Source organism: Natronobacillus azotifigens, assembly GCF_026805325.1.
In the GTDB taxonomy this organism is placed as follows: domain Bacteria; phylum Bacillota; class Bacilli; order Bacillales; family Amphibacillaceae; genus Natronobacillus; species Natronobacillus azotifigens.
The window spans coordinates 1-57671 of sequence record NZ_JAPRAT010000005.1 but is presented as its reverse complement, the minus strand read 5'-3'; the positions used below and the strand labels follow the sequence as shown (position 1 = coordinate 57671).

The 57671-nt window shown below is 36.7% G+C and carries 53 protein-coding genes, 1 other RNA gene and 2 other annotated features (1 of these 56 running past the window's edge); of the genes, 46 read left to right on the top strand and 8 right to left on the bottom strand.

Annotated features, from left to right (window positions below; all coding sequences use genetic code 11):
• The 4 genes from queA to OWO01_RS03965 all read left to right on the top strand — a co-directional run.
• On the top strand, positions 1-684 hold the 3' portion of the coding sequence (queA, locus tag OWO01_RS03980; protein ID WP_268779139.1) for a tRNA preQ1(34) S-adenosylmethionine ribosyltransferase-isomerase QueA. It extends 345 nt beyond the left edge of the window; the window shows 684 of its 1029 coding nt (coding positions 346-1029); the start codon falls outside the window, past its left edge; its stop codon occupies positions 682-684.
• A gap of 25 nt (positions 685-709) precedes the next feature.
• On the top strand, positions 710-1849 hold the full coding sequence (gene tgt, locus OWO01_RS03975) for a tRNA guanosine(34) transglycosylase Tgt (protein ID WP_268779138.1): 1140 nt from the start codon (positions 710-712) through the stop codon (positions 1847-1849).
• A gap of 17 nt (positions 1850-1866) precedes the next feature.
• Entirely contained in the window at positions 1867-2142 is a 276-nt protein-coding gene (yajC, locus tag OWO01_RS03970) for a preprotein translocase subunit YajC (RefSeq protein WP_268779137.1), read from the top strand.
• 196 nt (positions 2143-2338) lie between these two features.
• Positions 2339-3880: a hypothetical protein gene (locus tag OWO01_RS03965; RefSeq protein WP_268779136.1), complete on the top strand. Its 1542-nt coding sequence runs from the start codon at positions 2339-2341 to the stop codon at positions 3878-3880.
• 52 nt (positions 3881-3932) lie between these two features.
• On the opposite strand, the gene OWO01_RS03960 is transcribed toward OWO01_RS03965, so the two are convergent.
• On the bottom strand, positions 3933-4310 hold the full coding sequence (locus tag OWO01_RS03960) for a TIGR04086 family membrane protein (protein ID WP_268779135.1): 378 nt from the start codon (positions 4308-4310) through the stop codon (positions 3933-3935).
• 141 nt (positions 4311-4451) lie between these two features.
• On the opposite strand from OWO01_RS03960, the gene OWO01_RS03955 reads away from it, so the two are divergent.
• Positions 4452-5744, top strand: coding sequence for an ArsB/NhaD family transporter (locus tag OWO01_RS03955; protein WP_268779134.1), 1293 nt, complete (start codon positions 4452-4454; stop codon positions 5742-5744).
• Between the two features lie 846 nt (positions 5745-6590).
• Positions 6591-7235 carry a DUF421 domain-containing protein gene (locus OWO01_RS03950; protein ID WP_268779205.1) on the top strand — a complete coding sequence of 215 codons (645 nt, stop codon included), beginning with the start codon at positions 6591-6593 and terminating at the stop codon, positions 7233-7235.
• Here OWO01_RS03950 and spoVB read toward each other — a convergent pair.
• Positions 7230-8783 (bottom strand): stage V sporulation protein B, encoded by a 1554-nt coding sequence (gene spoVB, locus OWO01_RS03945; RefSeq protein WP_268779133.1) that lies wholly within the window; start codon positions 8781-8783, stop codon positions 7230-7232. The genes OWO01_RS03950 and spoVB overlap by 6 nt on opposite strands.
• Before the next feature lie 118 nt (positions 8784-8901).
• Here spoVB and OWO01_RS03940 point away from each other — a divergent pair, with 118 nt between their 5' ends.
• The 12 genes from OWO01_RS03940 (at position 8902) to phoU (ending at position 23241) form a co-directional block, all read left to right on the top strand.
• Positions 8902-9189, top strand: coding sequence for a post-transcriptional regulator (locus OWO01_RS03940; RefSeq protein ID WP_268779132.1), 288 nt, complete (start codon positions 8902-8904; stop codon positions 9187-9189).
• A gap of 195 nt (positions 9190-9384) precedes the next feature.
• Positions 9385-11640, top strand: coding sequence for a protein translocase subunit SecDF (gene secDF, locus OWO01_RS03935; protein WP_268779131.1), 2256 nt, complete (start codon positions 9385-9387; stop codon positions 11638-11640).
• A gap of 102 nt (positions 11641-11742) precedes the next feature.
• Complete coding sequence (locus tag OWO01_RS03930; RefSeq protein ID WP_268779130.1) at positions 11743-12087, top strand: LapA family protein; 345 nt, start codon at positions 11743-11745, stop codon at positions 12085-12087.
• A 61-nt stretch (positions 12088-12148) separates the two neighbouring features.
• Positions 12149-14497 carry a single-stranded-DNA-specific exonuclease RecJ gene (gene recJ / locus OWO01_RS03925; protein WP_268779129.1) on the top strand — a complete coding sequence of 783 codons (2349 nt, stop codon included), beginning with the start codon at positions 12149-12151 and terminating at the stop codon, positions 14495-14497.
• Positions 14487-14999, top strand: a complete 513-nt coding sequence (locus OWO01_RS03920) for an adenine phosphoribosyltransferase (protein WP_268779128.1) — start codon at positions 14487-14489, stop codon at positions 14997-14999. Before recJ ends, OWO01_RS03920 begins: the two co-directional genes overlap by 11 nt.
• A 565-nt stretch (positions 15000-15564) precedes the next feature.
• On the top strand, positions 15565-17754 hold the full coding sequence (locus OWO01_RS03915; protein WP_268779127.1) for a RelA/SpoT family protein: 2190 nt from the start codon (positions 15565-15567) through the stop codon (positions 17752-17754).
• Positions 17755-17782: 28 nt separating this feature from the next.
• Positions 17783-18235, top strand: coding sequence for a D-aminoacyl-tRNA deacylase (gene dtd, locus OWO01_RS03910; RefSeq protein WP_268779126.1), 453 nt, complete (start codon positions 17783-17785; stop codon positions 18233-18235).
• Positions 18236-18797: 562 nt separating this feature from the next.
• Complete coding sequence (locus tag OWO01_RS03905) at positions 18798-19775, top strand: PstS family phosphate ABC transporter substrate-binding protein (RefSeq protein WP_268779125.1); 978 nt, start codon at positions 18798-18800, stop codon at positions 19773-19775.
• A 128-nt stretch (positions 19776-19903) separates the two neighbouring features.
• Positions 19904-20806 carry a phosphate ABC transporter permease subunit PstC gene (pstC, locus tag OWO01_RS03900; protein WP_418936197.1) on the top strand — a complete coding sequence of 301 codons (903 nt, stop codon included), beginning with the start codon at positions 19904-19906 and terminating at the stop codon, positions 20804-20806.
• Positions 20807-21691 (top strand): phosphate ABC transporter permease PstA, encoded by an 885-nt coding sequence (gene pstA, locus OWO01_RS03895; protein WP_268779123.1) that lies wholly within the window; start codon positions 20807-20809, stop codon positions 21689-21691.
• Positions 21692-21708: 17 nt separating this feature from the next.
• Positions 21709-22548, top strand: a complete 840-nt coding sequence (pstB, locus tag OWO01_RS03890) for a phosphate ABC transporter ATP-binding protein PstB (protein ID WP_268779122.1) — start codon at positions 21709-21711, stop codon at positions 22546-22548.
• Positions 22549-22584: 36 nt separating this feature from the next.
• On the top strand, positions 22585-23241 hold the full coding sequence (gene phoU, locus OWO01_RS03885; RefSeq protein ID WP_268779121.1) for a phosphate signaling complex protein PhoU: 657 nt from the start codon (positions 22585-22587) through the stop codon (positions 23239-23241).
• Between the two features lie 66 nt (positions 23242-23307).
• On the opposite strand, the gene OWO01_RS03880 is transcribed toward phoU, so the two are convergent.
• Entirely contained in the window at positions 23308-24402 is a 1095-nt protein-coding gene (locus OWO01_RS03880) for an N-acetylmuramoyl-L-alanine amidase family protein (RefSeq protein ID WP_268779120.1), read from the bottom strand.
• Between the two features lie 211 nt (positions 24403-24613).
• Positions 24614-24839 (top strand) — a binding site (T-box leader).
• Between the two features lie 88 nt (positions 24840-24927).
• Here OWO01_RS03880 and hisS point away from each other — a divergent pair.
• The 3 genes from hisS to ssrS all read left to right on the top strand — a co-directional run bounded on the left by hisS (position 24928) and on the right by ssrS (position 28276).
• The gene (hisS, locus tag OWO01_RS03875) at positions 24928-26208 is read left to right on the top strand and encodes a histidine--tRNA ligase (protein ID WP_268779119.1); all 1281 of its coding nucleotides are present in this window, start codon (positions 24928-24930) and stop codon (positions 26206-26208) included.
• Positions 26209-26211: 3 nt separating this feature from the next.
• The gene (aspS, locus tag OWO01_RS03870) at positions 26212-27999 is read left to right on the top strand and encodes an aspartate--tRNA ligase (RefSeq protein WP_268779118.1); all 1788 of its coding nucleotides are present in this window, start codon (positions 26212-26214) and stop codon (positions 27997-27999) included.
• 96 nt (positions 28000-28095) lie between these two features.
• Positions 28096-28276: non-coding RNA, 6S RNA (ssrS, locus tag OWO01_RS03865), on the top strand.
• 232 nt (positions 28277-28508) lie between these two features.
• Here ssrS and OWO01_RS03860 read toward each other — a convergent pair.
• From OWO01_RS03860 to OWO01_RS03850, 3 genes are all read right to left on the bottom strand, one after another.
• Positions 28509-29708, bottom strand: a complete 1200-nt coding sequence (locus OWO01_RS03860) for an IS4 family transposase (RefSeq protein WP_268779117.1) — start codon at positions 29706-29708, stop codon at positions 28509-28511.
• Between the two features lie 683 nt (positions 29709-30391).
• Positions 30392-31075, bottom strand: coding sequence for an RsfA family transcriptional regulator (locus OWO01_RS03855; protein WP_268779116.1), 684 nt, complete (start codon positions 31073-31075; stop codon positions 30392-30394).
• 125 nt (positions 31076-31200) lie between these two features.
• Entirely contained in the window at positions 31201-32463 is a 1263-nt protein-coding gene (locus OWO01_RS03850; protein WP_268779115.1) for a replication-associated recombination protein A, read from the bottom strand.
• A gap of 732 nt (positions 32464-33195) precedes the next feature.
• On the opposite strand from OWO01_RS03850, the gene cymR reads away from it, so the two are divergent.
• The 17 genes from cymR to mtnN all read left to right on the top strand — a co-directional run bounded on the left by cymR (position 33196) and on the right by mtnN (position 50596).
• Positions 33196-33618: a cysteine metabolism transcriptional regulator CymR gene (cymR, locus tag OWO01_RS03845; RefSeq protein WP_268779114.1), complete on the top strand. Its 423-nt coding sequence runs from the start codon at positions 33196-33198 to the stop codon at positions 33616-33618.
• Positions 33619-33642: 24 nt separating this feature from the next.
• The gene (locus OWO01_RS03840; RefSeq protein WP_268779113.1) at positions 33643-34788 is read left to right on the top strand and encodes a cysteine desulfurase family protein; all 1146 of its coding nucleotides are present in this window, start codon (positions 33643-33645) and stop codon (positions 34786-34788) included.
• A 3-nt stretch (positions 34789-34791) separates the two neighbouring features.
• The gene (mnmA, locus tag OWO01_RS03835) at positions 34792-35946 is read left to right on the top strand and encodes a tRNA 2-thiouridine(34) synthase MnmA (protein ID WP_268779112.1); all 1155 of its coding nucleotides are present in this window, start codon (positions 34792-34794) and stop codon (positions 35944-35946) included.
• Positions 35947-36014: 68 nt separating this feature from the next.
• Complete coding sequence (locus tag OWO01_RS03830) at positions 36015-36683, top strand: tetratricopeptide repeat protein (protein WP_268779111.1); 669 nt, start codon at positions 36015-36017, stop codon at positions 36681-36683.
• A gap of 15 nt (positions 36684-36698) precedes the next feature.
• Positions 36699-39032, top strand: coding sequence for an SF1B family DNA helicase RecD2 (gene recD2 / locus OWO01_RS03825; protein WP_268779110.1), 2334 nt, complete (start codon positions 36699-36701; stop codon positions 39030-39032).
• Between the two features lie 808 nt (positions 39033-39840).
• Positions 39841-40029 carry a hypothetical protein gene (locus tag OWO01_RS03820; protein WP_272505988.1) on the top strand — a complete coding sequence of 63 codons (189 nt, stop codon included), beginning with the start codon at positions 39841-39843 and terminating at the stop codon, positions 40027-40029.
• Between the two features lie 36 nt (positions 40030-40065).
• On the top strand, positions 40066-41130 hold the full coding sequence (locus tag OWO01_RS03815) for an AI-2E family transporter (protein ID WP_268779108.1): 1065 nt from the start codon (positions 40066-40068) through the stop codon (positions 41128-41130).
• A gap of 45 nt (positions 41131-41175) precedes the next feature.
• Positions 41176-41386: a binding site (T-box leader), on the top strand.
• A 65-nt stretch (positions 41387-41451) separates the two neighbouring features.
• Entirely contained in the window at positions 41452-44085 is a 2634-nt protein-coding gene (gene alaS, locus OWO01_RS03810) for an alanine--tRNA ligase (protein ID WP_268779107.1), read from the top strand.
• A gap of 87 nt (positions 44086-44172) precedes the next feature.
• Positions 44173-44439 (top strand): IreB family regulatory phosphoprotein, encoded by a 267-nt coding sequence (locus OWO01_RS03805; protein WP_268779106.1) that lies wholly within the window; start codon positions 44173-44175, stop codon positions 44437-44439.
• A 1-nt stretch (position 44440) separates the two neighbouring features.
• Positions 44441-44866: a Holliday junction resolvase RuvX gene (gene ruvX / locus OWO01_RS03800; protein WP_268779105.1), complete on the top strand. Its 426-nt coding sequence runs from the start codon at positions 44441-44443 to the stop codon at positions 44864-44866.
• An 18-nt stretch (positions 44867-44884) separates the two neighbouring features.
• On the top strand, positions 44885-45163 hold the full coding sequence (locus tag OWO01_RS03795) for a DUF1292 domain-containing protein (RefSeq protein ID WP_268779104.1): 279 nt from the start codon (positions 44885-44887) through the stop codon (positions 45161-45163).
• A 223-nt stretch (positions 45164-45386) separates the two neighbouring features.
• Positions 45387-46640, top strand: coding sequence for an endolytic transglycosylase MltG (gene mltG / locus OWO01_RS03790; protein ID WP_268779103.1), 1254 nt, complete (start codon positions 45387-45389; stop codon positions 46638-46640).
• 193 nt (positions 46641-46833) lie between these two features.
• Entirely contained in the window at positions 46834-47475 is a 642-nt protein-coding gene (locus OWO01_RS03785) for an O-methyltransferase (RefSeq protein WP_268779102.1), read from the top strand.
• Between the two features lie 17 nt (positions 47476-47492).
• On the top strand, positions 47493-48146 hold the full coding sequence (gene udk, locus OWO01_RS03780) for a uridine kinase (protein ID WP_268779101.1): 654 nt from the start codon (positions 47493-47495) through the stop codon (positions 48144-48146).
• 223 nt (positions 48147-48369) lie between these two features.
• Positions 48370-48846 carry a transcription elongation factor GreA gene (greA, locus tag OWO01_RS03775; protein WP_268779100.1) on the top strand — a complete coding sequence of 159 codons (477 nt, stop codon included), beginning with the start codon at positions 48370-48372 and terminating at the stop codon, positions 48844-48846.
• A 340-nt stretch (positions 48847-49186) separates the two neighbouring features.
• A complete protein-coding gene (locus tag OWO01_RS03770; RefSeq protein ID WP_268779099.1) occupies positions 49187-49888 on the top strand; it encodes a YrrS family protein in 702 nt (233 codons plus the stop codon).
• A 15-nt stretch (positions 49889-49903) separates the two neighbouring features.
• Entirely contained in the window at positions 49904-50596 is a 693-nt protein-coding gene (gene mtnN, locus OWO01_RS03765) for a 5'-methylthioadenosine/S-adenosylhomocysteine nucleosidase (protein ID WP_268779098.1), read from the top strand.
• Positions 50597-50629: 33 nt separating this feature from the next.
• On the opposite strand, the gene sigK is transcribed toward mtnN, so the two are convergent.
• Together sigK and sda are read right to left on the bottom strand one after the other, a co-directional pair.
• Positions 50630-51328, bottom strand: a complete 699-nt coding sequence (gene sigK, locus OWO01_RS03760) for an RNA polymerase sporulation sigma factor SigK (RefSeq protein WP_268779097.1) — start codon at positions 51326-51328, stop codon at positions 50630-50632.
• 101 nt (positions 51329-51429) lie between these two features.
• A complete protein-coding gene (gene sda, locus OWO01_RS03755; RefSeq protein ID WP_268779096.1) occupies positions 51430-51573 on the bottom strand; it encodes a sporulation histidine kinase inhibitor Sda in 144 nt (47 codons plus the stop codon).
• A gap of 377 nt (positions 51574-51950) precedes the next feature.
• Here sda and OWO01_RS03750 point away from each other — a divergent pair, with 377 nt between their 5' ends.
• The 8 genes from OWO01_RS03750 to OWO01_RS03715 all read left to right on the top strand — a co-directional run bounded on the left by OWO01_RS03750 (position 51951) and on the right by OWO01_RS03715 (position 57223).
• Positions 51951-52466: a YqeG family HAD IIIA-type phosphatase gene (locus OWO01_RS03750; RefSeq protein WP_268779095.1), complete on the top strand. Its 516-nt coding sequence runs from the start codon at positions 51951-51953 to the stop codon at positions 52464-52466.
• Positions 52454-53569 (top strand): ribosome biogenesis GTPase YqeH, encoded by a 1116-nt coding sequence (yqeH, locus tag OWO01_RS03745; protein ID WP_268779094.1) that lies wholly within the window; start codon positions 52454-52456, stop codon positions 53567-53569. The genes OWO01_RS03750 and yqeH overlap by 13 nt, the downstream gene beginning before the upstream one ends.
• Before the next feature lie 248 nt (positions 53570-53817).
• Positions 53818-54660 carry a shikimate dehydrogenase gene (aroE, locus tag OWO01_RS03740; protein ID WP_268779093.1) on the top strand — a complete coding sequence of 281 codons (843 nt, stop codon included), beginning with the start codon at positions 53818-53820 and terminating at the stop codon, positions 54658-54660.
• 14 nt (positions 54661-54674) lie between these two features.
• Positions 54675-54965: a ribosome assembly RNA-binding protein YhbY gene (gene yhbY, locus OWO01_RS03735; protein WP_268779092.1), complete on the top strand. Its 291-nt coding sequence runs from the start codon at positions 54675-54677 to the stop codon at positions 54963-54965.
• A 10-nt stretch (positions 54966-54975) separates the two neighbouring features.
• Positions 54976-55545, top strand: coding sequence for a nicotinate-nucleotide adenylyltransferase (locus tag OWO01_RS03730; RefSeq protein WP_268779091.1), 570 nt, complete (start codon positions 54976-54978; stop codon positions 55543-55545).
• Positions 55532-56110 (top strand): bis(5'-nucleosyl)-tetraphosphatase (symmetrical) YqeK, encoded by a 579-nt coding sequence (gene yqeK / locus OWO01_RS03725; RefSeq protein WP_268779090.1) that lies wholly within the window; start codon positions 55532-55534, stop codon positions 56108-56110. The genes OWO01_RS03730 and yqeK overlap by 14 nt, the downstream gene beginning before the upstream one ends.
• Positions 56103-56462: a ribosome silencing factor gene (rsfS, locus tag OWO01_RS03720; RefSeq protein WP_268779089.1), complete on the top strand. Its 360-nt coding sequence runs from the start codon at positions 56103-56105 to the stop codon at positions 56460-56462. The genes yqeK and rsfS overlap by 8 nt, the downstream gene beginning before the upstream one ends.
• The gene (locus tag OWO01_RS03715) at positions 56462-57223 is read left to right on the top strand and encodes a class I SAM-dependent DNA methyltransferase (RefSeq protein WP_268779088.1); all 762 of its coding nucleotides are present in this window, start codon (positions 56462-56464) and stop codon (positions 57221-57223) included. Before rsfS ends, OWO01_RS03715 begins: the two co-directional genes overlap by 1 nt.
• The last annotated feature ends 448 nt before the right edge of the window (positions 57224-57671 follow it).

The window sequence follows — 57671 nt, the reverse complement described above, 5'->3', positions numbered from 1 at the left end:
CATTGTGTCTGCTTAGAAGAAAAAAAGCATGGCGGAAGAATGGTGAAATTCGCTTATGAGGGAATTTTCATGGAGGTACTAACTGAACTTGGGGAAATGCCTTTACCACCATACATTAAAGAACAATTATCAGATCAATCTCGTTACCAAACAGTATATGCACGTGAACAAGGATCGGCCGCAGCTCCTACCGCAGGTTTACATTTCACAACAGATTTATTAGATCAGGTGAAAGCAAAGGGAATAGAGGTCGCTTTTGTTACGCTTCATGTAGGGTTGGGCACATTTCGTCCGGTAAGTGTGGACACAATAGAAGAGCATGATATGCATTCAGAATTTTATCATTTATCGAAAGAAAATGCCCAAAAGATATCTGCAGTCAAAAAAGCTGGTGGCAGAGTCATTGCGGTAGGCACTACTTCCACACGAACGCTTGAGACGATTGCAACCGAGCATAATGGTGAAATTGTTCCTGCTAGTGATTGGACGTCTATTTTTATTTATCCATCTTATGAATTTAAAGCAATCGATGGGTTAATTACGAATTTTCACTTGCCAAAATCAACACTAGTCATGTTAGTAAGTGCACTAGCAGGACGAGATTTCATTTTACGTGCTTATCAAGCAGCAATCGATGAAAGGTATCGCTTTTTTAGTTTTGGTGATGCCATGTTGATTCTATAACTTGTAGTAAAGAAGGGAAATAACCATGTCAGCAGTAACTTATGAATTAATCAAAACATGTAAACAAACAGGGGCTAGATTAGGGAAAGTGCACACCCCTCATGGATCTTTTGAAACGCCCGTTTTCATGCCAGTAGGAACGTTAGCAACCGTAAAAACGATGAGTCCAGAGGAAATAACCGAGATTGGTTCGAAAATTATTCTATCCAATACGTATCATTTATGGTTACGACCGGGTGAAGATATTATTCGAGAGGCCGGGGGATTGCACAAATTTATGAACTGGGATGGATCGATCTTAACGGATTCTGGTGGTTTTCAAGTGTTTAGTTTAAGTGATTTACGAAACATTGAGGAAAAAGGTGTTCATTTCCGCAATCACATTAGTGGAGAAAAACTATTTTTGTCTCCCGAAAAAGCGATGCAAATTCAAAATGCACTTGGCTCGGATATTATGATGGCATTTGATGAGTGCCCTCCGTATCCAGCTGAACACAAGTATATGAAAGATTCAGTAGAACGGACAAGCCGTTGGGCTGAGCGCTGTCTAAAAGCTCATGAAAGACCAGAAGATCAAGGGTTATTTGGAATTATTCAAGGTGGAGAATATGAAGAATTAAGAAAGCAAAGTGCAAAAGATCTTACCTCGCTTGATTTTCCAGGGTATGCAATCGGAGGGTTATCAGTTGGTGAGCCTAAAGATGTTATGAATCGTGTATTAGATTTCACGACACATTGGTTGCCTGACAATAAACCTCGTTACTTAATGGGTGTTGGTTCACCAGATTCATTAATTGATGGTTCGATTCGAGGGATCGATATGTTTGACTGTGTTCTTCCTACACGAATTGCACGTAATGGTACTTGTATGACTTCAAACGGGCGTCTAGTGGTTCGCAATGCGAAATTTGCGCGTGATTTCTCACCACTTGATCCAAATTGTAATTGTCATACTTGTAAAAATTACTCGCGAGCTTACATTCGACACTTAATAAAAGCGGACGAAACCTTTGGATTGCGACTTACCACTTATCATAACCTATATTTTCTGGTAAAATTAATGGAGCAAGTCCGAGAAGCAATAAAAGCAGACCGACTTGGTGATTTTCGAGAAGAATTCTTTGAACAATATGGTTTTAATAAACCAAACGCAAAGAACTTTTAGGAAAGGAGGAAACCTTTATGAATCCGGGAGAACTAATTAGGCTTCTATGGCCATTTATTTTAATGGCTTTCGTATTTTATTTTCTGTTAATACGTCCACAACAAAAACGTCAAAGTGCGATTAATCAAATGCAAGCTGATTTAGCAAAAGGAGATCAGATCATTACGATTGGTGGACTGCATGGTGTTGTTCATTCTTTAGACGAAGGTACGATCATTATTGAAGTGCATAATGGACAAAAGCTTACATATGATCGCTCTTCTGTGAAAGAGATTGTCAAACCGCAACAATAATAAGTGATGAAAAGCGGGTGGCTACTATGCTGCCCGCTTTATCTGTGCATTCTTCATCGGCTGCCTTGATTTGTTCACATAATCTCAATATTAAAATACATATTCTATGTTTACCTTTTCACAAAAAATAAGTAAAATGAATAAGTGTGGCATTCCAATGAAAATATGAATAGATAAAATCGAGAGGAGAAATAGTATGGGAGATCTTATTCAACAGGTTGAAAGTTTGCAATTATTAAATCATTTTTTGCTAACGTTATTCTTATTAGTACCGATGATTCTTGTTGCACGAACCGTCGTAGCTGGGACGCGTTATTCCCCAATTTTAATTATTGTTATTTTTGGGTTAGCAATGGGGTTTGTTTTAGAGACAAGTGGACTGGCTGAGCCTGGTCTAGGTCAATTTCCGGTTATTGATTTGATTTCAAGAACAACAAACATTGCATTAATTGTTACCTTCTTTGTAGGGGGACAGGAAATTCGGAGGATTTTTGGTAATAAAGAGGGAAAGACGAAAGACTTACTTGTTCCATCTGAAGAAGAAGCAGTATTAGGAACAAAAAGAACACAATTGGTTCTTATTGTACGTTCCGTTTTCATCCTATTAGGTATTGAGGCGGTTGTTAGACTTATTACAGGGCAAGGCGGTGCGCTCAGTAACTACTACCCTATTTTAGCTTACCTTGGACTTGTTGGGGCAGTTATTTTAATAGATAGCAAAGCAACGATTACACAGAAACCTTTATACATACGTAAAGGTGTTTTAGAAATAATTGTGATCATCGGGATTTCGTTGGTGGCATTTCATCTAGCAGAATTCATTGGAGAGTATATCGCACTTCCAAGTATTTTCTTTGCGATGGTAATCGCTACTGTATTGGGTATGCTGTTATACAGCTATGTTTTTGGTCCAACGATCAAAGCACTTTTATTTGCAGGTATTCCTGTTGTGTTAGCAGGGACGTTTTTAGTTGGTGGTTCTCGTATAAGTGAAGTGTTCTCCATGGAAGGCGCTAACGCAGTACTAGGATATGGATTTTTTGGTCAAGTATTCTGGATGTTTGGTGGAATGGCTTTACTCATGTTCTTTGCCAATACAGCTAGTGTTCGTAATTTAGCACCTGGTATGGCTGGAGCCTTATCACATACCGGTTTGACGGGGGCATGTACTGCAGGTGATTTAGGGACCAAAGCAGCAGACCGTGCGCCAATGCTAGTAAACATACCGTTTGCAATGCACATTTTTGTTTTTTCTATTCTTGCAGTAAGTGCTGATCAAGAAAAATTATTTATGTGGCCATCGGTTGTTATGATGCTACTCGGATTCGTGTTGTTAGTATTAGGATTACGAAATCTGAGAAGCGCTAAAGGAAATGCTACTGATCGCTTTGAAATAAAATCGTTGTTGCAATTTGGTTTTGGATGGCAACTCATTGCTATTTTCGGCGGGATGATTTTGTTAAGTATTAACCCGATGTCGGTAGAGTTTAGTGCTATGGCGAAAGCTTCAGCGATTTCTCACTTTGGACTGTTTGCTGCGATTCAAAATGGTATGTTCGGTGCAGAAGCAGCGGGCTTGATTACCTTTACATTTTCCATGACTTTCCTTGTTCACCCATTTGTTTTCTTCATGTTTGGTAGAGCGATGGAGAATAATGAAGAGATGCCTAAATTGCCAGTCTACATTCTTGCGGTTATCGGTCTAGTAGGTATCTTAGCTTCTGTTCTGTTTCTGTAAATCTTTTATATTTTTTTCTGAAGGAAAGCGGGTAGCACTTGTGCTGCCCGCTTTATGTTTGTTGTTTATCACCTATATTCACCCCAATAACGGCCCCTAGAATACTTGCCAGTAAAAATCCTCCATGATATAGCAGTTGTTCAACCGTGAAATGTTGTTGATAGCCCAAGTACTGATACAAGTAGATAAATAAACTAAAACCCAAACTAATAACTACTCCAATTATCCATCCTTTTTCTTTTGCTTTGACCCCAGCCACCAGTGCACCGATTAATAAGATTAGCAATCCCGTTAAGGTTGTAAATAACCTGATCGTTGATTCAGAGATAGAAGTAAAACGAAGCAGTACCGCAAAAAACAAACTAGCAACAATCAATAATGCTAATATCGTAATCCAGCCATACAGTAAAGCGGTTGATCGATTTTTCAAGATGTTTTCCTCCTTTGCTCGTCCTTTTATTTTAAATATATGAGCAAAAGAAAAAAATAGACTTCAATATTTCTGTAACTGACGCATATATTGTAAGCAAGTCCAATTATCCACTAGATTTCCTCAGGAAGGGGACAGACTATGGCAGTCACGCTTACCATCATCATTTTTGTTATCAGTTATTTACTTATTATCTCTGGAAAAATTAATCAAGCGCTTGTTGCAGTTTCTGGCGGTGTTCTTTTATTAATTTCGAATATTTATACCTGGAATATTGCATTTACTCGTTATATTGATTGGAGCACCATTGCATTATTATTTTCAATGATGGTGTTGGTCTCGATCACAAAAAAAACCGGTTTATTCACATATATCGCGATACGTTTTGCCCAACAAGTAAAAGGTGCGCCGATCCCTCTCTTAATTGGAACAGCTTTTTTAACAGCGATTGGATCTGCCTTATTAGATAATGTCACGACAGTTTTGTTGTTTGTACCGATTATTTTAACGATAACGAAATTACTGCAGTTACCATCTTTTCCGTACCTACTCACAATTATATTTAGCTCAAACATTGGCGGAACAGCAACATTAATAGGAGATCCTCCCAATATTATGATTGGGCAAGCCGTGGAACATTTAACATTCAGTTCATTCATTGTTCACTTGGGGCCTGTTGTAGTCATTCTGTTTATTTGCATGTTGCTATTAATGATTTTACGATTTCGAAAAGATTTCTCGGCGAATAAGCAATTAGTAAAAGAGTTATTAGAGATCAATCCAAATGACTATCTTGAAAAAACACCGATGCTTTATCAGTCTATAACCGTATTAGTCATAACGATGGCTGGCTTCTTACTACATCCAGTGTTTCATATTGACTTAACAACGGTTGCAGTTTGTGGTGCTTTATTGTTATTGCTGTTAACAGAAAAAGAGTTGAAAACAGAAAAAGTATTTCAAGAAGTAGAATGGATCACGTTATTCTTCTTTATTGGATTGTTTATGTTGGTAGGAGGATTACAGGAAGTAGGGATTATTGACGAAGTTGCCCGTTGGATTATTTATTTAACAAATGGTGATTTACCAGTAACAGCTGTGTTGCTGTTATGGATTTCTGGGCTAATATCACAGATGATTAACAATATTCCTTTTGTGGCAGCAATGATTCCTGTTATTCAAGAGTTTCAGACATATGGTATGACGTATGTAGACCCTTTATGGTGGGCTCTAGCTTTAGGTGCTTGTTTAGGTGGCAACGGAACCCTAATTGGCGCTTCAGCAAATGTAGTGGTTTCTGGAATTGCAGAAGCGGAAGGAGAGCCAATCTCTTTTGTTCGTTTCTTAAAATATGGTGTTCCTTTTGTCATTTTCTCACTAGTTGTTTCGATGATTTATCTTTACATTCGTTATTTAATCCCTTTTCTCGGCTGATAAGGAGGAACTTCCATCAGCTAAGGCACGTCCTCGGTAAGAAAAAACGACGATAGTATTTTAAGTCCGATCTCGCACTTATATCCATCCTTTGGTGGAAGCGACCGTCGTAACTGAAGTGCCAAGCATATCCTGTATAAATGATATAAAAAGTCTTAAAGAACCGACGATCTTACCAATTATTTCTAATAAGAGTAAGAATGTATAAGTTTTTTGTTGATATACCAAAGGAAAGGTTAAGGTCTTTTGTTTGATTTAAAAATAAATGGCTATTGTTGCAACCGTAGCCTCGTTTACGGAAATACACTACGCTTTCTTGAGGGACAACCTCAGCTGATTTTCAAAAGAAAAATGCTTCTGAAAATGGATCTTCGGTTTGTCCTGAAGCTGCGATTACTCGCTTCAACGAAATGCTTTTCTAGAAGACTACGTATATTTCCTTAGCTTTTTTACATGCAGACTCTCGAATATGTGGTTATATATTTACTTTATATTTTTAAGACTCTTCTAAGATAAGATTAGGGTAATAGTAAACAATTTGCACTAAACAAGCGTAGGCAACAAATGGGTGACACTCTAGCAGGAACTGCACGAGCTGAAGATCCACTCCGAAGCGTTTGCTCCCGAGTTAGCTAAAGCCGTGGGACTGCGATTACTCGCCCCATCGTAAATATTTGCCTGCAGAAAGGGAGCCTATTTGTTGCCGTAGCGTTATTAGAGTACTTAGTCAATGTTTTAAAGGACCGGGCTTTATCCACGGTCTGTCTTAATAAGTGATGTATATTTCCGATGAATACGTTCATGCTAATGGAAAAGCATAAAGGTGTGAACATCGTGGATGTAGAGATGGGGAAAATGATTTACCGAACAATCGTAACATACGGAATCATTGTACTACTTTTTCGCATGATGGGTAAAAGAGAAATTGGTGAGTTAAGTTTACTGGATATCGTCATTTTTATTATGATGGCTGAAATTGCAGTATTTGCCATTGAAGACCCGGATCGGAAAATTAGAGATGCTACCGTACCAATGATCGTATTAGTTATTATTCAACGTTTGACAGCTATCATTTCACTAAAAAGCAAGCGATTTCGAGAATGGTTTGAAGGTAAGCCCTCGATTATTGTAACAGCGGGAAAAATTGATGAGCATGAAATGAAAAAACAACGTTATAATTTTGATGATTTGACCCAGCAATTACGAGAAAACGGTACTAAAAGTATTCAAGATGTAGAATATGCGATTCTGGAACCATCCGGAAAACTATCAATTTTTGAAAAAACCCCCACTGTTTCAGCAGGTTTTGTTTATACATTGATCATGGACGGAGACATACAAAGAGATAACTTAGAAGAGATTAATAAATCAGAAGCATGGTTGAGACAGGAGTTGATCAAAAAAGGGTATGATGATCTTGAGCAAATATCCTTCTGTTCGATTGATGATAATAATCAGTGGTATATAGATATAAAAAACGAACGCCTATGAGAATAGGCGTTTTAGTATCGGGATTTGTTCTAATTCATCTTTTGTAACAAACCTTAATGTGAATAAAAGAAAGATATAAATAACAAGCAATAATAAGAGGGTTATGATAAAAATCAGAAAATTTTCACCATAGTCTGGGAAAAGTTGTTGAAGAAATTTACCTGTCAGCCAAGTGATAACGATTAACGTTGTCATTTTCACCATATCTGAAAATTCTATCCGAAAAGAAATAACACGATGAAGCGTAGCATAATGGAGCATCGTTCCTAGAACGACACCTACCGTTAAACCAATGGCTGCACCCATAATTCCGAAAGTTGAATTCGAAGTAAAGAATATTAAGACAGCAAATTTCACAACGGTGCTAATGATGTTATTCCACATGGCTAATTTCGCATAGTCTAATGCTTGAAGCGCAGCATTCATCGGGAATTGGATATAGATCAGTAAAAAAAATGGTGCCATAAAAACGATAAATCGACTTGCATTGCTCGTCCCATACATGAATTGTAAAATGGGTACAGAGAAAAGACTCATAATTACAGTTGAGATTGCACCGGATGCGAACGAGATCCGAATGGCTTGGTGTACCCGATAATGGACGAGATTGTGATTTCTGTTCGCTTCTGCTTCACTTATGTTTGGAATTAAGGCCACCGCTAAGGAATGGGTAATAAAAGTAGGGAAAAATAGTAACGGAATGGCATATCCAGTTAATTCTCCATATTGTTTGGTAGCAATACTAGTCTGAATGCCGGCAATTGCTAAACTTTGTGCTACAAGAATTGGTTCAAGAAAATTAGAAATTGAACTAACGAGACGGCTTCCGGTACTTGGTAGTGCAATCGATAATAAGGATTTTAAGGTTCCGATACTATTTTTAATCGACGAAAAGAAAGCGCCTTGAATTTTAATCTTTGTATCTTTACGAAACAAGTGGATCATTAACATTAGAGATAGTAATTCTCCAATGATAACAGAGATCATTGCTCCACTAGCAGCATATTCGATACCGTAGGGAAGGAATAAGCGTACGAAAAATGCAACACAAGAAATGCGGATAATTTGTTCCAATACCTGTGCATAGCTTTGTGGTTTCATATTTTGTCTACCTTGAAAATAACCACGAATAACTGAACCAATCGCACTAATTGGTACCATTGGTGTGATCGCGATTAACGGATACAAGGTTCGTTCGTCTGTAAGTAATTTTGTTGCGATCAAAGGAGCACCTATTATCATGGCGATGGAGAAAAAAATACTTAACGTGCCTGTTACTAATAGAGAAATGACAAGAATTTGTTTCATTTTCCTCGTATCATTTCTTGCTTCTGCCTCTGCGACGCGTTTTGAAATGGCAATGGGTAAGCCAAATTGAGAAAGTGTGTATACCAAAAATAGTGTTGGTAATGCCATATTGTATAGACCGATTCCTTCTTCCCCCATCAATCTCGCAACAACAATTCTATTGATAAAACCTAATAATCTGGTGATTAAACCGGCAAATATTAAAATTAGTGTTCCTTGAAGAAAAGTTTGCTTCTGCATATTTGTTAATCCTACCTTCTCAAAAAATTAAAAATCCGCTACAATAATATATATGCAAGCAAAAGGTACGAGCATGACAAGTAGATGAGATAAGCGGTAAAATAGAGGAGGATTTTTCATGAAGGTTAAATCTGTAGTAGATTGGAAACCGATGATTGCAGAAGTGATTCAAAGTAAAGCAAGTGAGTTACAGTTGTTTGGCTATGATGAGGCAACACCAGAAGTTGTTTGGGATTGTTTAGTTAATAAAGTATGGAGAGGGACCCCCGAGAAGCGTTTATATCAAGTGGTAGAGGATGTTTTTCATCTGAATCCACACTTATTCATGAGTTTTATAACGGTTCAATCGTACCAATCAGATGATCTGATGGAATCTATTGCGGCATTAACCCAATTTGAAGAATAGTCGAAAAAGATTTGGAGAAACCTCCGATACTTACACGAAAATTTAACATCGATAATTGACAACGATTGCTAAAGGTATCATAATACATTTGGGAGTTTGTTTTCCTGGTTATATTCGAGATAAAAGAGTAAATAGAAATAAGATAATACACGTACTTTTAAAAAAGTAAGTAACGTGGAGGAGGCACAAGATTATATGATAAAACGAGGCAGAGTGATTGCCTTTTTTCTTATTGTTCTAACGTTAGCGGCAGTTGTTGGAACAACAGTTACAGGAATCACTAGAGATATGAATCTAGGCTTAGATCTACAGGGTGGGGTAGAGATTCTTTATCAAGTAGAACCCTTAAATGAAGATCAAGAAATTACGACTGGCGTATTGGACGCAACAGTTCAATCTTTACGTCAACGAGTAGATGTGTTAGGAGTCAGTGAGCCAAACTTTGATATTGAAGAGCCAAATCGTATTCGTGTCCAGTTAGCGGGCATAGAAAATGAAGATGAAGCTCGTGAATTGTTAGCAACCTCCGCTCGACTATCATTTCGTGATGTAGAAGATCGAGAGTACTTAGATGGATCAGATTTAGTTGAGGGTGGAGCGCGACAAGATTTTGATCCACAAACCAATCAACCGATTGTATCGGTTCAACTACAAGATGGGAACCTTTTTGGGGAAGTAACCCGAACGATTCTAGAAGATCAATCGTTAAGCAATCAATTGGTTATTTGGATGGATTATGAAGAGGGAGATTCTTATCAAGAAGAGTCACAAAAAGCGGATCCTAAATATATTTCGGCACCTGTGATCCGAGATGTGCTCAATCAAAGTACAGTAGTAATCTCTGGGTCTTTCACCGTTCAATCAGCTCAACAGTTAGCAGATATTTTAAACGCAGGGTCTTTGCCTGTTAATTTGATTGAAGAATCTACAGATTCCGTTAGTGCGCAGTTTGGAATGGATGCAATGAGTCAGACGATTTTCGCTGGTGCGCTCGGTATATTATTTATTTTTCTCTTTATGATTGGTTATTATCGTTTTCCAGGACTTATCTCGGTAGTCACTTTAAGTTTGTATATATATTTGGTGTTACTTGTATTTGGTTGGATGAATGGTGTATTAACATTACCGGGAATTGCAGCATTAATTCTAGGTGTAGGGATGGCTGTAGACGCCAACATCATTACATTTGAACGAATGAAAGAAGAATTAAAGCAAGGGAAATCCATGATTGCAGCGTTCGACGCGGCGAATAAAAACTCAATGTCAACGATCTTTGACGCGAATATTACGACATTGATTGCAGCGACGGTCTTGTTCATTTTTGGTACAAGCTCTGTGAAGGGTTTTGCAACACTGCTTATTGTCAGTATCGTTTTAAGTTTTGTAACAGCAGTGTTTATTTCTAGGTTCTTCTTAGGTTTATGGGTGAAAAGTCGTGTTTTAAATAAACGTCATACTTGGTTCGGACTGAAAGATAATCAAATTCAATCGATCTCTGATCCGACCCCAATTGAACCAACCTTTTTTGGAAAACAATTTGATTTTGTTAAACACCGGAAAAAATTCTTTATTATATCAGGTACATTAATGCTTGCAGGTGTTGTCTTCCTTAGTACACTGGGACTTAATTTAAGTATTCATTTCACTAGTGGTTCTCGAATTGAGATTAATACGGAAGATCCTGTAGATGCTGATCAGATCATGAATGATTTTGCAGAAATTGATTTAGAGCCACAAAATATTGTTTTTTCCGGAAACAATAATGAGATTGCCGTTGCGCGTTTTGACGAGCAATTGGGACAAGAAACAATTGCAGAATTGCGTGCTCATTTTGAAGAATTATATGGTTCTGAACCAAATTCAAGTACGGTTTCTCCTGTTGTTGGTCAAGAACTTGCTCGTAATGCCTTTTTAGCTGTCCTATATGCAGCGATTGGGATCATTATTTATGTTACGATCCGATTTGAATTTTATTTTGCAGTAACCGCTATTGTTGCGTTACTACATGACGCTTTCTTTATTCTAGCTGTTTTTAGCATGACACAAATTGAGTTTAATGTTACGATTATTGCTGCGATATTAACCATTGTGGGGTATTCGATTAACGATACGATCGTTACGTTTGACCGGATTCGTGAAAACTTAAAGATAAAGAAACGTGTACGTTCTTTTGATGAGTTAGCAAAAATCGTAAATAATAGTTTAATGCAGACATTAGCAAGAAGTATCAATACGGTCTTAACTGTAGTTGTCGCTGCACTTGCCTTGTATATATTTGGTGCAGCAGCCATTACGAATTTCTCCTTTGCCTTAGTCGTAGGATTGTTAGCAGGTATGTACTCATCCCAATTTATTGCGGCACAAGTTTGGTTAATATGGAGAGGTAGAAATATTAAAGAAAAGCCAATAGTTTATGTTGAAAAACAACGAAATGATGCTCCACAAGTTTAAAAAATATTCGCTCCCAAAAACTGCTACGTTTAGGGAGCGTTTTTATGTGGTAAACATAACAGAACTTACTGCAATTTTATTTTTTGAGAAGAGGTGGATGAAATGAGAGGACAAACGTATATTATCTCTGCGCTAGTGTTTGCCCTAATCGTCGCAATATTTGCGGTTATTAATGTGGATCCAGTAGAAGTAAATTATTTATTTACGACTGGTGAGGCCCCTTTAATTCTAGTCATACTTATCTCTGTTTTAATGGGTGGTTTAATTACAGGTGGATTTGGTATTTTCCATTTGTTACGATTACAACGAGAAATGAAGGTATTGAAAGAAGAAAATGAAAAACTACGAATAAATCAACCAGCTGAAGATATAGAAATTACAGAAGGTGAATTTTTCGAAACTTCAAGTGAAGAAAGATCAGATACTCAAAATCAAATAGAAAAGTAATACGATTTCGTTTGAACCCCCTGACACACTCTAGTATAATAAGTGAGTCAGGGGTGAATTTATGTTAGAAAGACAGATGAAATGGAACTTTACATATAAAGAAGCAGATCAAATGGAAAAAGCTTTAGATGATATGAACATTTCACCAACGGTAAAGCGTTTATTGCAAAAAAGAGGAATAATAGCTGAAGCAGAAATTAAACGGTTTCTAACACCGAGTCTAACAGATTTATATGATCCAAGTATGATTTCTGGAATGGAAAAATCAAAAGAGCGGATCATGCAGGCAATTGAAACTGGAGAAAGTATTTTGGTTTTTGGTGATTATGATGCAGATGGGGTAAGCGCAACTGCTCTATTAGTTGAAGCACTTCGTGAATTAGGAGCGATGTGTGATTATTATATACCGAACCGCTTTACAGAAGGTTATGGACCAAACGAAGAAGCCTTTAAAGAAGCTAAAAATCAGGGATTCAGCTTAATTATCACGGTAGATACTGGGATTGCAGCAATAGAACCAGCTCGAGTTGCAGGTGAACTAGGACTGGATTTAATAATTACGGATCACCACGAGGTACAAGAAGAGTTACCAGAAGCATATGCAATCATCCACCCAAAATGTTCTAAAGAGTATCCTTTTAAAGAACTAGCTGGAGTTGGGGTTGCTTTTAAATTGGCTCAGTATTTACTTGGGTACTTTCCTGAACAACTGCTTGATTTTGTTGTAATTGGTACCATTGCAGATTTGGTACCCTTAGTTGATGAGAATAGAATTCTTGCTTATTACGGATTGAAGGCAATTACTAATTCCAAACGCCCAGGTTTTCAAGCGTTGAAAGAAGTTTCGGGAATAAAAGAATCAGTAACCGAAGAAGACGTTGGCTTTTTGATTGGTCCACGAATTAATGCAGTAGGGCGTTTGCAAACGGCATATCCAGCAGTTGAGTTATTATTAACTGAAGATATCGAAGAGGCTCATGAAATTGCGAGCAATATTAATCAGATAAATCAAGAACGCAAGCAGATCGTTGAGGCTATTGTTCAGGAGGCAATTGCAATAGTAACCGAGAACGAAGAAGAAAACAAGCAGGTAATTGTTGTAGCAAAAGCAGGTTGGAACCAAGGCGTACTTGGGATTGTTGCTTCCAAGCTTGTTCGTACTTTTCAACGACCAGCTATTTGTTTAACTTTAGACCCTGAACAAAATCGAGCAAAAGGATCAGCAAGAAGTATTGATGCTTTTGACTTGTTTCAAAACGGAATGCAATGCAAAGAACTATTCCATCAATTTGGAGGACATGCTCAAGCAGCTGGCATGACTTTACCTATCGAAAATGTAGACAAGCTGAGAGCAAGATTAAACACATTGGCTAGTGAACAGTTGGAACAAGATGATTTTAAAGAACAACTGCATATTGATGGGGAGCTAAAACTTGATGAGATTGATTTATCTGTTATTCAAGAAATTAATCAACTTGCTCCTTTTGGCATGGCCAATCCAAAACCCTTATTTTACGTGAAAGCCAAAGTGAATGAACAGAGACAAATCGGCACGAAGAAAAATCATTTAAAAATAACTTTTACGGATGGTTTCCATCAACTACCTGCCGTTGGTTTTGGTATGGGAGAACACTTTCATGCAATTTCAAAAGAGGCGGAAGTGGAAATTGTTGGTACTTTGCAAGTGAATGAATGGAATGGTAAGAAGTCTCCCCAATTTATGTTACAAGATATTGGGGTGTCTGAATGGCAATTGTTTGATTATCGTGGTTCAAACTTATGGGAACGCCAAATTCAACACCTTACCGAGGCAGATACCATTTGTGTAAGCTTTCAATCAAATTCCAATACTAAATGTAATTTACCCGTCGTTTCTTATAAAGAATGGCAAGGAAATTTCGGGGAGATACAGACGCGAAATATGGCGAATTTAATTTTGCTTGATTTGCCAAGCGAGTTACAACACTTAACAGAAGTCCTTTCACAAGTAGAATGGAAAAACATTTTTACGTGTTATCGATTGGAACAGCAACATTACATGGAATCATTGCCAAGCCGAGAGGATTTTAAATGGTTTTATTCGATGTTAATCAAAAGAGGTACATTTAATCAGGATACAGAGCTACTATTATTAAGTAAGCACAAAGGTTGGAAAAAAAATAAAATAGATTTCATTATCCAAGTGTTTTCTGAGCTTGAATTTGTTAAAATAACGAATGGAGTAGTTGAGCCGAACGAACAAGTGAAAAAGCGGAATTTGACTGAATCGCTTCATTACCAAAACTCACTCAAACAAAGTAAAATCGAACAATTACTATACTATTCAAATTATCGAGAACTCAAACAATGGATAAGTAGTCAGATAGAGCAAACGAGCTCTATAGAGGAGGAAAAAGTTTATGGATTATAAACAATATATTACGGTGGTAGAGGACTGGCCAAAAGAAGGGATTCAGTTTAAAGATATTACTACATTAATGGATAATGGAACTGCATATAAATCAGCAGTAGATGAAATTGTTGCGTATGCAAAACAACAAAATGTTGATATTATTGTTGGACCAGAAGCGCGAGGCTTTATTGTTGGATGTCCTGTATCTTATGCATTGGAGATTGGTTTTGCTCCAGTAAGAAAAGAAGGGAAATTACCACGAGAAGTAATTAAAGTTGATTATGGTTTAGAATATGGTAAAGATGTACTAACTATCCACAAAGATGCGATCCAACCTGGACAACGTGTTTTGATTACGGATGATTTATTAGCTACGGGTGGTACAATTGAAGCAACCATCAAACTAGTAGAAGAATTAGGTGGCATTGTCGTTGGGTGTGCTTTCTTAATCGAGCTAACGTATTTAAATGGTCGTGAGAAATTAAAAGACTATGACGTACTAACATTAATGACATACTAATAATGTGTAGGGGGTATCTTTTCTAAAAGGTACTCCTTTATTTTAGTCCAGGAAATTTTAAAATTGCGTTGGCTGTTGAAAACTTTTCAGAACAGATATAGCCACGTCCAGCTCCAAGCACCAAAAACTAGGCAACTTCACGAAGCAATCTACGATAAGTAATCATCGGTTCGCAAGCAAAACGCGATTCCTTTATCCCGGAGCAACCGTCCGTAAGACTCCCACTTCAAAATAATGAGAAAAGCAAGTTGTTACAGTGGGAGTAACGGACGCTAGCACCCCGAATGGTTCAAGGGCCTTTAGGTCATCCTTTAGGACTAACAATCGGGGAAATACCTAAAAACCCCCACTGATTGAAGTTTCACTTTATCTCGATTGATTCGCTCCAGTTGCTACGTTTTTAACCGGCGCTCTGCACTTTTGTTTTTACTATTTGGCGGATATTGTTGAAAAATTGCTGATAAATGTTATAAAATTAAAAGAATACATGTTATTATAGAGAATACAGTAAGAAAAACATGAAAAATTCTAAATGAACAAAGGGCAAAAGGACAAGGGTGATCATATGTCGAAAGAAAACATTTTGACAGCACAAGATGTAATAGATCAAGCTGCACAGTATCTTTCTGAGGATGATACTGCTTTTATTCGTCGTGCTTTTGAATATGCCAAAAAAGCACACGAAAACCAATTCAGACGATCTGGTGAACCGTATATCATCCATCCAATTCAAGTGGCAGGGATATTAGTTCATTTAGGCTTAGATGCTGAAACAATTGCGAGCGGATTCTTACACGATGTTGTTGAGGATACAGAATTTACGATAGAAGATTTAACCGAAGAATTTAGTAGTGAGGTTGCTATGTTAGTTGATGGCGTAACGAAATTAGGTAAGATTCGCTATATGTCTAAAGAAGCACAACAGGCAGAGAATCACCGGAAAATGTTTATTGCGATGTCCAAAGACATAAGGGTCATCCTAATTAAGCTTGCCGATCGTATGCACAACATGCGAACATTGAAGCACATGCCTCCTGAAAAACAACGAAGAATCGCCAATGAAACATTAGAAATTTTTGCACCATTAGCACACCGACTTGGTATTTCGGCGATTAAATGGGAATTAGAAGATGCGTCTTTGCGTTATTTAAACCCACAACAATATTATCGAATTGTTAATTTAATGAAACAAAAACGTCAAGAACGAGAGTTTTATATTGAAGAAGTAATGAAAGAAGTTCAGAATCAATTAGAAGATGTTAATATTGAAGCGGAATTTTCTGGTCGCCCAAAGCACTTATACAGTATTTATCGAAAAATGGTTTTACAGAATAAGCAGTTTAATGAAATATACGATTTATTAGCGGTTCGAATAATTGTTAACAGTATTAAAGATTGTTACGCAGTTCTTGGAATTATTCATACGTGTTGGAAACCGATGCCTGGTAGATTTAAAGACTATATTGCCATGCCAAAACCAAACCTTTATCAATCCTTGCACACAACAGTTATCGGTCCAAAAGGTGCTCCATTAGAAGTGCAGATAAGAACGAAAGAAATGCATGAAATTGCTGAATATGGAATTGCTGCTCACTGGGCTTATAAAGAAGGAACGAAAATTGAGGGGAAAGATAGTTCCGAAAAGAAGCTCGCCTGGTTTCGTGAAATATTAGATTCACAGAGCGAAACACATGATGCAGAAGAATTTATGGAATCCCTTAAAGTAGAGCTGTTTGCAGATATGGTTTATGTATTTACTCCAAAAGGTGATGTGATAGAACTACCAAAAGGATCTGTTCCAATTGACTTTGCTTATAAAATTCATACAGAAGTTGGTAACCACACGATCGGTGCTCGAATTAACGGAAAGATGGAACCTTTAGACTATCCTCTGAAAAACGGAGATATTGTAGAAGTAATGACATCGAAACATTCCTATGGACCATCACGTGATTGGATGAAAATGGCCCAAACTTCTCAAGCGAAAAATAAGATAAAACAATTCTTTAAAAAGCAGCAACGCGATGAAAATGTTGTAAAAGGAAAAGAAATGGTGGATAAAGAGGTTCGATCATCGAATTTCGATCCGAAAGAAGTTTTTACCAACGAAAACTTGCAACGAGTTGCTGATCGTTTCAATTTTATTAGCATTGATGATATGTATGCAGCTGTTGGCTACCAGGGGATAACTGCATCACAAATCGCAACCAGACTTACGGATAAAATTCGTCGATCAGAACAAAAGAAAGAATTAGAAGAAACGATCGAACAAGTACAAAAACATACGTCAAAAGCAAAATCAACGGGTAAAAAGCATTCCGGAGTAAAAGTAGAAGGAGTAGATAATTTACTTGTACGACTTGCGAAATGTTGTAATCCTGTTCCAGGTGATGAAATTGTTGGCTTTATTACAAAAGGACGCGGCGTTTCCGTTCATCGTAAAGATTGCCCAAACATGGCAGACGGAGCAAAAGATCGGGAGTTGAAAGTTGAGTGGGAAGAAACAAGTTCCAAGCATTACAACGTTTATTTGGAAATTTCCGGTTACGATCGTCGTGGTTTATTGAACGATGTGCTTCAAACAGTAAATGAAATTGGGACGAACATTATTGCAGTAAGTGGAAAGTCTGATCGCAATAAGATTGTAGTCATTCATTTAACCCTATTAATTCAGAATGTTGACCATTTACGAAAAATTGTGGAACGCCTAAAACAAATCAAAGATGTATATACCGTTGAACGAGTCGTACAATAGTAATAGATAGTAAGGAGAACGAGTCGGTATGAAAGCGATAATACAGAGGGTCACAGAAGCTAGTGTAGCTGTTGAAGGTCAAATTGTCGGAAAAATAGATCAGGGCTTGGTTGTTTTGCTTGGTGTTACTCACGATGACGTAGAAGAAGATGTTACCTATATTCTTCAAAAGATTATCAACTTACGAATATTTGAGGATGATCAAGCAAAAATGAACGTATCTTTAAAGGATATTCAAGGTGATATATTATCCGTTTCTCAATTTACACTTTACGCAGACACACGCAAAGGAAGAAGGCCTAACTTTATCCAAGCTGCTAAACCAGACCATGCTGAAAAATTGTACCAACAGTTCAATCAATTGGCCATTGCAGAAGGAATGACAGTAGAGACAGGTGTTTTCGGAGCAATGATGGACGTTCAACTTGTCAATAACGGTCCTGTAACCATTATTTTAGATAGTCAAGATCGAAAAAAATAAAGCTAAAAAGATAATCTCTGTTTTCAGGGATTATCTTTTTTTACTTAAAAAATAAAATTTTAATCATTTTGTCGGGGAGGCTCTTTTCCTACTTAATCTAAGTTTAACCAGCCATACGGTTGACTCTGATTTTACACCAGCACAAAAAACAATTTCCTGGTAGTTTTGAAGTAATAGCTTTACGGATGATTATACCGGGAAAAATAGCGCTAGTACGTAATAATTTTATTAACGCTAGTCTACAACTAAATATTATCCATAAACTGTGTGCTAGCGAAAAATTTTCTTATCCGCTCCTCAAATGAAATTGAATCCCACGGAAAGGGAGCCCATTTTCTGACGTAGCGGGTAAGGACCATTCGTCTGTGTCAAATACGAATAATTAAGAATCATGTAAATCTTTTAAGCTAGTCATGTACTTTAAGAAATGTTCTAGTTGAAAATAAAGTTTACATTTTCTTTACGCTGGGTTAACGATCAGTTAAAACTAACAAGTTATGATGAATTTGTGGTTGAAGTAGTCAAGCCATAATAATTCATGAAATCTAGGGGGAAATACTTGATGAAAAAAATGAAACGTTTGGGGTTAGTTGCATTACTTATTTTATTTATTGGTTTTATTACTGCATGCGATGAGACTGATGATGCAAGTGCAAAAAAAAGTGATTCGAACAATCAAACATCAGGTGAATTAGAGGGTAGTGTAGTAATTGATGGTTCTGGAACAGTTTATCCATTAATGGCAAGAGTAGCAGAAGAGTATATGGTTGCCGAGCAAGAAAATGTATCTGTTGAAGTAGGACGTTCTGGAACAAGTGCTGGCTTTCAAAAGTTCTTAGTCGAGAATGGCACGGATTTTAATGATGCCTCCCGTGAAATTAAAGAGGAAGAATTAGCTACAGCAACAGATTTAGGAATTGAAGTACAAGAATTAAAAGTAGCATTAGATGGTTTAACGTTTGTTATTCACCCAGATAACAACTGGGCTTCTGAAATGACCGAAGAAGAATTAATTAGTATATTTCATGCGGAAGGCAATATAAGCAATTGGTCAGATATTAATCCAGATTGGCCTTCGGAGAAAATTAACACGTATGGTCCAAATGAAAATCATGGAACGTATGAATTCTTTTATGAAAATATTTTGGAAAAAGCAGATTTGGTTGATGATGTTGATTTACAACAAGAATATTCAACACTAGTGACATTAATATCTCAAGACAAAAATGCAATTGGGTTTTTCGGATTTGGATACTATGTGAATAATAAAGATAGTTTGCAAGCAGTACAAGTAGATTTTGGTGATGGTCCAGTAGAACCATCGTTAGATACGATTGCTGAAGATGGAGCATATGCAAACTTCACTAGACCAGTTTTCACGTACTTAAATATGAATGCTGCAAAAGAAAAACCACAAGTGTTGGATTACGCAATTTATCTCGTGGAAAATGTAAATGCTTTTGCAGGAGAGACAGGTTTTGCTCCATTACCAGATGAAGAAATTAATGAATATTTAGAAACATTAGAAAAATTAAAATAAATAGATTGCTAATATTTTGAAGCGAGTATCTTTTGCTCGCTTCATCTTATTCGTATTAAAGAGGTGGGTATCGGGTGTTAGTAGAAAGTAAGCGATCAAAACAGAAACCAGTTCAAGTAAGCAAATGGATTGCAGAAAATAAGTCTTCAAAAAAAAGCATCTTGTTGTTAGAAAAAAGCATTCCTTATTTCTTGTTCTTTATTGCCATGATTTCCATTCTGACAACCGTTGGTATCGTATTGGTGTTAGTTACAGAAACTTATGAATTTTTCACAAGAGTATCATTTCTGGAATTTTTTACAGGCAAGGTACTGAGACCATTAAGTCAAAATCCAGAGTTCGGAATTTTACCATTAATTAATGGTACGATCATTTCTTCCGTTATTGCATTACTTGTTGCCGGGCCAATTGGAATAATGACGGCAGTTTATTTAAGTGAATATGCATCAGATCGTGTTCGGCGAGTATTAAAGCCAATGTTAGAATTACTTGCAGGTATACCGACTATTGTGTATGGCTTCTTTGCATTCACCTTTGTAACGCCATTATTACGAGAATTCATTCCTGGTTTAGGGGCTACTAATATTCTTAGTCCAGGTATTGTGATGGGGATTATGATTATCCCAATGATTGCTTCATTGTCTGAAGATGCAATGAGTGCAGTTCCTAATGCAATGAGGGAAGGCGCATTAGCGTTAGGTGCTACAAAATTAGAAGTCACTTTTCGTGTTATTATTCCAGCTGCTTTGTCAGGTATCATTGCTTCTTTTGTGTTAGGAGCATCGAGGGCAATCGGAGAAACCATGATCGTAACCATTGCGAGTGGAAGTTCAAAAAACTTCACTTTTGACTTGACACAATCTATGCAGACAATGACTGCTTATATAGTAGAGGTATCTGGTGGGGATGCACCAACCGGATCAACCATCTATTACAGTCTTTATGCTGTTGCTATGACCCTCTTTTGTTTTACTTTACTAATGAATATTATCGCTAGGTATGTTTCTCGGCGCTTTAGGGAGGAATATTAAATGAAATATATGGAACCGGAAATGGTTCGGAATAAAATGCGGTTTCGTGTGCAGTTAAACAAAATTTTTCAAGTATGTTTTTTTCTAGCGACAATTTTTGGACTAATTGTATTGGCAGTATTAATTGTTCGGGTGTTAAATCAAGGCCTGTCCTATCTAAATATGAATTTCTTAACAGGGAAATTATCAACAAATCCAGATCAAGCAGGAATTATGGGGGCAATTTTAGGTACATTCTGGTTAATGGCTGTAGTAGTTCCAATCACAACAATTTTAGGGGTTGGAACAGCAATATACAATGAATTATATGCAAAAAAAGGAAGAATGCAATCTGTTATTCAGACGAATATTGCAAACTTAGCTGGTGTACCATCAATCGTTTATGGAATCCTTGGTATGACCATTTTTGCTCGTGCATTGAATTTTGGTAGTGTTGTATTAGCTGGGGGATTAACCATGTCATTATTGGTTCTTCCGATTGTAATTGTTGCCAGTCAAGAGGCTATCCGATCTGTGCCACAGCATCTTGCAGAAGCGTCTTATGGTATAGGGGCAACCAAATGGCAGACCGTAAAGAATATCATCTTGCCTGCTTCGTTACCGGGTATTTTAACAGGATCTATTTTGGCATTATCAAGAGCTATTGGGGAAACAGCTCCATTAGTGGTGTTAGGAATTCCTGCATTACTTATTCCGTTCCCAAGTGGAATTTTTGATCGATTTACCGTTTTACCAATGCAAATCTATTATTGGACAATTGATGCTTCACTTGTGGAGGAATACGCATATTTAGCTTCAGCAACCATTATTGTGTTACTTGTATTATTGTTTATGCTTAATTCGACTGCAATCATTATAAGAAATAAATTTCAGCAAAGATATTAATAGGGTGGGTGAGGAATATGCATTCTGTAATAAGTGTAAAAGCGTTAAATAAAAAAATAGTTACTTCAAGTGAGAAGAGTCAACAAGAATCACTGATAGAGAATCCAATTGTATTTGAAACAGACGATCTAAATCTATGGTATAGCGATACACAGGCTTTAAAAAATATTCAATTACCAATCTATGAAAAAAATGTTACAGCGATTATTGGACCATCTGGATGTGGGAAATCAACCTACTTAAAAACATTAAATCGAATGGTTGAGTTAGTGCCTGGTGTTCAAACATCTGGAACGATCAAATATCGTGGTAAAAACATTCTAGATAAATCTTTTAAAGTTGAAGAGTTGCGAACGCAGGTAGGAATGGTTTTTCAAAAACCTAATCCCTTCCCAAAATCCATTTATGATAATATAGCTTATGGTCCTAAAATTCATGGGATTCGTAATAAAAAGATTTTGGATGAAATTGTTGAACAAAGTTTGCGTGGTGCGTATATCTGGGATGAGGTAAAGGATCGACTAAAACAAAATGCTTATGGTCTATCAGGCGGTCAGCAGCAACGATTATGTATTGCTCGCTGTTTAGCCATCGAGCCAGATGTTATTTTGATGGATGAACCTACTTCAGCACTTGATCCAAAGTCAACACTTAAAGTGGAAGAGTTAATTCAAGAATTGAAGAAAGAGTATTCCATTGTAATTGTCACCCATAATATGCAGCAAGCTGCCCGTATTTCTGATTACACAGCCTTTATGTTAAATGGAGAATTAGTAGAGTTTACAGATACTAATACTTTATTCTCTATGCCAAAAGATAAGCGAACAGAAGATTATATTACAGGAAGATTCGGTTAACGATAGATATATCGATCTGAGATAGGAGGCAGTAATGTGGTAGTAAGAGGTCAGTTTGAATTAGAATTAAATGGAGTAAAGAAGCAGGTGGTTGAATTAGCAGGCAGAGCAAAACAACAACTAGTAGATTCTGTTCAATCACTTTATGATGCAGATGTAGAGATGGCAGCTCGTGTAATCGAAACAGACAAAAAATTAGATGAAATGGATTTATCCATTAATGAATCTGCTATATTGTTGATTGCAAGACAACAACCTGTAGCTTCTGATTTAAGAAAATTAATTGTAGCTATTCGTATCTCTACAGACTTAGAACGAATGGCGGATAATGCAAAAAATATCGCTCGCTCTGCTATTCATATCGGTGGAAAACAGTTTGGTATTGATCAATCATTGGCAGATATGTGCGATGTTGCATTGAGAATGATTGACTTGGCTATTGAGGCCTACGAAAAAGAAGATATAAAATCAGCTAAAAAATTAGCGGAGTTAGATGATATTATTGATGGCATGTATGCTAACGTATTACAAGGATTGTTAGAAGAGACAGCAACAAATGCAGAATCTATTCAGTTAATTATGCAAATTGCCTTTAGCGCTAGATACATTGAACGTTTCGGAGATCACTTAACGAACATTGCTGAAAATGTAATGTATCTTGTTAAGGGCGAAACATTTGATTTAAACGGATAGGTAAAAAACAAGACAATCGCTTATTAAAAATAAGTAATTGTCTTGTTTTCATTATCTTTATAAAGCTTATCTTTGACTGAAATAACGTCGTAAACCATGAATAATTCCTTCTGTCATTTTCCTTTGATACTGATGGGACTGAATGTTCTCTTCTTCTTCTACGTTTGAAATAAAACCAAGCTCTAATAAAAGGCCTGGACGTGATCCTGTTCGAAGCACACTGTAATCACCGCTATCGTATCCTCGATCATTCGCCTCTGTTGTTTCAATGAGTGAGTTATGAACATATCCTGCCAAAGCACGGTCATTGCTTTCTCGATAAAAAGTATTCATCCCGTTTGCACTGGGATACTGAGGTGTGCTGTTATAGTGAATACTCAAAAAAACATCAGCAAGATGTAAATTAGCTAAACTCGCTCGGGGTGACAAGGAATAATAATAATCATCTTCACGAGTCATATAGACAGTTGCTCCTAGCTTTTCCAGCGTATCTCGTAAAACTTCAGAGGTCATCATTGCATAGTCACTTTCGTAATATCCCGCAGCACTAATTGCCCCAACATCGATGCCTCCATGTCCTGGATCAATTACAATAACTTTTCCTTGAAAAATGGAATCTTGTACCTCTGTAAACTGCATTTCATCTCCGATTATCCAAGACGGCATATAACCTGTATAATCTCCCCATGTTACATGAATCCAGTCAGAATCGTTCATTACTGAAAATGAAATCATTTCCCCAATTGGAATCTCTGTAACAATATCTCCATTGGTAGAAGGCTCACTTCGAAGGTTCACAACATCAACAGGGATGATTGTTGTAAAGACAGTTCCCTCATTACCATCAGTTTGTGCATCCTCATCATTTGAAGGTTTTTCTTCCCAATTTTCCTGTTCAGTAGTTATGCTTGCAAACTGAGCTGATATCCATCCTGTTTCTGAATGATAATCGATAGAAATCCATTCGCCTTCCTGGTCAAGATAGGTGAAAACTTGCCCAGAGCTTACATGACCGATAGGTTCGTAACTAGTGCCAGGACCGCTTCGCACAAGTAAATCATCTGTTTCAATTTCTACTTGTCGTGCATAAATCGTTGGAATATTTGTTAGACTAATAAGTAGAATGCCGAAAATAATCCATATACTAAGATATCGTTTCATATCGTAATCCTCCATAAATCGTTCATAATATCATCATAATTTATCATACAGCGATAAGTAAAGTTTTCACAACAAAAAGTTTAAAAAAATTGATGGACGTTCAGACAAAAAGCCGACCAAGTGCTTGATTTGAAAAAAAAGTTCAAACAAGCTTGACATTAAGAGAGTCAAACAGTAATATTATAAACAATTCAAACAATTTAACGACAAAATAAAACTAATGAGGGAAAAAGTAGTTGAAAAATGCGAACAGAAGAGAGGAGATCTTCTAGGCTGAAAGGATCTCTGTTAAGCAATTCAACGAAAGACATTCCGTAAGTGTTGTATTGAAAATAGAGTAAATACAAACGTTCACAGGCGTTAACTGTTTAAGTGGAAGTAGAGTGTAAATTCTATCTCAACTAGGGTGGCAACACGGGTGTAATCTCGTCCCTTTTTAGGGATGGGGTTTTTTTATGTTTAAATGAAGTGCCAAAATGTAATCTCAAACTTTGTTTACGTTATACATAATAGGGGGTATTAACAATGATTCATTTACCAAGAGGAACACAAGATTTGTTGCCAGGTACAACAGAGAAATGGCAACATGTTGAAGCGAAATTTATTGAACTGTGTCGAAATTTCAATTACCAGGAGATTCGAACACCGATTTTTGAACATACGGAACTATTTCAGCGTGGAGTAGGAGATACAACTGATATTGTTCAAAAAGAGATGTATACGTTTCAAGATCGGGGAGATAGAACGCTAACGCTAAGACCTGAGGGTACGGCATCTGTCGTTCGCTCTTTTGTTCAAAATAAGTTATTCGGTCAGGCAAATCAGCCGCAGAAGCTTTTTTATATCGGACCGATGTTTCGGTATGAACGTCCACAACAGGGAAGATGGAGACAATTCGTTCAATTTGGTATTGAGGCTCTAGGTAGTGCTGATCCAGCTATTGATGCAGAAGTTATTTCTTTGGCAATGGAAATATACAAACAATTAGGCTTACGCTCGTTGAAATTAGTCATCAACACATTGGGCGATCAAACAAGTCGTGAGAATCACAGAAATGCTTTAGTGGAACATTTTGAGCCACATAAAGAGGAACTTTGTTCGGATTGCCAGGTAAGGTTAGCTCAAAATCCACTACGTGTACTTGACTGTAAGAAAGACAGGGAACACCCTGCGATGAAAACAGCACCTTCGATCTTGTCCTATTTAACAGAAGAAGCTGATGCTTATTTTACAAAAGTAAAAGCATTTCTTGACATAATGGATATTTCTTATCATGTGGATCCTAATTTGGTTCGTGGTCTTGATTATTATAACCACACAGCTTTTGAAATTATGAGTGATGCGGAAGGCTTTGGGGCAATCACCACGTTGGCAGGAGGAGGCCGTTACAATGGACTAGTGGAAGAATTAGGTGGACCCGAAACACCTGGGATCGGCTTTGCACTTAGTGTTGAGCGATTGTTAATGGCTCTAGAAGCAGAAAATATTGAATTACCAATTGATGATGCCCTAGACAGTTACGTCATTGCAATGGGGGAAAAGGCAGAGCTTAAAACAGCTGAACTTGTAAATCAACTCCGTCAAGCTGGTATTCAAGTGGATAAGGATTATCAAGGGAAAAAGTTCAAAGCTCAATTTAAAGCAGCTGATCGTTTAAAGGCAAAGTTTGTCCTGATTTTAGGTGAGAACGAATTAGCAGAAAACAAGATAGAAATAAAAAACATGCAAACAGGAGAACAAGTTAGTATCTCCTTACCAGATATTGTTTCCTATCTTACCGAGCAGATAAAAAAAGGAGGGCAATAATCAATGACAGAAAAAAGACAATTAGCGGGGGATTTAACGAAAGTAGATGTTGGTTCAAAAGTTACCTTAAAAGGTTGGGTGCAAAAAAGGCGTGATCTAGGTGGCGTGATCTTTATCGATTTACGTGATCGATCAGGGCTGGTACAAGTCGTATTTAATCTTGAAACATCAGAAGAAGCACTTGAAATCGCAGAATCTGTTCGCAGTGAATACGTGTTAGAATTAGTAGGAAAAGTAGTACTGCGTGACCCATCAACAATTAATCCAAAGATGAAAACCGGAGATATTGAAGTGATTGTTGATGAAATAAGTATTCTGAATGAAGCGAAAAATCCTCCATTTACTGTGTTAGATGGAACAGATATTTCTGAAGATGTACGTTTGAAGTATCGCTATTTAGATTTACGAAGAGAATCGATGCAAGAGACTTTCCGTTTACGTCATCAAGCAGCTCAGGTGATGCGAAACTTTTTAAATGAAGAAGGTTATCTGGAAATGGAAACGCCAATGCTGACGAAAAGTACTCCTGAAGGTGCGCGCGACTATTTAGTTCCAAGTCGGGTCCATGCAGGACATTTTTATGCTTTACCACAGTCACCACAATTGTTTAAACAGTTAATCATGGTAGCTGGTTTTGAGCGTTATTACCAATTTGCCCGTTGCTTCCGTGATGAGGATTTACGAGCAGACCGTCAACCAGAATTCACGCAAATTGATATTGAAACCTCATTCATGACTAGTGATGAAATCATGGCGATGACAGAGAAAATGATTCAACGTTTGATGAAGGAAGTAAAAGGTGTGGATATTAATACACCATTGCCAAGAATTTCTTATGATGAGGCGATGAATCGCTATGGATCAGATAAACCAGATACGCGTTTTGATATGGAGTTAGTTGACGTATCTGAGTTGGTTAAGAATTCTGATTTTAAAGTTTTTGCAAGTGCTGTAACTTCTGGAGGGAAAGTTAGTGCAATTAACGTGAAGAATGAAGCCAATAATTTCTCAAGAAAAGATATTGATAAATTAACGGATTTTGTGAAAATTTATGGCGCAAAAGGCTTAGCATGGTTAAAGGTAGAAGAAGAAAATTTAAAGGGACCAATTGCGAAATTTTTCACGGAAGCGGATCAATTAGATCTAATCCATGCACTTGACGCTAGTGATTCAGATTTACTCTTGTTTGTCGCAGATGAGAAAAATGTGGTCTACGATAGCCTTGGTGCACTTCGATTGAAATTAGCGAAAGAATTAAATGTAATTGACGAGAGTCGCTTTCACTTTCTTTGGGTAACGGACTGGCCATTATTAGAATATGATAAAGACGCTGGTCGCTATTTCGCTGCGCACCATCCGTTTACAATGCCAGCAGATGAAGATGTAGAAAAACTAGCGACAAATCCTGATGAAGTAAAAGCAGCCGCATATGACCTTGTTTTAAATGGTTTTGAGCTGGGTGGAGGATCGTTACGGATTCACAAGAAAGATTTACAAGAAAAAATGTTTGAAGTATTAGGCTTTTCCAAAGAAGAGGCAACCGAACAATTTGATTTCTTGTTACAAGCATTAGAGTACGGTGCACCTCCTCACGGTGGAATCGCTTTGGGATTTGATCGGATGGTCATGTTATTAGCTGGAAAAACTAATTTGCGAGATACGATTTTGTTTCCAAAAACAGCTTCGGCAACTGATCCGTTAACTAACGCACCGGGAACGGTAAGTCAGGCACAATTGGACGAATTATCCTTGGGATTATCAGGAGAAGCACTAATCGTTAACGAAGAATAAAACGATGAAAGCATTTGCAAAAGCACTTGATAAATGAATCTGTTTATGCTAATATATAAACATAAGTTAATAAGGAATTATTAACGAAAACAACAATCAATCCTGATGTGTACGTTGTAATTATTAATGTTTTGACCGAACATTATAATTTCGGGAGCTTAAAGTTTCTGTATGGCTTGCATGCCTTACATAAGGAAGCAAAAGATATGGAACAGGGCACCCACCTGCTAAGAGCGGGTTCAAAACTTTCTATGAAGACGGCACGATCGGGATTAAAAAACAAATTTTAAAACAGCTAATTTTCATTTAATGAAAATTAGCTGTTTTTTCTCTGTCTAGGAAATCACACTAGCGTTGCATAAAATTATAGCGAAAAAGTCAACAACAAATTTTCGCTATAATACAGAATATTCAGAAAATATTTCTTGTGCAAAAAAATGAAAAAAGGATAAAGTGACATTATCGAAGGCGTCCTTTATTCATTTTTTTACATTATATTTCATTAATTGCTAACCTCTAAACGTTCCTTCTTCCACTTCTTTTAATGTTTCTCTAAATATTTGCTCATGATCATAAACCTTCCTACCTCCAGAGGATCGAGAAGGTGGCTTAAACAATTCCTTTTTACATGAAAGGTATCTATCTAAGCTGAATTTAGAAAGGTGTTTTTTTAGCACCAACAAGCTACCTTTATATAATAAATCAGCTTGTATTAATAGCGTTAAACAAAAGGAAATCATCGCCATATACACTTGATTATATACTGCATTGGGGCTTTTTCCATACATTGTTTTTAACACCATGTGCTGTTTCATCCACTTAAAAAAAAGCTCAATTTTCCAACGATCTCGATAAATAGTACTTACTTCCTCGGCTGATATTTTTGCATCATTCACAACAATTTGGATTTTATTTCCCTCGCTATCAACCGTTTCAATCAAACGGAGAGGGTGTTTCATTTTACCTAGAAAAACAATAGCTTCTCTTAGAATAGATGAGCTTTTGGATAGCTTAACCTCTTCTACTACCCGAATAAAGGTATTGTCCTTTATCCGTGTTGCAAACCGTATCCCTCGGGAACAAAGCATTTCGAAGACCTTAAAATCAAAATACCCTCGATCAAAAACATGAAAAGCACCTTGTACCTTTACTAAAAGAGGATCTAGTTGAGTCAAATCAGCAGGTCTTGCAGGTGTTATAATCAAATCATCTAAGTAAGTAATATCATCATAAAACACCACACGTGTATGTAGCTTTATTCCGGATGTATATCGATTCTTGGGCGCCCACGGATGTTCTTTAAGGCTTAAGGTAATCGTTGATGAATCGATCAAATGTAATTTTCTAAGTTTTTGATTTCCTTTACGAAGTCCATATTTTTGCCTTACCATTAGTATCAAGTGTCTTAGTAAGGCCTCAAAGATTTCAGGTGGAATGTCTCTTAACTTCCTAGATAATTGCGATTTACTAATCGAATCCAATCCTATTTCCTTTTGAATGTTCGGATCCTTGTTCAATTCAAAACTTATATCCGTCAAACTAGAAATTTGTTTTAATTGTGCATAAATAAATAACTTTACAAAAGGAACAACCCCAAGTTTTTTCACATATTTATCAATTTCAAATCGTTCTGCCAGTTTCATTAAAATACCCTCATCGATAGGATGAAGGTATTTATTAAACACGGTTTCTATGTTATGCTTGTCCATGGTATCTCCTTATAGTTGGGATTTGGACAGGACTTTGACCTTCCTCCTAATTATAAGGATTTTTTTAAAGAATTAAAAGACAAAATGTGGTATAAAAGTTATTTTATTCATAAAATGTAACGTTGACAAATGAAATATTTTTTTATGCAACGCTAGTGAGGAAATTATAAAAATTCGTTAGTTGTGGATAACTTTTCGGAACAGATATAGCCACGTCCAGCTCCGAGCGCCAAAAACTAGGTAACTTCACGAAGCAATCTACGATAAGTCATCATCTGTTCGCAAGCAAAACGTGATTCCTTTATCTCGATTGATTCGCTCCAGTTGCTACGCTTTTTAACCGGCGCTCTGCGCTTTTGTTCTTTTGTAATATTATAGTTCCGATGAAAAGGCTTTGGTGGAAAAACTTGATTAGCTCTATGTTTGGAGCAATTTTACTTTCTTTGATGTTCAAATGTGCACAAACAGCGTAATAAGTTAGTGCTTCTCGCCCGCTAAGTCAGAAAATGGGCTCCCTTTCCGTGGGGAAATATTTACTCGTCACATCGTAAATATTTGGCTGCGGAAAGAGCAACTCCTTTATTTCTGTAGCGATGGAGGAGGTTGCAATAAAACGACTCGTTAATGCGCATTTATCTAAAATAGCGCTAGTGAGTTTTTTTCCACCAACGCTATTTTATATGTTATCTAGCTACTTGTTCTAAATTTCCGTTTTTCTCCATCACAAAAGCAGGAGAATTGCTTTCTTCATCATCATTAAATACAACCATCTTTCTAGCTCTATCCATGATTTGTAAGAAGGTTTGATAGTCTTCTTGAACATTTTCTAACTGGTTTTCTAGTTTTTTAACATTCTTCTTTAATTGTTCATTTTGTTCCATTAGATGTTTGTGCTCTTGTTCTAAAGAAGTGAGAGAATGTTTTTTTTGCTCTGTTAATTTTAGATCTTTTTTCAATCCTTTTAAATAAGAGATTACTTGATCTATGTTTATTTCTTCTACTTTTTCTTCTGCGTGTGCTTTTTGTTCATTCATTGTTGAGAAGAATTCCTCCGCAGCGAACTCAGTATCCTTTTGATACGAATTACTGGTTAAGACATTGGTATTTGGAACTTCTCTTTCTTGGGCAGCCATTGCACGCTTTTTCTGCTTTCTTTGTCGTTTTGCGATCGAGATTGCTTGCTCATAACTTTGTCTTACTTCCGCATTCCAACGGAACCCACACGCAGCCGAAGTTCGATTCAATTGATCACCTACCTCTTCAAAGGCGTTAAGCTGTGTACTTCCTTCCCTAATATGTCTTAAAACCGTTTCTGCTAATAGTAGATCATCTTCATGTGACCATGCATCTTGTCTGACCTTCGCCAATTTGTTCACTCCTAATCGTACTTTTTTATTTAGTAGATTTGTATATCAACAAATCTCTTTGTAATACGTTTGTTTTTACTAGTATGTACGATAAGGGAAGAAACTATACATGACATATTATGAAATTAGTTAAGTTTATCATAGATTTGTTTTAACGTGCGTTCAAACTTACTCGTCTCTTTGGGTTGATAGTACTTTTTATCCTTTAATTTGTCCGGTAGATATTGTTGTTCTACCCATCCACCAGCATAATTGTGCGGATATTTGTAATCAACACCCCGACCAAGTTTACTTGCTCCTTGATAATGTGCATCTTTTAAGTGAAGAGGAATATCCCCAATGTTACCAGTTCGAATATCAGTGAGCGCTTGATCCAACGCAGAATACGCCGTATTTGATTTGGGTGATAATGCTAATTCTACAACGGCTACAGATAAGGGAATACGTGCTTCAGGAAAACCCACTCTTTCGGCAGCTTCTACTGCGTGCAATGCTCGAGGGCCAGCGTGGGGATTCGCAAGTCCAATATCTTCATAGGCAATGACAATCATTCGTCTTGCAATGCTTTCTAAATCTCCAGCTTCGATCAATCTTCCCAAATAATGAAGTGCAGCATTCACATCACTTCCACGAATAGATTTTTGAAAAGCGGACAACACATCATAATGTGCATCGCCATTTTTATCATGTGAAAAACTCTTTTTTTGCATACAGGCTTCAGCAACAGATAGATCGATTTCGATTTGTTGGCGGGTATTTTTTTTCGTTGAATATGCAGCTAATTCTAGTCCGTTTAATGCTGAGCGAAGATCGCCATTGGCAGATTGAGCAAAATGTTCCAGCGCATCTTCAGAGATAAGGATCGGTGTTTGACCAAGTCCATCCAATTCATCTGAAATTGCTCGATTAATGGCAATTTTGATATCGTCAGGAGTTAAGCTGTGAAGTTCAAATAAATGAACACGACTACGAATGGCTGGATTAATCGCATGATAAGGATTGCTTGTTGTACAACCAATTAACGTGATTAAATTACTTTCTACATGAGGCAAGAGAAAATCCTGTTTCGCTTTATCTAATCGATGAACTTCATCTAATATTAATACGAGTGTGCCAGACATTTTTGCTTCTTCTACTGCAATTTCCATGTCTTTTTTCTTATCAATGACGGCATTTAGTATTTTATATCGTAAGTTTAAGCTATTAGCTAAGGCGATTGCCATGGAGGTTTTTCCTGTTCCTGGAGGACCAAAAAGAATCATAGAAGATAGCCTTTCAGCAACAATCATCCGATGCAACATGTTACCTTCTCCAACCAAGTGTGTTTGACCAATAATGTCTTTAATGTGTTTTGGCCGCATGCGAAATGCGAGTGGTTTATGTACCATTGAAATAAACTCCTTTAATGATGGAAGTAGTATTTTACACTTGACGATTCGTTATCAAATCGATAAAATTATCTACATTTGACGATAAAGTACTAGTTTTTTGGAATGAATCAGTAATGAACATGTAACGTTCCTTTTTTTATCCCGGAGTAACGGACGCTAGTACCCCGAATGGTTCAAGGGCCTTTAGGTCATTCTTTAGGGCTAACAATCAATGGGGGAATAGCTAAAAACCCCCACTGATTGAAGTTTCACTTTATATAAAACTAGAAGATATATTGTTGAGATAGATTCAGAATTTGTGTGTCATTTTACGGTTGTTTCTTCCTATTAACTACTTTAATTATATCAAAAACAGACAATTTAGTCGAACGTTGGTTCGTTTTTTGATTAAAAAAAGCGATAGTAAAAGTGTCTTTGTTAAAAAGTGCCTCATCCTTCACTTGTTTATTAAGCTTATCGATATCCCCGGTACAATTGTCCGCAAAGACGCTCAGTTTTAAACACCGAGAAACCAACAAAGTGCTTCAGGACTAACAATCAGTCTGGGAATACCTAAAAACCCCCACTGATTGAAGTTTCACTTTATCCTTCTTTGAAGGTTGCCGTTTTGCACGTAACTCAGATAAAAATACAAGTAGTAACTTATTCATGCTATAATAATGAAAAATAATGATTGAAAAAGTAATCGGTATACCCGATTCGGTCTTATGCATAAGGGAGTGTTAGGTAATGAAAATCTCAACTAAAGGACGTTATGGTTTAACTATTATGATTGAACTAGCTAAACGTACAGGTGAAGGACCTGTTTCATTAAAAACAATTGCTCAAGAGAATGATCTTTCTGAGCATTATTTAGAACAATTGGTTCCCCCATTACGAAATGCAGGTTTAGTGAAAAGTGTACGCGGGGCTTATGGTGGCTATATGCTAGCAAAAGATGCGAAGGAAATTACTGCTGGTGATATCATTCGTGTCTTAGAAGGGCCGATTACACCTGTTGAAGGAATTGAAGATGAAGAGCCAGCGAAACAAGCGTTATGGATTCAAATTCGGGATGCAGTGAAGAATGTACTAGATACGACAACATTGGATGATCTCTCTACTTACGATCATGACGATGATAATAATGAACCTTATATGTTTTATATATAATCAGAGAAAGAAGGCGAAGGATCTATGGATGCGATCTACTTGGATCATGCGGCAACGACACCCATGCACCCAGACGTAGTAACAGCAATGGTAGAAGTGATGAACGAGACCTTTGGTAATTCATCGAGTATTCATCAATTTGGTCGTAGAGCTCGAGCGTTACTAGATCAGGCTAGAAGGTTTACTGCACAAACAATCCATGCAGATGAAAAAGAAATTATTTTTACAAGTGGTGGAACAGAAGCCGATAACTTAGCAGTGATTGGGACGGCTTATGCCAACCAAGAAAAAGGAAAGCATATTATCACAACGGAAATGGAACATCATGCTACTCTTCATGCTGCTAATTATTTGGAGGAACAGGGATTTGAAGTCACATACCTCCCAGTTAATGAAACGGGTAGAATCTCTCTAACAGATTTTGATGAAGCGTTACGTGAAGACACCATTCTAGTCTCTATGATGATGGTTAATAATGAGGTAGGGATCATTCAACCGATTGAACAGGTAGGGCAACGTTTGAAAGAACACCAAGCTTATTTTCACACGGATGCGGTACAAGCATATAGTCTACTGGATATCAATGTTCAACAATTAGGTGTTGATCTATTAACGGTTTCAGGGCACAAAATTAATGGTCCTAAAGGTGTTGGTTTTTTATATGCGAAAAGTAACGTAAGACTTCATCCGATTCAATACGGTGGTACACAAGAAAGAACAAGAAGACCAGGTACGGAAAACGTTGCGGCCATTGTAGGTTTTCACAGAGCAATGGAGCTAGCGTTTGAAGACCAATTGGTTCGGACAGAGAAATATCGAAAATATCAAACAGATTTTGTTCAGCGATTAAAGGATGCAGAGATCGACTTCTCGATAAATGGGGAATTAGAAGATATGGTACCAACGATTGTAAATATTAGTTTCCCTGGTGCGAATGTAGAATCTTTACTTATGAATCTAGACTTAGCAGGTATTGCCGCTTCTAGTGGTAGTGCGTGTACTGCGGGTTCTGTTGAGCCATCCCATGTGTTGACTGCTATGTATGGTTCAGACGATTTACGTGCAATGAATTCGATTCGTTTTAGTTTTGGGCTGGCAAATACAACAGAGCAAATAGAAATAGCTGCTGAGCGCGTCATCGAAGTTCTTCAGCGATTGGTCAGTAAATAAAGGATGCAAACAGGTATAACAAGGAAGGATAGTAAGGTGGTGAATGTGGTGAAAGAAAACAAAGATACACGAGTAGTTGTCGGGATGAGTGGTGGAGTTGATTCCTCGGTGACCGCATTATTATTGAAACAACAAGGTTATGAAGTAATCGGTATTTTCATGAAAAACTGGGATGATACTGATGAACATGGTGTATGTACTGCTACTGAGGATTTTGATGATGTTGTTCGCGTGTGTAACCAGTTAGATATTCCGTATTTTGCGGTTAATTTTGAAAAACAATATTGGGATAAAGTTTTCACGTATTTTCTTGATGAATATAAAGCAGGTCGGACACCTAACCCGGATGTTATGTGTAATAAGGAAATCAAGTTTAAGGCGTTTCTTGATCACACATTGTCCTTAGGAGCTGATTATGTTGCAACAGGTCACTATGCTCAAACGAGACTCGTAGATGGACAAGTACAACTTTTGCGTGGAGTAGACAGTAATAAAGATCAAACATACTTTTTAAACCAGTTATCAGCAGATGTATTGGAGAAAGTGATGTTTCCACTTGGACACCTACCAAAAAAAGAGGTGCGGAAAATCGCTGCGGAAAACCATTTGGTAACAGCGAATAAGAAAGACAGCACGGGCATTTGTTTTATTGGGGAACGTGATTTTAAAACGTTCCTAAGTGAGTATTTACCTGCACAGCCTGGAAGAATTCAAACAATGGATGGTGAAGATAAAGGGCAACATGAAGGATTGATGTACTATACGATTGGACAACGTCAAGGATTAGGTATTGGTGGTCCAGGCGGTCCATGGTTTGTCGTAGGGAAAAATTTACGAGAAAACATTTTATATGTAGGAGCAGGTTATGACAATCCCTATCTTTATTCGGATCGGTTAATCGCGGAAAAAGCAAATTGGATTAATGGTGTTCCAAAAGATACTTTGCATTGTACTGCGAAATTCCGTTATCGTCAAAAAGATAGCAAAGTAACTGTTACCGTTGCTGCTGATGATCGAGTGCATGTGGAATTTGATCAATTAGAACGATCCATTACGCCGGGTCAATCCGTTGTATTTTATCAAGGAGATGTATGTCTTGGTGGAGCAACGATTGATGAAATTTTTCTGGACAATAAAAAGTTGGATTATGTGGGATAAAGAAGATACAGAACTGAGTAGTACATAACAGTTCTGTATTTTCATGCCTTAAGGAAAGGATGCTATCGATGGATGAATTAACAAAAGGGATACAACAAATGGAACAAGAACATTATGAAGAAGCGGCGCTTAGTTTCCAGCAAGTGATTGAAAAAGAACCCTATAACCCAGATGGATATATTAATTTCGGAAATTTATTGGCACATTTAGGTGATGATGAGCGAGCGGAAGGTTTTTTTAAAAAAGCAATTTCAATTGATGAACATGCAGAAACAGCTTATTATGGATTAGCAAACATCTTATTTGAACAAGAAAAGTACAAGGATGCACAAAACATGTATCAAAAAGCATTGGATTCGGGTCTAGAAGAAAAAGATGTATTTTTCATGCTTGGGTTAAGTTTACAAAACCAACAGTTGGATGATTTAGCATTACCTTATTTTCAACGTGCAATAGAACTGGATCCTAATAACGGGGAAATATTGTTTCCGTATGCGTTAGCGCTTGGCCAAGCAGAACAATTAGCTGAAGCAATAGAGGTATTTAAACAAGTACTTGAACTTAACCCGAAACATAGTGATGCATGTTATAATTTAGCTATCGCGTTGTTATTTTCGGAGCAAACCGAAGAAGCACTTCGCTATCTTAATCAGACAATACAAATTCAACCAGATCATACACTCGCATTACATACACGGGAACAGGTGGAAGCGCTGATTGATCAATCGAAAGAGTAAAGGGGTTTACTAGCAATGGATGAAAGTTTGACGAATCAGGATGAAAATTATATAAAAGGTGAATTAATCCATATGATTTATTCCAATCAGGCGGAACATTTCTCCATTGCCAAAATAAAAGTACTTGAAACAACGGAAGATTATTCTGAATCGGAACTTGTTGTTAAAGGATATTTTAGTGAACTACTTTCTGGAGAGGTGTATGTTTTTCACGGGGAATTTCTGCAACATAAAAAATTCGGGCTTCAATATCAAGTAAGTCGTTATCAACGCTATTTACCAGATACAAAAGAAGGCTTAGTCGCATACTTATCGAGTGATTTGTTTCATGGAGTCGGGAAGAAAACGGCAGAGAGAATTGTAGATAAATTAGGGGAAACGGCTGTTTCAAAAATTTTAAATGATGCTTCTGTACTCGATGGAATTCAAGGGTTAAATAAAGAAAGAAAAAATAATTTTGTTGAGAAATTACAAGAGCATCAAGGGTTTGACAATGTAGTTATTCACCTTTCAAAGTATGGTATTGGATTAAAAATGATTCAGAAAATCTATCAAAACTATCAGGAGAATGCGATTGAGACACTACAAACCAATCCTTATCAATTTGTTTTTGATATTGAAGGTTTTGGATTTTATAGTGCGGATGAAATTGCCATTCAACATGGTTTGTCTATGGGTCATCCAACAAGATTACAAGCAGGTTGCTTGTTTAGTTTACAAGAATCGATGCAGGATGGACATGTTTATTTACCGCTACCCATGGTGATTGAGAAGACGAATGTGTTATTGAAAGCGGCACGACATCAAATTTCCCCTGAACAGTTAAATACAGAGTTAGCTACACTACATAAAAGAAAACAAGTGATTATTGATGAAGATCGTGTTTATTTACCAACTAGTTATTATGCGGAGAGTGGTTTTTGCACGCAGATAAAACGACTTGTTGAACAACCATTTGAAGAAGAAGTTGTCGATGCCGAATTAATGAAAATCGTTGGTGAGATCGAAGAAGAAGAAGTACTTAGTTATGGGAAAGAGCAATTTTTAGCAATTGAAACAGCACTTACGAATAAAGTAATGATTTTAACCGGAGGGCCGGGAACAGGAAAAACTACGGTTATTAAAGGGATTATTCGTGCATATAGCGAACTGTATGATTTGTCATTAAACCTCGCAGATTATGATAGCCAATCAAAGTTCCCGTTTGTTCTAACTGCACCAACAGGTAGAGCCGCAAAACGGATCACTGAATCGACTGGTTTACCTGCAAAAACTATTCATCGTTTATTAGGTTGGGATGGAAACGAAGGATTTGAGAAAGACGAAAACAACCAATTATCGGGAAGTTTGCTAGTTATTGATGAATTTTCTATGGTTGACGTCTTTCTCGCAAATCAATTGTTTAAAGCCATTCCCAATGATATGCAAGTGTTAATTGTTGGTGATGAGGATCAACTGCCTTCCGTTGGCCCTGGACAAGTACTTGCTGATTTACTTTACAGTCAACGAATTAAAGCGGTGAAATTAGATGAAGTGTATCGACAAAAAGAGGGTTCACAAATCATTCAGTTAGCTCATGAAATTAAACAAGATAAAGTCCATGTTGACTCACTCGTTAAAGCAAATGATTTTAATTTTATCCCATGCTCAGAAAGCCAACTTGTTGACATTATCAATCAAATAGTAATGAAGGCACAGCAAAAAGGGGTAGAGTTAAAAGATATCCAAGTACTTGCTCCGATGTACCGAACGGATGTCGGGATTCACCGATTAAATAAAGAAATTCAAGAAATCGTTAATCCAAAACGTAAAGATGTTCGAGAATTGCGAACCAAGGATGCTGTATTCCGAAATGGTGATAAGGTGATTCAGTTAGTTAACCAACCGGAAGATGGAGTTTTTAATGGGGATATTGGTCAAATAACCGCAATTTTTCGAGAGAATGAGAATGTTGACCAAGAAGAACAAGTAGTTGTAACATATGATGAGAATGATGTGGTATACAATCGAAAAGAGTTAATGAATATCATGCATGCATATTGTATCTCGATTCATAAATCACAAGGTAGCGAGTTTCCGATTATTATCTTGCCAGTTGTTACAAATTTTCGGAGGATGTTACGAAAAAATCTGTTGTACACCGCAGTAACGCGAGCGAAGAAATCTTTAATCATTTGTGGAGATAAACAAGCGTTTATGACAGGTATTAGAGAAGTAGATACAAATAAACGTTTCACAGATTTAGCAAGAAAAATAACGATGATATTAGAAAATGAAGCATATGCGAAAAAAATAGAGGAAGAAGCAGAAGAAGAGGAAGCATTATCTCCTTATGATTTCTTATCATAATAACGATGAAATGCTTGTGAACAGTAGAACTTGACTTCGGTTTTTACGTAAATAAATTCGACAGCTGATCTTTCATGATTATCTGTCGTTTTTCATTTTTGTTCCTAGTGAACCGACTCTGGATAGCTAATCTTGCCTAGGTTAGGGGCGGAAAACGAGGCAAACCTCGTCAAGATGACAGATCTTGCCTAGGTTTAGGTAAAGAAAGCCACTAACCTCGTCGAGATAGCCGATCTTGCCTAGGTTTAGAGCTGTAACCTCGTCGAAACACGCACATACGCCTAGGTTGGATCCAAAAAAGAGCTGTAACCTCGTCGAAACACGCACATACGCCTAGGTTGGATCCAAAAAAGAGCTGTAACCTCGTCGAAACACGCACATACGCCTAGGTTGGATCCAAAAAAGAGCAGTAACCTCGTCGAAACACGCACATACACCTAGGTTGGACCCAAAAAGAGCAACAACCTCGTCGAAACACGCACATACGCCTAGGTTGGATCCAAAAAAGAGCTGTAACCTCGTCGAAACACGCACATACGCCTAGGTTGGACCCTGAAAAGAGCTGTAACCTCGTCGAATCGCTCTCTTAAACCTAGATTCGTTCCTGCACAGCAAATGTGTGTAAATAGAATCTAACTGAGTGAGTTTATGGATACTTGGTCATAACGGCGATTATTTTTCTAAATGTGCTTTTTCTTATTTCTTATAAATTAATCTAAAATAAGTAACTTTTTCATGTGATTTTAGGTTTAAGATTGACTTGGTCTACCAATAATATGAATATCATTGGTAGAAAGGAAGAAAAGTGATGCGCTGTCCAAATTGTAAATCAAATAATATAGGGAAAATTGCCAACCGCCACTTTTATTGCTGGAATTGTTATATTGAATTAAAAGAGGATAATGAAGTGCTTACCATGTACGAAGTGGATTTAGATGGTACATTAATGTCATTGGATGATTTATTTAGTGAAGAAGAAAGAAGATTAGAAGGATGAAGAACAACTTAAACAGAAAGTCGGAGTATCCCAATCGTGGAACGTGATAAATTAAAAGACAGACTTGGCTACTTATTGCTAGGTATTTTATTTTTATTATTCTGTTATCTATTAACTAGGGTATTTCCTTTTTACGCCAGTATTTTCCGGTCAGCTTTACGTATTATCCTGCCGTTTATTGTTTCGGTTTTTGCAGCGTACCTACTTCATCCGGTTGTGGAAAAACTGAATGACTTTCATATTCCACGTTGGCTAGCGATTGTGATGATCTACCTGTTAATTATTGCTGGGATTGGCTTACTTGTTTACTATGCCTATCCTGCATTACTTAGCCAAGGAAAAGAATTACAAAACCAATTGCCAGAACTAATCCAAACTTATCGTGAAGTAGTTTCTGACATTTATCAAGCAACGTCTTTTTTACCTGAAACCATTCATGATCGAATGGATCAATTGTTTAATCAATTGGAAGAAGCAAGTGGTTCGTGGATTACAAATAGTTTTAACAAGGTAACCCATCTTTTTGATTATATCATCCTTCTTGCGGTTATTCCTGTACTACTGTTTTATTTTTTGAAAGATTTTCAAATCATTAAAAAAGCCACATTAGGCCTTATCCCACCCAAACATAAAAATAATAGTCAAGCCCTCATCCATGCTATTGATGAGAGCTTAGGAAACTATATCCGAGGTCAGGTCATTGTGTGTTTCTTTGTGTTTCTTACAACATACATCGTATATTTACTAATAGATATGAAGTATCCACTAGTTCTTGCTATCGTTATGGGGGTAATGAACATTATCCCTTATTTTGGGCCAATAATTGGTGCAGTCCCAGCGGTGATCATTGCAGTTACAGTTTCGATGAAACAGGTAATCTATGTTTTAATTGGTGTAATTGTTGTTCAATTAATTGAAAGTAATTTACTTTCACCATATATTGTGGGAAAAAGTGTTCACATTCATCCGATTATTATTATTTTTGCTTTACTGGTGGGGAGTGAGATTGCCGGAATTATAGGTATGATTTTTGCAGTGCCTGTGATCGCTGTCATCCACGTAATTATTAAGAAAAGTCGATCATTCTCATCAAAAGATTGACAGATAATGAATTCTTCACTATAATATCGAGGCATAGTAATATAGGATAAAACAACGATAAACATCAGTATGTAACAGACCCATTTGAAGAGAGGGATTTCCTAGGCTGGAAGAAATTCTAAATGAAGGGTTACAGAAGCTCGTTTAGAGTGTAGTTTAATCACTACCGATCACACATCGTTACAGTGTATGAAGGTGATGAACAGTAATTGTTCATAATCAGGGTGGTACCGCGATTTTAACTCTCGTCCCTGCAATATCTGCAGAGGTGGGGGTTTTTTTGTGTTCAAATAATATCAAGTGAATAGGAGAGGTTTACTGATGAAACAGTTAACATCAGCAGAAGTAAGACAAATGTACTTAGATTTTTTTCAAGAAAAAGGACATCGTGTTGAGCCTAGTGCATCACTTGTACCAAAAGATGATCCAACCTTACTTTGGATAAACAGTGGGGTAGCAACATTAAAAAAATATTTTGATGGTCGGGTAATCCCTGAAAATCCTCGGATTGTAAATGCCCAAAAATCAATCCGAACTAACGATATTGAGAATGTAGGTTATACAGCAAGGCACCATACATTTTTTGAAATGTTAGGGAATTTTTCGATCGGTGAATATTTTAAAGGAGAAGCTATTACATGGGCGTGGGAATTTCTAACAGATGGAAAATGGATAGGATTTGATTCAGAGAAACTTTCGGTAACTGTTCATCCCGAAGACGATGAAGCTTATAACTATTGGAAAAATAATATCGGTTTGCCCGAAGAGCGAATTATTCGTCTAGAAGAAAATTTTTGGGATATTGGAGAAGGACCGAGCGGACCGAACACAGAAATTTTTTATGACCGAGGAGAGAGATATGGCAATGATCCAAATGATCCAGAGCTATATCCAGGCGGAGAGAATGATCGGTATTTAGAAATATGGAACCTTGTTTTTTCTCAATTTAATCATAATCCAGATGACACGTATACACCATTGCCTAAGAAAAACATTGATACGGGAATGGGATTAGAGAGAATAGTGTGTGTGATTCAAGATACACCAACGAATTTCGAAACAGATCTATTTTTGCCACTAATTAAAGAAGTAGAAAAACTTGCAAAAGTAAAATATGGAGAAGATAAACAGACAGATGTTGCATTTAAAGTAATTGCTGACCATATCCGGACAGTATCTTTTGCAGTTTCTGATGGGGCATTGCCATCAAATGAAGGAAGAGGATATGTATTACGCCGTTTATTACGTCGTGCGGTCCGTTTTGCAAAACAGATTGGAATTGAAAAACCATTTATGTATACGCTAGTAGAAAAAGTTGCTAAAATTATGGAGGCTTTTTATCCAGACGTAATGAAAAAACAAGCTTTTATAGCGGAGGTTATTCAAACAGAAGAAGAACGTTTCCATGAAACGCTAAATGAAGGTTTAGTTATGTTAGAAGCAATTTTAGAAAAAGAAAAACAAGAAAATAGAACTGTTTTTCCAGGTGCGGAAGTGTTTCGTCTGTATGATACGTATGGTTTTCCAAAAGAACTAACGGAAGAATATGTAGCAGAAGCGGGATTCACCATTGACGAAGCAGGCTTTGAAGCAGAAATGAAAGCACAACGTGAAAGAGCTCGTAATGCTCGTCAAAAAGTGGATTCCATGCAGGTGCAAGATAGTATTTATAGTGAGCTAGCATCAGAGAGTATTTTTGTTGGATATGACAAACACGAGATAGAAACAACTATAGAAGCGATTATTCAAGGTAAGCAATTTGTCGATCAATCGACAGAAAATGAATGTTACGTTGTTTTAAAGGAGACACCGTTTTATGCAGAAAGCGGTGGACAAATTGCTGATCAAGGGTGGCTATATTCCAAAGAAGCGGAAGTAAGGGTAGAAGAAGTTCAAAAAGCTCCAAAAGGACAGCATTTGCATCGTGTAACCGTGCAAAACGCGAGTATACGTGTAGGTGATACGGTCAAAGCAGTGGTGGATTCGTCGTCACGTGTAGCAGTGGAGAAAAACCACACTGCAACGCACTTGTTACATCAAGCACTAAAAGATGTGTTGGGGGATCATGTGAATCAAGCGGGATCTCTTGTGGGTACAGACCGATTGCGTTTCGACTTTTCACACTTCCATGCAATCGAGGAAAAAGAGCTTAAGGAAATCGAAAGAATTGTAAATGAAAAGATATGGGCATCTTTACAGGTTTCCATTGACTACTACCCTATTGAAGAAGCAAAAGAAATGGGAGCGATGGCACTTTTCGGTGAGAAATATGGGGATGTTGTTCGTGTTGTTCAACTTAATGATTATAGTTTAGAGCTGTGTGGTGGATGCCATGTGCGCAATACAGCAGAAATTGGTCTATTCAAGATTACTAGTGAATCAGGAATTGGGGCAGGAACGCGCAGAATTGAAGCTACAACCGGAAAAGGTGCATATTTGTATACAAATCAACAACAACAGACATTGCAAGAAGCGGCGAAACTATTAAAGGTATCTTTGGATAATGTTCCGGAACGGATTGAAGGCTTATTCCAAGAGGTTAAGGTGCTTCATAAAGATAAAGAGTCACTTAATCAAAAACTTTCTAATTTAGAAGCAGCTTCCATTTTGGATAAAGTAGAAACAATAAATGGGGTATCTGTTTTAGCAGAAAAAGTAGATGTAAGTGACATGAATCAGTTAAGATCAATGGTAGATGATTTAAAACAAAAGTTAGAATCAGGTATCATTTTACTTGGTGCAGTGAATAATGGAAAAGTGCAACTTGCCGCTGGTGTATCAAAAGACCTAATCGAACAGGGATATCATGCCGGTAAATTAATTAAAGAAACAGCAAGTCGCTGTGGTGGTGGTGGAGGTGGCCGTCCGGATATGGCTCAAGCAGGTGGGAAAAACCCAGAGCAACTTCCAACAGCACTTACCCATGCAAAAACATTTATTTCATCGATTGGTTAACTTGTTATTTGTTAGCTTTTAAAGGTATAATAGGAAATATATACGATAACTAACACAAAATATTATGGTAAAGGCGAGGTGTAAAGCATGGATTCGATGGATAAAACCATGAAATTTGACTTTTCAGAAGATCCTTTTGAAGAAAATGTGAATGATGTGCTACTTACAGTTTATGAAGCATTACAAGAAAAAGGTTATCATCCAATTAATCAAATTGTTGGTTATTTACTATCAGGAGATCCGGCCTACATTCCTCGATATAAGGATGCTCGGAACTTAATTAGAAGAATAGACCGCGACGAATTAATTGAGGAGTTAGTCAAGTATTATATTAAGCAACATAAAGAGGGCTAGTATGAAAAAAATGGCATTGGATGTTGGTTCCAAAACAATTGGCGTAGCTGTTAGTGACGCTTTTGGTTGGACTGCACAAGGATTAACAACGGTTATCTGGGATGAACAAGATTTTCAAACAGCAAAACCGGATTTAGCCAAAATCATTTCTGAACATGATATTTCGGAAATTGTAGTAGGGTTACCAAAACATATGAATGGATCGATTGGTGAACGAGGGGAAGCTTCCCAGAGATTTGCCGCTTATTTAGAAGCCGAATTTGGGCTGAAGACGGTCTTGTGGGACGAGCGTTTGTCTACAATGGCTGCAGAACGTGTGTTAATAGAAGCCGATGTTAGTAGAGGAAAACGCAAGAAAGTTATTGATAAAATGGCAGCAGTGATGATCTTACAAGGGTATTTAGATTCTCAATCGCACTCATATTGACTTAGGAGGTGAAAGATAGTGGCTTTAGAAGAAAAAGAACGCATCATTATCCCAGATGAAAATGGTGAAGAACATTTATTTGAAGTATTATTTACTTTTGATGTAGAGCAAAATCAACAATCTTATATTGCGGTTGTTCCAGTGGAGCAAACAGAAGATGAAGAGCAAGAAGTGTTTGCTTTTCGTTATGAAGAGAAAGAAAATGAAGACGATTTAGCTCTTTTCTCTATTGAAACCGACGAAGAATGGGATATGGTCGAAGAAATGCTTAATACGCTAATTGACGAGGAAGCATAATTAAACAAAATAGACATAGAAATGAGGATTCCGTAGTAAACATGGAATCCTTATTTTTTAGTATGCAACCAAACAGAGTGTGTTCATAGAGTTTTCGCCTTGACCTGCTTGTTTCTAATCTGTCAACTTTTTGAACACGTATAAATAGAGAAAAATATAGAAAAATTATAGAAATAATGTAGATTGTTGTAGTATAATGTAGCGGATGAGGGGAGGATTGAGAATGTCCAATTCTGAAGAAGAACAACATACACAGTTAAGTGAACAAAAAAATGAAGAAAATCAAGATCAGCGTATAAAAGATGAGAACACTAGTAATGATAAAGCTGAAGAGATAGAACAAGAAAAAAGTATGGAAAAAAATAATAGGAAGCAAACGAGAGAAGAGCGTTTTATACAACGTTGTAAAGATGCTAGTATCGTAAGAAAAATAGTCGCAATTACGATAACTGTTCTGACTATTCTAATGGTTTTTGGAGCTGTAAGAATATATAATTATGTTCAAAGTGGACTATCTCCTGTTGATCCTGATGATCAGTCAGTTGTTGAGGTGGAAATTCCGATGGGGTCTTCTTCTAGATCTATCGCTGAAATTCTGGAAGAAGAAGGCGTAATTAATGATGCGCTATTCTATCGATTGTATGTCAATATAAATAATGTTGGATCTTTTCAAGCAGGAAATTATGAGTTAACTCCAGCAATGACTTTAGAAGAAATTACCGAGATCTTGCAATCTGGAACCGTTCCTCCGTTATTTAGAGTGACCATTCCTGAAGGACGAACGATCGAGGAAATCGCAATACTCTATGAAAATGGGGCAAATATTGATGCGGATGAGTTTTTGGATCTAATGCGTGATGAGGAGTATATTGAAGGATTAATTGATGAATTTCCGAATATTCTTTCTGAAGAGATTTTGAATGAAGATATACGGTATGCATTAGAAGGCTATTTATTCCCTGCAACTTACCCATTTTACGAAGAAAATCCAACGATTGATCAAATAATACGAGATATGTTAAGACGAACAGATCAGGTAATCAGTAGTCATTTCGGTGAGATTGCACAGCTTGAACAATTCTCCGTTCACGAGATCATTACCTTTGCATCGATTGTTGAACGAGAAGCTCGTGACGAAGAAGAGCGAATGAAGATAGCAGGTGTATTCTACAATCGATTGGAAGAAGGAATGCGTTTAGAAACAGATCCAACTGTTTTGTATGCGTTAGGAGAGCACAGAGAACGTGTAATGTTTAGTGATCTAGAAGTTGAATCACCATACAATACGTATCGAGTACACGGCTTACCGGTTGGACCGATTTCTAATTTTGGGGAAAGCTCGTTGCGAGCGGTACTTGATCCAGCAAACACGAATTATTTATTCTTCGTTGCAGCTCCAGATGGAGAAATATATTTTTCAGAAACATTTGAAGAACATAGAGATTTAGCTAATGAACATTTAGATCGTGATCTATAATAGGGAAACTTGATATGTGTAGAGAAAATTGAATCACCTTCAATTTTAGTAATCGGAATAGATTAATGAAAACTGAACGTGGTTTACATTAGGATAATAGAGATCAGGGAGAGATTCTGCTCATCCCTGATCTTTCCTATTAAATGATTTTGACCATTAGTGAAACAAAAGTATGGATATTGGAAGTGTATAAATGAAAGATAATAAAATAGATCTTTATATTTCTAGTTTATTGGAACAATCAACAGATTGGGCAAAGCAACTAGAAGAATATGCAATAGAACAAAATGTACCCATTATGGAACCTACAGGCATTGCTTTTTTACAGCAGTTAATTCGTATCAAGCAACCCAAAAAAATCCTTGAAATTGGTACTGCGATAGGCTATTCTGCTTTACAAATGGTTCATGCTTATCCAGAATCAAAAGTATTAACGATTGAGCGTGATCAAGTTCGATTTGATCAAGCAAAAGAAAATATTAAGCAAGTAGGGTTCGAGCAACAAATTGAGCTAATATTTGGGGATGCTTTAGAAACTGAGGGGCAAGTCTTAAACCATGCTCCTTTTGATTTGTTGTTTATTGATGCAGCAAAAGGTCAATATCAGCGATTTTTTGAATTATATACACCGATGTTAACAGAAGATGCTGTTATCGTAACAGATAATGTGTTATTTAAAGGCTTTGTTGCTGAACCTAATCAAGAAAACAAACGAATACAAAAAATCGCAGATAAAATTTCTAAATATAATCATTGGATTGCGAATCAAAAAGATTATCATACGATTATCTTGCCTATAGGGGATGGAATAGCAATTACAACGAAAAGAAAGTAAAGGGGTTAGGCTATACAATGAATGAAAAGCAAAAACCAATCGTAATTGGCGTAGCAGGTGGATCTGGTTCGGGGAAAACTTCCGTCACAAGATCAATCTGTCAGCGTTTTACAGATAAAACAATCTTAGTTATGGAACAAGACTTTTATTATAAAGATCAATCTCACTTACCTTTTGAAGAACGTTTAAACACAAATTACGATCATCCATTTGCTTTTGATAATGACTTATTGATTGATCATCTTCAACAATTACTAGCACACCAACCAATTCAAAAACCGATATATGATTACAAAAATCATACACGATCTGATGAAGTGCTATCTGTAGAGCCAAAAGAAGTAATAATATTAGAGGGGATTCTTGTACTAGAAGACCCAAGATTGGTTGACTTAATGGATATTAAAGTTTTTGTTGATACCGATGCTGATTTACGTATTATACGAAGACTATTACGCGACATGAAGGAACGTGGTCGCACAATTGATTCTGTACTTGAACAATACTTAACTGTTGTTCGACCAATGCACCTGCAATTTATTGAACCAACGAAACGATATGCAGATATTATAATTCCTGAAGGTGGAGAGAACTTGGTTGCTATTGACCTGTTAGCAACGAAAGTCGAGATGATTTTAGCAAAGAATAAAGAAGTAAGTAAATTTATCTAATTATAGAATTCAATTAAAAAATTTTGCATCTTCAAAGTTTTTCTTAATAAAAGTATTGAAATTAAATCAAAAATCTGCCATAGTATTGGTTAGTAACTTTCATTGACTAGTTACGCTATTTTTAAAGTGAATTTTACATATAAGAACTTACTTAAGAATAGATTGAACTAGATATATTGAAAAGATAATTGAAAATTGGCTTGGAATTAAAGGAGTGTATCGAATGGCTGTAGAGAAAAGCTATTATATGACACAAGAAGGAAAAGAAAAGCTAGAAAAGGAATTAGAGTTTTTAAAAACAGAACGACGTCAAGAAGTGGTTGAGCGTATAAAAGTTGCACGTGATTTCGGTGATTTATCTGAGAATTCGGAATATGATGCAGCGAAAGATGAGCAAGCTTTTGTTGAATCCCGAATTGCTCAGGTAGAGAATATGATTCGAAATGCAGTAATTATAGAAAACGATGACTCAGAAACAAATATTGTGTCTTTAGGGAAAACTGTTACCTTTCAAGAGTTGCCTGATGGTGATGAGGAGACGTATACGATTGTAGGAAGTGCTGAAGCGGATCCATTTGAAGGGCGTATTTCGAATGATTCACCAATTGCTAAAAGCTTAATTGGATGTGAGGTTGGTCAAGAAGTTTCTGTACCAACGCCAGCTGGCGAAATGCGAGTAAAGATCGTAAGAATTGATTAATTTGCAATTTTTTTCATACTACGTAACGAAAGGGTGACCTATTTAATAGGTTACCCTTTATGTATAGATGCTAATGGAGGATTCATTTAGGCTATTAGATTCCTCTTGTTACTATCGAAATAACTGTCTTTAAAAGAGTCCGATGCAACTGCTATTGAAATCAAACGATTAGATGAAAGAATAACTAATTCAAGCTTTTTTAGGGTTCGAACTTTAGACTAAATACTTATTTTTCTATTGGAATAAATACCATTTTATAAATAATTTTTAAATATACTAGGATTATTGGTTCTATTGCCAGAATATAATATAATAGCAAAGAAGAGGAGGGGAGAACTGGATGGAAGATGACTATCAATCCTACACTCGTTTAACGCGATTTGAAAAAAAACGAAAAAACACGAAATGGTTATCTGTTTTTATAACAATCGGAGCTATTTTTATCGTTGTATTAATTGGAATTTTTATTTTTCCTAGTGGGGATAATGAAGATTATGAAGCAGAAGTGGTGAATGGAGAAAATGATTCCATAAAGGAAGATAACAATAATGATCCCATATCAGATTCAGATAGCAATGAAGTAGACAATCCAGAGGGCGAGACAGATACGAATACAACTGATAATGACTATCAAAACCCAGATGATTTTCAATTGGAGTTAGTGGAAAGTGATGATGACAATGTGATTCAAGCATATACTTCCACATGGAATCCGATTCAAACAATTCAATCAGAGCCTCATTCTATTACTTGGGAGCAATCCTCACAGGATTGGAAGGAAATGATGCAAGCTGCTGAACTTGCAACAGGGATTCAAGTGGAGGAAATGTACTATTTATGGGTTTCTGGTAATGGGCCACAGAGTGTTATCGCCACATTTTCTGATGGTTCCTTTGATAATCATTATCGAGTTTACTTAACATGGATAGAAAATCAAGGATGGAAACCAGAAAAAGTGGAGTTATTAAGAGAGCATGATCAGCTTCATCGCTTTGATTCTGATCGTGTTTCTTCAGAAGTAGAAGAAGACAATGTTGAATAAAGAGGGGTAATAATTGTGACAATTGGTATTATTGGTGCTATGGACGAAGAAATTGCGTTATTAAAGGAAAGCATGACCATAGATAGTGAAGAAACAGTAGCGAATTGTATTTTTATTAAAGGTAAAATGGCAAAACAACATGTTGTTTTGTTGAAATCTGGAATTGGTAAAGTCAATGCTGCTATGGCTACATCGATTTTACATGAAAGATATCAACCATCGGCAATTATTAACACGGGATCTGCTGGTGGTTTTGCTCCTGATTTGGATGTAGGTGATATTGTTATTGGGAATGAAGTTGTTCATCACGATGTGGATGTAACTGCTTTTCAGTATGATTATGGACAAGTTCCTGGTTTGCCAAAATCTTTCGCAGCTGATCGAGAATTAATTACACTTGTCGAAAATTCGATTGCGAATTTTAATCAAGTAAAAAGCAAACAAGGTGTTATCGCAACTGGGGATGCTTTTATGCAAGATCCTAATCGTGTAGCATTTGTTCGTTCGAAATTCCCATCATTAATTGCTGTGGAGATGGAGGCCGCTGCAATTGCACAAGTTTGTCATCAATATCAAACACCTTTTGTCATAATTAGGGCATTATCTGATATTGCAGGGAAAGAATCCTCAGTATCTTTCGATAAGTTTTTAACTCAAGCAGCAAAGCATGCTGCAGAATTAATTATAGAAGTTGTTTCGAAATTTTAGTGATGACGAGAAAGTAGTATTTTACTACTTTCTCTATTTTTCATTACGATAATATTCATGAAAGACTTTCATTAATGCTCGTTTTTCTATTCGTGATACATAACTTCTTGAAATGTTTAATTCTTTGGCTATCTCTTTTTGGGTACGTTCTTTTTCGCCACCTAATCCGTATCTGCTAATCAACACCTGTTTTTCGCGTTTGTCTAAAATGGATAAGTACTTTTGAATTTTGGCGACTTCCATATTCAGTTGAATAAATTCAACGATATCATCGTTCTCTGCTTGAAGAATGTCAATTAAGCTTATTTCGTTTCCCTCTTTATCTTGGCCTATGGGATCCTGCAAGGAGACATCTTTTTTTGTTTTCTTCATAGCACGTAAATGCATTAAGATCTCATTTTCTATACAACGAGCAGCATAGGTAGCTAATTTGGTACCCTTATCCGTGGAGTAACTTTCAATTCCTTTAATCAAACCGATCGTTCCAATCGAAATTAAATCTTCCGTGTCTTCTCCGGTATTTTCGAATTTTTTTACAATGTGTGCGACAAGACGTAGATTATGTTCAATGAGCTTATTTCTTGCATCTGGATCTCCCGCTAGCATCTTTTTGATATAGTGTGCCTCTTCTTTTTTATTTAAGGGGAGTGGGAACGCATGGTTCTTTACATAAGAAACAAAAAAAAGCGCATCCTTCATAATTAAAGCGAGTGCACTTAAGATAGTGGACATAAATCTGCACCTCCAAAGCATTTGGGCTTTTGCCTATACCGTACTTTATGATAAAGAGGTGCAATATGTGTCTGTCCTAACCATATTTGATGAAATGATGTTTAATTAGCAATGAATTGGATGCGATGGGAAAGCAATCTTCGTTGAATCTCTTGTTCGATCAAGCGAATAAATTCAGGGTTGAGTTTCAACTCGTAAGCTTTATAATACGACTCAATTAATAATTCATCGGATAACTGTTTCAACTTACTCCCCTCCAATCACATAGTTTTCGTCTATTGCTTCTGCCGATTCTTTAAGTTATTCATAACATAACAAATAAATTTGATCGACACAAGATACAAGTTATCTACAAATACCTGTAGATAACCTGTTAACAATACATAGAAAAACTATGAGAATAGGTGTAAAGACAGGGGTAGATTTGTGTATAATGTTATCCACAGACTCGAATAAATATGGAATTTGTCGAACGATTTATTGTAATTTTTACTAGTTATATTTGCATATAATAATAATTTTTGGTTTTTTTCACGAATAGTTTTGAAACAAAGCGATAAATTGTTTATGATAAATAAGTACAATAAACTACTTCTAGTTTAATTTAAGGTGGGAGAATAATTTGTTAAAAAAATTTTTGCCTAATCAGCACGTAAAAAGTATTAGTGAAATAAGTCCATCAGACTTGAAAAAGCAAGGGATGAAAGGAATCATTACAGACTTAGATAATACGTTAGTTGCTTGGAATGAACCAGATGCAACTCCAGACATTATTGATTGGTTTAAAATAATGGAAGAAAACGATATTAAAGTTACTATTATCTCGAATAATAAAGAGTCTCGAGTACGAATATTCTCTGAGCCGTTAAAGGCTCCCTTCGTTCACAGTGCACGTAAACCGCTAAAACGAGCATTTATTCGCGCTGCTAAAGAAATGGGGTTGAAAAGGGAAGAAATTGTTGTTATTGGAGATCAAGTTTTGACAGACGTTTTCGGTGGAAATCGAGCTGGATTTCATACAATATTAGTCGTGCCAATTATAAAGACAGATGATAAGATAACGAAATTCAACCGTAAGATGGAACGTAGAATTTTGGATAAAATGAAGAAAAAGGGGTGGGTGACATGGGAGGAATAGAGAACGAAGAGACGCTTTGTCAAGGATGTGGTGTCAATATTCAAACAACAGATAAAACACAACCGGGATTTGTTCCCGCTTCGGCATTAAAAAACGACATCATCATTTGTCAGCGTTGTTTTCGGTTAAAACATTATAATGAAGTTCATGATGTCCCGTACACAGACGCTGATTTTCTTGAGATGATCGGTAGAATCAGTCAAACAAAAGGTCTGATTCTAAAAATTGTAGACGTGTTTGATTTTAATGGTAGTTTTATTAAGAGTTTACACCGATTAACTGGGAATAACCCGATCCTTTTAGTAGCAAATAAAGTAGACCTATTACCAAAATCAACAAACATAAATAAATTGAAGCATTGGATGAAAAAATCTGCTGCTGATTTAGGTTTAGTCGTACAAGATGTATATTTAGTCTCCGCAAATAGCGGACGTGGGTTTGATGAGGTCAAAAAGGCTATTGAAGCTTATCGGAAAGGTCAAGATGTTTATGTTGTCGGTGCTACAAACGTTGGTAAATCTACTTTTATCAATCGACTGATTGATGAAACTTCTGGTACAAAGGATGCGATCACAACATCCTATTTTCCTGGGACGACACTAGGCTTTATCGAAATTCCTTTAGATGACAAAACTGCTCTTTATGATACACCAGGAGTGATCAATCGTGGACAAATCACGCATTACTTATCCAATGAAGATATTAAGCAAATTACACCAAACAAAGAGATTAAACCACGTGTATACCAATTGCAACCAGGTCAGACATTGTATATTGGTGGGCTAGCTCGTTTTGATTTTGTAAAAGGAGAGAAACAATCGTTTGTTTGCTATTTCGCGAATTCGATTGAAATACATCGGACAAAATTAGAAAATGCGGAGTCTTTATATGAAAAACATTTAGGAGGGTTATTGACACCACCTAACGAAGCTAGTTTGGATCAATTTCCAGCTTTACAAGAGAAATCATTTAAAATATCAGGCAACAAGACAGATATTGTTTTCCCAGGTTTAGGGTGGATTACGTTATCAGGAGAAAGTGTAACAATTTCTGCTTCCTCTCCGTATGAAGTACCTGTATCGAAAAGAGATGCGCTTATTTAACAGGTAACATAATGGACTCGAGAGAGATTTAGTCATATAAAGTGAAACTTCAATCAGTGGGGGTTTTTAAGTATTCCCCCACTGATTGTTAGCCCTAAAGGATGACCTAAAGGCCCTTGAACCATTCGGGGTGCTAGCGTCCGTTACTCCCACTTAAACAACTTGATATTCTTGTTGTTTTGAAGTGGGAGTCTTACGGACGGTTGCTCCGGGATAAATAAGGTAATCAGGAGGAGGGGAGAAGTGCGATGAAGTTAGGTTTAATTGGATATCCCATTCAACATTCATTGTCACCGTGGATTCATAAGCAGTTTATGCAACAAATAGAAATGACGGGAACATATCAATTATACGAAGTTGAACAAAACCAGCTAGCTGAACAATTAAGTCAAATGAAAGCTGAACGTATTAATGGGTTTAATGTTACGGTACCATACAAACAAATGATTATTCCTTATTTGGATGAATTAGATGTTCATGCAGAACAAATTGGTGCAGTAAATACAGTTTTACAACGAGATAATCGATGGATAGGGTATAATACGGATGGGCTAGGTTACATTACAGCACTAAAAACGAAATACCCGGAGTTATTTAGTGGGGACAAAAGGGTATTGTTATTAGGTGCAGGAGGAGCAAGTAGAGGTATTTTTTATACTCTCTGTCAAGAACCATTTGAAGCTATTGATATTGCTAACCGAACTCTTGACAGAGCAGATGAACTATTGATTTTAAATCATTCAAACCAAATTAAGGTAACAACATGCACTTACGAAGATGCAGAAAAATCTCTGTCACAGTATGATCTTATCATTCAAACAACCTCTGTAGGAATGAAACCTAATGTTAACTCACAAGTTATCTCGATGAATAATGTAAAAAGAGGTGTAGTGGTTAGTGATATTGTTTATCAACCATTCTTAACCTCTTTATTAGATGACGCTAAACAGCAAGGAGCTAGGATACATCATGGTCACGAGATGCTTCTTTACCAAGCGAAATTAGCATTTCAATTATGGAGTGGCAAGCAAGTTAATGCGGAAAAAATTGAAGTAGCATTTATGGAACAAATCAAAAATGTACGAAACTAGAAAGGATGATTTTTTTGTTAACAGGTAAGCAAAAACGATTTCTACGGGCAAAAGCACATCATTTACGTCCTATTTTTCAAGTAGGTAAAGATGGTGTGAACGAAAATATGATTACGCAGATCAATGAGGCTCTGGAAAAAAGAGAATTAATTAAAATTAGTATCTTGCAAAATTGTTTAGAAGATAAAGATGAAGTTGCAAATGATTTGGTCAATGGAACTGATGCAGAATTGGTTCAGATTATCGGTAATAACGTAATTTTGTACAAGGAGTCAATGGAGAATAAACAGATTCAATTACCATAAGGAGTAGACTATGAAAAAAGTAGGTTTGTTGGGAGGAACGTTTGACCCACCTCATCTCGGACACCTTCTCATTGCAGAAGAAGTATATGAACAATTAAAATTAGATGAGGTATGGTTTATTCCTTCTGGAGAACCACCTCATAAAGAAAAAGCTAGTGTATCTGCTCGTGATCGTGTGGACATGGTTGAAAGTGCTATCCAAGATAATCACCACTTTTCAATCAATACCATTGAAGTCAATCGTTTAGGTAAATCCTATACGGTAGATACGATAGAAGCATTATTGAAAGAATATCCTAATAACCAGTTTTATTTTATTATCGGAGCTGATATGGTTGAATATTTGCCAAAGTGGAGCCGAATAGATAAATTAATAGAACAAGTACAGTTTGTTGGTGTGAAAAGGCCGGATTATGAATTAAACACGACTTATCCAATTATCGCATTGGATATTCCCGAATTAGCCATCTCTTCGACAGAAATTCGGAAAAGACTGGCTAATAATCGTTCGATTCGTTACCTTGTCCCAGAGAAGGTCTTGGAAGTAATTAAGGAGCGGAAATTATATGAATCGTCATGATGCGTTAAAATTAGTAAAGCCACATCTTGCAGAAGAACGTTATGCGCATACAGAACGTGTAACAGATACTGCGATCCGGTTAGCAAAAATATATGATGAATCAGAACAAGCTGTTATGCTAGCCGCAGTTTTTCATGATTACGCAAAATATCGGGATCAAAAGGAAATGCGAAAAATTATCGCTGATTCAGATTTGCCAAATGATTTATTAGCTTATCATCATGAATTGTGGCATGGTCCTGTGGCATCACTATTAATTAGTAAAGAATTCGGCATTGATAATCCCGACATTATAAGTGCAATCAGATGGCATACAACGGGTACAATAAACATGCAGCCGATTGATAAGATAATTTATTTAGCTGACTATATTGAACCAGGCCGGGATTTTCCAGGACTAGATCAAGTTCGGCAATTTTCAACAAATAATTTAGATTATGCATGTTTTTTAGCGGTGCGTAATTCTATCTGTTTTTTATTGAATAAAGAGCGGTTAATATATCCAGATACGCTTTTCATGTATAATGATTTAAATCAAAAATTGGGGGATCACAAGAATGGATAATGAGGAAGTTGTAAAATTAGTCGCAAAAGCGGCAGATGATAAAAGAGCAAATGATATTATTGCTTTAAACATGCAAGATGTCTCTGTGATGGCAGATTATTTTCTGATTTGTGATGCAAATAGCGAGAGGCAAGTACAAGCTATTGCAAGGGAAATTAAAGAGCAAGCAGAAGAAAATGAAATTCCAGTAAAACGTATCGAAGGATTGGATCAAGCACGTTGGATCTTAATAGACTTAGGTGATGTTGTATGTCATATTTTCCATCAGGAAGAACGAAATTATTATAATTTAGAACGTTTATGGGGCGATGCGGCACTTGTTTCGTTTGACTTTTCTATCGAGGAAAAATAATGACATATAATAAAATGGCTGCGGTATATGATACGTTTATGGAGCAAGCTCCTTATGAAGAGTGGTGTAACTTTACGATTCACATGATTAATAAGTATCGCCCAAATCAAGTTAATAAAATCGTTGATTTGGGTTGTGGTACTGGTCAAATTGCTTGCCAACTCGCGGAAGCTGATTTTCAGCTGACAGGTATTGATTTAGCGCCTGATATGCTAAGTCAAGCTGCTGCTAGATCGAGCGAAGAAAGTTTATCCATTCAATGGATTGAACAAGATCTTCGGAGTTTGTCTAGTTTAGCGGATTTCGATTTGGCAGTTAGTTATTGCGATGTTATAAATTACCTCACGAGTAAGGCTGAAGTTAAGAAAACATTTGATAATGTTTATGACTTATTAACGAGCGATGGGTTGTTTATCTTCGATGTTCATAGTATGAGTTATGTTGAAAATGCATTAAAAGATCAGGTTTTCTCGGAAGTCTTTGATGATCTGGCTTATATATGGTTTTGTGAAGGAAGTGAGAATAAGGGAGAAATGTTTCACGATCTCACTTTTTTTGTAGAAGAAGACGGTAAATATGATCGATTTGATGAACGGCATCATCAATATACTTTTCCCTATACTGTTTACAAAGAAATTTTAGAATCAGCCGGTTTTATCTTAGAAGGTATTTATGGAGATTTTTCTCTAGAAGTGCTCGATCAAGATCAGATTGAGGAAGCACAACGGTTATTCTTTGTGTGCACGAAACAAGCTAAATAGTTCGAACTTATATGCTCTTTCAAGAAGTGATTGCTTAGCTCAATCCATGTCTTCTTGGAGAGCTTTCTGAAAAGATCGTTTGTTACTTTCCGGTAGCAGCCGATCTTTTTGGTTCTAAGTGAAATGACGTCATTTGTATGAATGTTAATGCCACTAACGTAAGAAGTGGCGAGTATATGATGAGGTTAGAATTTGAGTAGAGCTGCAACCTAGGCAGAAGAAGTGGTTATGCCTAGGTTGGAGCCAAAAAAGAGCTGTAACCTCGTCAAGATAGCCGATCTTGCTTAGGTTGGGGGCAAAAATGGGTCTAACCTCGTCAAGATAGCAAATCTTGCCTAGGTTCAGGGCAAAAAAATGCTACAACCTCATAGGAATGCTCACTTAAACTTAGAATCGCTACCTCACAGTTCTTAGAAAATGTTCTATAAGCTTCTTATAATTCTAAGTA

What these genes read in the sequence shown, in the direction of transcription:
- OWO01_RS03880 (WP_268779120.1), bottom strand. Translation starts at nt 24,402, where the DNA reads ATGAAACGATATCTTAGTATATGGATTATTTTCGGCATTCTACTTATT.
- yqeH (WP_268779094.1), top strand. Translation starts at nt 52,454, where the DNA reads ATGGGAGGAATAGAGAACGAAGAGACGCTTTGTCAAGGATGTGGTGTC.
- spoVB (WP_268779133.1), bottom strand. Translation starts at nt 8,783, where the DNA reads ATGCAGAAGCAAACTTTTCTTCAAGGAACACTAATTTTAATATTTGCC.
- aroE (WP_268779093.1), top strand. Translation starts at nt 53,818, where the DNA reads ATGAAGTTAGGTTTAATTGGATATCCCATTCAACATTCATTGTCACCG.
- OWO01_RS03920 (WP_268779128.1), top strand. Translation starts at nt 14,487, where the DNA reads ATGGATTATAAACAATATATTACGGTGGTAGAGGACTGGCCAAAAGAA.
- tgt (WP_268779138.1), top strand. Translation starts at nt 710, where the DNA reads ATGTCAGCAGTAACTTATGAATTAATCAAAACATGTAAACAAACAGGG.
- OWO01_RS03820 (WP_272505988.1), top strand. Translation starts at nt 39,841, where the DNA reads ATGCGCTGTCCAAATTGTAAATCAAATAATATAGGGAAAATTGCCAAC.
- OWO01_RS03940 (WP_268779132.1), top strand. Translation starts at nt 8,902, where the DNA reads ATGAAGGTTAAATCTGTAGTAGATTGGAAACCGATGATTGCAGAAGTG.
- sigK (WP_268779097.1), bottom strand. Translation starts at nt 51,328, where the DNA reads ATGTCCACTATCTTAAGTGCACTCGCTTTAATTATGAAGGATGCGCTT.
- udk (WP_268779101.1), top strand. Translation starts at nt 47,493, where the DNA reads ATGAATGAAAAGCAAAAACCAATCGTAATTGGCGTAGCAGGTGGATCT.
- rsfS (WP_268779089.1), top strand. Translation starts at nt 56,103, where the DNA reads ATGGATAATGAGGAAGTTGTAAAATTAGTCGCAAAAGCGGCAGATGAT.
- OWO01_RS03955 (WP_268779134.1), top strand. Translation starts at nt 4,452, where the DNA reads ATGGCAGTCACGCTTACCATCATCATTTTTGTTATCAGTTATTTACTT.
- OWO01_RS03715 (WP_268779088.1), top strand. Translation starts at nt 56,462, where the DNA reads ATGACATATAATAAAATGGCTGCGGTATATGATACGTTTATGGAGCAA.
- recD2 (WP_268779110.1), top strand. Translation starts at nt 36,699, where the DNA reads ATGGATGAAAGTTTGACGAATCAGGATGAAAATTATATAAAAGGTGAA.
- OWO01_RS03850 (WP_268779115.1), bottom strand. Translation starts at nt 32,463, where the DNA reads ATGGTACATAAACCACTCGCATTTCGCATGCGGCCAAAACACATTAAA.
- alaS (WP_268779107.1), top strand. Translation starts at nt 41,452, where the DNA reads ATGAAACAGTTAACATCAGCAGAAGTAAGACAAATGTACTTAGATTTT.
- recJ (WP_268779129.1), top strand. Translation starts at nt 12,149, where the DNA reads ATGTTAGAAAGACAGATGAAATGGAACTTTACATATAAAGAAGCAGAT.
- OWO01_RS03905 (WP_268779125.1), top strand. Translation starts at nt 18,798, where the DNA reads ATGAAAAAAATGAAACGTTTGGGGTTAGTTGCATTACTTATTTTATTT.
- greA (WP_268779100.1), top strand. Translation starts at nt 48,370, where the DNA reads ATGGCTGTAGAGAAAAGCTATTATATGACACAAGAAGGAAAAGAAAAG.
- aspS (WP_268779118.1), top strand. Translation starts at nt 26,212, where the DNA reads ATGACAGAAAAAAGACAATTAGCGGGGGATTTAACGAAAGTAGATGTT.
- OWO01_RS03785 (WP_268779102.1), top strand. Translation starts at nt 46,834, where the DNA reads ATGAAAGATAATAAAATAGATCTTTATATTTCTAGTTTATTGGAACAA.
- dtd (WP_268779126.1), top strand. Translation starts at nt 17,783, where the DNA reads ATGAAAGCGATAATACAGAGGGTCACAGAAGCTAGTGTAGCTGTTGAA.
- OWO01_RS03930 (WP_268779130.1), top strand. Translation starts at nt 11,743, where the DNA reads ATGAGAGGACAAACGTATATTATCTCTGCGCTAGTGTTTGCCCTAATC.
- OWO01_RS03805 (WP_268779106.1), top strand. Translation starts at nt 44,173, where the DNA reads ATGGATTCGATGGATAAAACCATGAAATTTGACTTTTCAGAAGATCCT.
- yajC (WP_268779137.1), top strand. Translation starts at nt 1,867, where the DNA reads ATGAATCCGGGAGAACTAATTAGGCTTCTATGGCCATTTATTTTAATG.
- secDF (WP_268779131.1), top strand. Translation starts at nt 9,385, where the DNA reads ATGATAAAACGAGGCAGAGTGATTGCCTTTTTTCTTATTGTTCTAACG.
- OWO01_RS03840 (WP_268779113.1), top strand. Translation starts at nt 33,643, where the DNA reads ATGGATGCGATCTACTTGGATCATGCGGCAACGACACCCATGCACCCA.
- OWO01_RS03730 (WP_268779091.1), top strand. Translation starts at nt 54,976, where the DNA reads ATGAAAAAAGTAGGTTTGTTGGGAGGAACGTTTGACCCACCTCATCTC.
- OWO01_RS03915 (WP_268779127.1), top strand. Translation starts at nt 15,565, where the DNA reads ATGTCGAAAGAAAACATTTTGACAGCACAAGATGTAATAGATCAAGCT.
- OWO01_RS03860 (WP_268779117.1), bottom strand. Translation starts at nt 29,708, where the DNA reads ATGGACAAGCATAACATAGAAACCGTGTTTAATAAATACCTTCATCCT.
- pstB (WP_268779122.1), top strand. Translation starts at nt 21,709, where the DNA reads ATGCATTCTGTAATAAGTGTAAAAGCGTTAAATAAAAAAATAGTTACT.
- OWO01_RS03950 (WP_268779205.1), top strand. Translation starts at nt 6,591, where the DNA reads ATGGGGAAAATGATTTACCGAACAATCGTAACATACGGAATCATTGTA.
- mnmA (WP_268779112.1), top strand. Translation starts at nt 34,792, where the DNA reads ATGCAAACAGGTATAACAAGGAAGGATAGTAAGGTGGTGAATGTGGTG.
- pstA (WP_268779123.1), top strand. Translation starts at nt 20,807, where the DNA reads ATGAAATATATGGAACCGGAAATGGTTCGGAATAAAATGCGGTTTCGT.
- mltG (WP_268779103.1), top strand. Translation starts at nt 45,387, where the DNA reads ATGTCCAATTCTGAAGAAGAACAACATACACAGTTAAGTGAACAAAAA.
- hisS (WP_268779119.1), top strand. Translation starts at nt 24,928, where the DNA reads ATGATTCATTTACCAAGAGGAACACAAGATTTGTTGCCAGGTACAACA.
- OWO01_RS03770 (WP_268779099.1), top strand. Translation starts at nt 49,187, where the DNA reads ATGGAAGATGACTATCAATCCTACACTCGTTTAACGCGATTTGAAAAA.
- cymR (WP_268779114.1), top strand. Translation starts at nt 33,196, where the DNA reads ATGAAAATCTCAACTAAAGGACGTTATGGTTTAACTATTATGATTGAA.
- ruvX (WP_268779105.1), top strand. Translation starts at nt 44,441, where the DNA reads ATGAAAAAAATGGCATTGGATGTTGGTTCCAAAACAATTGGCGTAGCT.
- yqeK (WP_268779090.1), top strand. Translation starts at nt 55,532, where the DNA reads ATGAATCGTCATGATGCGTTAAAATTAGTAAAGCCACATCTTGCAGAA.
- OWO01_RS03830 (WP_268779111.1), top strand. Translation starts at nt 36,015, where the DNA reads ATGGATGAATTAACAAAAGGGATACAACAAATGGAACAAGAACATTAT.
- OWO01_RS03965 (WP_268779136.1), top strand. Translation starts at nt 2,339, where the DNA reads ATGGGAGATCTTATTCAACAGGTTGAAAGTTTGCAATTATTAAATCAT.